The following is a 57671-nucleotide window of genomic DNA, read 5'->3' on the forward strand; positions in this document are numbered from 1 at the left end:
GATTTACCGCAGTGTTACTCGAGCTGAGACAGACTACAGTAGCGCCAAACCCCTGCACATAGGCAGTGTTTCAGGCCCCAATTCCGGAGACGACTGATCGTGCTACAACGGCTTGGGACTGATCTAGCGGGTCTTGCGAAAACTCCCTGAAATCTGTTGGAAAGGCGTGATTGATAAGATCGGCGCGAGTGTTTTCTTTCACTTCACTATTCATAATTTACTGTCGGCTGCGCGCTCGATCGATTAACCCATCGCGATGCTGTCGGCACCGCTTGCTCAATTCTCATATCTCTCGTGGTAACGATGCGGTAAAATCCACTCGCATTGTTAACATCGTTACAAGCAGCGTAACATTCGCGCTTGTACAGGCTTGTTCTCTACTCTCCACAGTGTAGGTAAACAGTGCAGACAGTGCTTTGCAGGCTCGGACGTTTCCCCCTTCGGGAAGCAGGTCGACGAATCTGCTGAGCCTCTGATCTCTTTGCCTTTTTAATAGAAAAAGGTGCGCAGCCTGTGGGATGTCGCGAGAGACCAAGCGGCTACTGTCGCGAATATAGCAGTTAAGTTCAGTTCGATCAATCAGTTAGATAGGAAGCGAAGCTTGGGCATGGAATCCGGGCGGCCTCAGGCTGTTCAATTTGTTACCGTAGATGAGGGGGCTGAGGGGCAGCGGGTAGACAATTACCTGCTCAAGGTGCTCAAAGGTGTTCCGAAATCGCGGATTTACCGGTTGCTGCGCAAGGGGGAGGTGCGGGTCAATAAGGCTCGGGTGAAGCCGGACTTTAAGCTCGAGATTGGTGATGTGGTGCGTATTCCGCCCGTCCGAATGGCGGCGGCAAGCGAGAAAGCACCGGCATTTGTCTCGGATGCCCTGTCAGACCGGTTGTGTGACGCGGTGCTGTTTGAAGATGAGCGTTTGCTGATCATCAATAAGCCTTCCGGGCTGGCCGTTCACGGGGGCAGTGGGGTGAGTCTTGGGCTGATTGAAGCGTTGCGCAAGATGCGACCAGAGGCGAAGTTTCTGGAATTGGTGCATCGCCTGGATAGGGATACTTCGGGCTGTGTCATGCTGGCCAAAAAACGCAGTACTCTCAAGACCTTGCATGGGCTTCTTCGAGGAGATGGTGTTGATAAGCGTTATCTCGCGCTGGTGGAAGGGCGCTGGTCGAATCGAAAAGAGCAGGTGAAGTTGCCACTGGAAAAGAATGTGCTGAACTCCGGCGAGCGCATGGTCAAGGCGACGCCTGATGGAAAATATGCGCTGACGCGCTATCAGGTTGTGCAGCGCTTCGAAGGCGCGACGTTGGTGGAGGCCAAGCCGGTAACAGGGAGAACTCATCAGATTCGTGTGCATTGCCAGGCTGCCGGTCACCCCATCATTGGTGACCGGAAATATGGGCGAGATGAGGTGAATCAACGCTTTCAGGCGCGAGGTGTGCGTCGTCTGTTTCTCCATGCCCACCGACTGCGGTTCACTCTGGATAACGAGGTGGTTGAGGTGGAGGCCCCGCTCAGTAGTGATCTCCAGCAATTTATCAATAGTGAGTCGTAAGATATTGTAATGGTAGTGATATTTGATTGGGATGGGACGCTGATAGATTCTGCGGGGAAGATTGTCGCCTGTATGCAACAGGCGGGCAGGGATGCGCAGCTGCCGGCGCCCTCCGATGACGCGGTACGCAATATTATTGGATTGGGTCTGGATGTTGCCATTGGCCGATTGTATCCGGCAGAGTCGGAGCAGAAGCGTCTTGAAGTTCGGCAGCATTATTCGCGTAACTTTATTGCCGCCGATCAAACGCCGTGTAGTTTCTTTCCTGGGGTGCAGGAGCTTTTAAATGAGTTGCGCGCTCGCGGCGCCCGTCTTGCGGTAGCTACGGGTAAAAGCCGCAAGGGTTTGTCGCGGGTTTTGGGTAATCTGGATATGGCAGGCTATTTTGCAGCCACTCGCTGCGCGGATGAGACCGCGTCTAAGCCAGACCCGACGATGCTGCACGAGCTTTGCGAGGAATTTCGTATTCAGCCCGACGAGGCTGTGATGGTGGGGGATACCGAATACGATCTGGAAATGGCACGTCGGATTGGTATGCCCAGTGTTGGTGTTAGTTATGGCGTGCACGCACCAGAGCGGCTTGGGAAGTGGCAGCCGCTGCAGATAATCGATGAGTTCAGGGAGCTCGACGATGTGTTGGCCCGTCACTATGGAATGGCGATACCACGCTGATTCAGTAGGGTTATCAGCTCAATCAGGGGAAGGCCTATCAGGGTGTTGGGGTCTTTTCCTTCCAGTTTTTCGAACAGGGATATCCCCAAGCCTTCCATTTTAAAGCTTCCGGCACAATCAAGCGGCAGTTCCTGCTCAACGTAGCGACTTATCTGTTGTGCTGAGAGCTGTCGAAATGTGACCTTGTAGTTATCGACACGCGTTTCGGTTTTTCCCAGGCCAGTCACGCATAGGCCGGTATAGAAGCTAACGGTTTTACCGTTGCAGGCCTGAAGCTGGAGGCATGCTTTTGCAGCGGTGCCAGGTTTCCCGAGGAGGCTGCCTTCCAGTGCGGCGACCTGGTCTGAGCCAATGATCAGGCTTTCGGGGTAGTGTTGGGCCACGGCCAAAGCTTTTTCCTTGGCCAGTCGGCGGGCCAGCACCTCTGGTGTTTCGCCGCTGCGGGGTGTTTCGTCGATATCGGGACTGTGGCGGCTGAAGCTAATTCCCAGGCGGTGTAATAGCTCGGCGCGGTAGGGTGAGCCTGAGGCGAGTACGATATCCGGTGTCTGCATGCGCTCAATCTTCCTAAAGATACTGATTTGCGGGCAGTTTAGCGGATTTTGCTTTGACAAACCGCAGACTCGGCCCTATGATTGCGCGCCTATGCGAAGACAGCCTCTGCCCCGACAGGTGGACGCTCGGAAGTTAACGTCCACTGATGTAGAACTTTCCGGCATCCAACCCGTCAGTGATTTTCCACGCTTTGCTGCGGGACTCTGCGATGAACGCGGAGACGTGGACGTCAAAATGCACTTTTACCGGGATGATTCATCAATCCACCGTATCAGTGCTACGCTGGCGACCGACGTGTTCGTTGTGTGTCAACGCTGCCTGAAGGCGATGCCAATTTCCATCAGTTCGCAGTTTGAGCTGGGCATTGTCTGGACGGAAGCGCAGGCAAAGGCGCTGCCTCGCGAGCTTGATTCAGTGATTCTTGGCGAAGAGCCGCTGGATCTGTTTCCTCTTATAGAGGATGAATTGATTATTGAAACGCCGTTCACGAATTACCACCCACCCGGGGAGTGCCAGCCCGCAGGGCCGGTGAAGTACGGTGAAGAACCTGAGGGAGCTGAGGAGCGGGATAACCCCTTCGCAGTTCTGAAAGATTTAAAATCTAGCGATTAAGCGCTGAGGAGCATTTAGCCATGGCTGTACAGAAGAGCAAGAAGACCCGGTCTCGCCGGGATATGCGTCGTTCACATGACGCGCTGAGCGGTCCCGCGCTGGCCGTGGATTCGACCAGCGGTGAAACTCACCGCCGTCACCACGTAACAGCCGATGGCTTTTATCGTGGTCGCAAAGTTGTTGCCGGTAAAGACGACGAGTAAAATTGGGCAGCAATGCCATCTATAGCGATTGATGCCATGAGCGGAGACCACGGTCTCCGCTCTTCACTTCCGGCCGCCGCCAAGGCAATCGCAGAAATCCCCCATCTAAAGTTGACACTGCTTGGCCAGAAGCAAGCCATTCTGGACGAATGTCAACGTCGCTCTGTCGACCCCGCTTTATTTACACTTATCGATACCCCTGATGTCATTGGCATGGAGGAATCGCCTGCCGTGGTCCTGCGGAAAAAGCAGGATTCCTCCATGTGGCGAGCGATTGAGCTACTACGTGACGGCCAGGTTGATGGCGTGGTGAGCGCTGGGAATACCGGTGCGTTGGTGGCGATTAGTCGATTCCAGTTGCAGTGTCTGCCAGGTATCAGGCGTCCGGCGATGTGCGCACCACTTCCCGGCGAAAAAGGCGATACCTATATGCTGGATCTTGGGGCGAACGTCGATTGTCGACCCGAAGAACTGTTGCAGTTCGCGCAAATGGGCTCTGCTCTGGTTGCCTGTCTCAAGGGGGCTGCCAAACCGCGGGTAGCATTGCTCAATATTGGTGAGGAGGCTGGTAAGGGTACCGAGTTGGTACGCGAGGCGGCCGCACTTCTGGAGGGTGAGGCTGGAGTCAATTTTACCGGCTATGTGGAAGGCTTCGACCTCTTTACCAACCGCGCCGATGTCATTGTCTGCGATGGTTTTGTCGGCAATGTTGCGCTGAAGGTTTGTGAGGGCACGGCATCCTATATTGGTCGCCAGCTCAAAAATCGCTTCAGTGACAGCTGGTACGGCATGCTCAGCGGTCTATTTGTACAGCCGCTGCTCAAGGATTTTAAAAACGATATAAACCCCGACGAGTATAACGGTGCTGCCCTGCTGGGCCTTAATGGTGTGGTAGTGAAAAGTCATGGCAGCTCCAGTAAAAAAAGCTTTTACAGCGCGATTCGCCATGCCGCCAGAGCGGTAGAGCAGGAGCTACCCCGGCGAATCGCAGAGCAACTCACACAGTCTTAAATCTGACATACAGGAAAGGTATAACAATGACGAAAGGATTGGCGTTTGTATTTCCCGGTCAGGGCTCGCAAAAGGTCGGCATGCTGGCCGAGATTGCGGAAAGCGAACCGGTCGTAAAGCAAACATTTCAAGAAGCATCCGATGCCCTGGGCTACGATATGTGGGCCATGGTGCAGAGCGGCGAGCAGGAAACGTTGAATCTCACTGAAAACACTCAACCGGTGTTGCTGACGGCCAGTGTCGCTATGTGGCGGGTCTGGCAGGCGCGCAGTGGCGCCCAGCCCTCCTATATGGCAGGGCACAGTCTGGGCGAATTTTCTGCGCTAGTGTGTGCCGGCAGCCTGTCTTTTGCCGATGGGGTAAAGCTGGTGCGCGCCCGTGGCCAATTTATGCAAACCGCTGTGCCCGTGGGTGAAGGGTCAATGGCGGCAGTGCTAGGCCTCGATGACCAGGTCATATTAGATATATGTGCTCAGTGCGCAGATGCAGGTGTGGTGGAGGCTGTAAATTTCAATGCGCCCGGTCAGGTGGTGATTGCGGGCAAAGTCGCTGCAGTCGATAAGGCGATAGAAGCTTTGAAGGAGGCGGGCGCCAAGCGAGCTATGCCGCTGCCTGTCAGTGCACCTTTCCATACCTCCCTGATGCAGCCGGCAGCGGAGAAGCTCAGTGAGGCTATCAACGCTATTCAGTGGCAAAGCCCTGCCGTGCCGGTGGTGCACAATGTGCATGCGAAGATTGAAAGCAGTGAAGCGGCGATTCGCGAGTTGCTGGTCAAGCAGCTCTACAGCCCGGTGAAGTGGGTAGACTGCGTGCAGACAATGGTCGATGCCGGCGTGGAGACCACCGTTGAATGTGGCCCGGGCAAGGTGCTTAGCGGTCTGAACAAGCGCATTCACAAACCGCTGAACTGTTTGAATATCGAAGATTCGGCCAGTGTCGACAAGGCCATGGAAGCCTGTGCCTAATCCGCACAATTGAGTCAAAGGAGAGCTTTATGAGTGACAAAATTGCACTGGTGACCGGTGCAAGTCGTGGAATTGGCAAGGCTATCGCCTTGTCGCTGGCAGAGCAGGGAATGACCGTGGTTGGTACAGCCACCACCGACGGTGGGGCTGAAGCAATTACAGCTTATTTGAAAGAAGCCGGTAATGCGGGCTGCGGTATGACCCTTAATGTGGCAGACACCGATTCGGTTGAGGCTGTTATCAAAGCGATCAATACGCAGTTTGGTGCTCCAACTGTGCTAGTAAACAATGCTGGTATAACCAAAGACAACATTATGATGCGGATGAAAGAGGAAGAATGGTTCGACGTAATCGATACCAATCTCAACTCACTGTACCGTCTGAGCAAGGCCTGCCTGCGAGGCATGACTAAGGCCCGTTGGGGGCGTATTGTAAATATCAGCTCAGTGGTTGGCTCAATGGGCAATGCGGGGCAAGCTAACTATGCGGCCAGCAAAGCCGGTATGGATGGCTTTTCCCGCGCCCTGGCGCGAGAAGTTGGCTCGCGTAATATCACCGTAAATAGTGTGGCGCCGGGCTTTATTGATACCGACATGACAGCCACACTACCCGAAGAGCAGCGTCAGGCGCTGTCCGCCCAGATTCCGCTGGCGCGACTGGGTCAGCCGGAAGAAATTGCCGGTGTGGTGGCTTTTCTGGTGAGTGATGCTGCAGCCTATGTCACCGGTGATACTATTCACGTCAACGGCGGCATGTATATGGCGTAAACATTTGTCAGTACTAATATTTTTGTCAGAAATGGGTCGAATTCAGTAAAATCCTGTGCACAAATCGAAAATCACGGGGTACAATGCCGACCTGATTTTGGGTGGTAGTTTATACGGGTTTTCTACACGGCAGCTGTTAGTGCAGATATGCCAGTAAAGACCGTCAAATACCGATTCATTAAACTAGGAGTCAATAACGACATGAGTAGCATTGAAGAACGCGTCAAGAAGATTGTTGCTGAGCAGCTGGGCGTTAAGGAAGAGGACGTTCAGGAGTCAGCTTCTTTCGTAGAAGATCTGGGCGCGGATTCTCTGGATACCGTTGAGCTGGTGATGGCGCTGGAAGAGGAATTCGAAACCGAAATTCCCGACGAAGAAGCTGAAAAAATCACCACAGTTAAACTGGCCATTGATTACATCAAGGAAAACCTCCAGTAATCTAACGCCGTCAAGGCGTAGCTGGTCACAAGAAGCCGTTTCTATTGTTTAATAGAGCGGCTTTTTTTTTGCCGCACGAAAAAGCGGCAGGCTTTGCTGGGGCGGGCGGCGCATTGTGATGTTGTCCGCGTGGCGATTACGGCGGTAAAACCGCGTGGCAGATTTTTCCTGGCGCCAAAAGATGCGAAAATGGCGCCAACGCAACAGGATTTACAGGGGCAAATAATGTCTAAAAGAAGAGTGGTCGTTACCGGCATGGGGATGGTGACCCCGTTGGGCAACACACTTGAGCAGACCTGGAAAAACATTTGTGCGGGTAAAAGCGGTATTGCGCCAATCGAGCACTTTGATGCCAGCCCGTTTGCCACCCAATTTGGTGGCTCCATTCGCGATTTTGATGTTACGCCCTACATGGATGCGAAAGAAGCGAAGCGCTTCGACCCCTTTATTCATTACGGCATGGCGGCGGCCATTCAGGCTTTGGACGATAGTGGTCTGAAGATATCTGACGATAATGCGGACCGAATTGGAGCCGCTATTGGTTCGGGTATCGGTGGAATAGGCCTAATTGAAAAAAGCCGACATATTCTCGACAGCTCGGGCCCCCGCAAACTGTCTCCCTTCACGGTTCCGGGCGCAATTATCAATATGCTCGGTGGTCTTCTGTCCATCCGCTACAACATGCGCGGACCGAATATAGCAATATCGACCGCCTGCACTACGGGCACACACAATATCGGTGTGGCCGGGCGCATGATTGCCTATGGTGACGCGGATGCCATGGTTGTTGGTGGCGCCGAATTAGCCACGACGCCGGTGGGGCTCGGTGGTTTCGTTGCGGCACGAGCAATGTCTACCCGCAACGATGACCCGCAGGCAGCGTCGCGCCCCTGGGACAAAGACCGGGATGGGTTTGTATTGAGTGATGGTGCCGGCGTGCTGGTGCTTGAAGAGTTGGAGTTTGCGAAAGCGCGCGGCGCCAGAATCTATGCGGAGTTGCAGGGGTTTGGTATGAGTGCCGATGCTTTTCACATGACTTCGCCGCCGGAAGACGGCAACGGTGCGGCCCGCGCCATGCAGGCCGCATTGTCAGATGCCGGTGTCACTCCGGCGGACGTTCAATATATTAATGCACACGGCACGTCGACGCCCGCTGGCGATATTGCTGAGGCGCGGGCAATCAAAGCCGTGTTTGGCGAAGCGGTCCACCAATTGGCGGTCAGCTCAACCAAGTCAATGGTCGGACACCTGCTCGGTGCGGCCGGGGCGGTTGAAGCAATTTTTTCGGTGCTGGCAATTAGGGATCAAATCGCACCGCCTACGATCAATCTGGACAATCCTGATCAGGATTGCGATCTAAACTTTGTGCCACATACCGCGCAGTCCATTGCCATTGAGCGGGTAATATCAAATTCCTTTGGGTTTGGTGGAACCAACGGCAGTTTGCTGTTCGGCAAGCTTGATTGAGAGTGGCAACGTTTTGATGTGGCACAATGGCCGACTTGTCACCGCACTGCCGTTGGACGATCGCGGCTGGTCGTTGGGCGATGCTTTGTTTGAGACCATACTAGTGCGACATTCTGTGCCGGTGTGGCTTGACGAGCATCTCGCGCGACTGGCGCGAGGATGTGAGCGCCTGGGTATGGATTATTTGGAGAAGCTCAGTGCCGAGATTGCGGCTGCGCTGCATGCACAGCCGTTAACCTGCGGTGTTCTGCGAATTTGCCTAAGCCGCTGTAGCGATGGGCAGCGAGGCTATCGGCCGGCAACCCGGCGCTGCCACCGCTACCTGCAACTATCGGCCTATGCCGTGCCTCCCAGGCAGCATTGGGAGCAAGGTATACGAAGCTTTGTTGCGACCACGCGGCTACCTGAGCAGCCAGATCTGGCAGGGATTAAACACACCAATCGATTGCCGAATATATTGGCGCGTGGTGAGCGCGACCCCGTGGTGTTTCCGGAAGGACTTATGTTGTCAGAATCCAGCGCTGTGATAGAGGGCATATCCTCTAATCTTTTTGTGGGTGCAAAGGGGCGACTGCTGACGCCGCGTCTGGATCGTGCCGGTGTAGCAGGTGTCGCCCGCGCCAAGGTGGTGGCGCTGGCGCAGCAACTGGGAATCCCTGTGTCCGAGGTCAGATTGGGATTGAATGATCTGTATAAGGCCGATGAGTTGTTTTACTGCAACAGCCTGATCGGCCTGTGGCCGGTGCGGCAATTGGACTGTTTTCACTACGCGTCATCACGACTTTGTCAGCAACTGCAAAAAGGTTTGGAATCCGTCTGGTATGGTTAAATGGATCAAGCGGTGTTTTGCAGTGGCGCTTGCCGTGGGGACCCTGGGTGCGCTGGGCGTCTTGTGGGCTAATCACAAGCTGGCTCAGCCGCTCAATATTGCGTCGTCGGACTATATGCTAATGATTGAGTCCGGAACCGGTTTTTCCGAAATGAGCGCACGCCTCGAGGCGGAAGGACTGATCGGTTTTCCGCCCATTGTGCTGAATCTTTATGCGCGATTGTCAGAAACTGAAGGAGCTATACAGTCAGGGGAATACCTGCTGCATAGTGGCCTGAATAGCTACGACCTGGTCGACTTGCTAACCCGTGGCGACGTGGTGCGATACCGGGCTACGCTGATTGAGGGCTGGACCTTTGCTGAGGTGCTGAATTATCTCAGCAATCACCCGAACCTGGAACAGCATTATGACCCGCAGAAAACGGTGTGGTCACAGATCGGGGTAGAGTCACCTCTGAACGCGCACCCAGAAGGTTTGTTTTTCCCGGATACCTACAGTTTTGTCCGGGGGGCGACAGATGTGGGTATTCTGTCTCGCGCGTATCAGCAAATGGTGCAGGTAGTTGAGACGGAATGGGCACGTCGTGCCGAAGGTCTGCCTTATGAAACGCCTTATGACGCTTTGATAATGGCGTCTATTGTTGAAAAGGAAACTGGCCAGCCGCACGAGCGCGACCGTATTGCGGGTGTCTTTGTAACTCGCTTGCAGAAAAATATGCGACTGCAGACAGATCCGACCGTAATCTATGGATTGCCGCAGGACGAAAGGCGAAATATTCGCTCGCGCCATCTCAAGGATGCTACCAATCCATACAATACTTACCGTCACAGTGGCTTGCCGCCGACTCCCATTGCTATGCCGGGGCAGGCTGCCATTCATGCGGCTCTGAATCCACTGCAAGACGGCGCGTTATTCTTTGTGGCCAAAGGTGACGGCAGCCACCAATTTTCGGAAACACTGGATCAGCATCGACAGGCAGTGCGAGACTACCAGTTAAAACGCCGCGAAGATTATCGATCTGCACCGCAGTAAGTTCGACCATGCGGTACAAAATGGCCACAGGCGATGCCGGTTGACTGGGCGTTGGCGGGCCGACAATTCAAATCAAAGGGTACTGGGTGAAAGGTAAATTCATAACGCTGGAAGGCACTGAAGGGGTCGGCAAGTCGACGAATCTCGCGGCCATTGTGAAGTGGCTCGAAGATCACGCCATCCCATACGTGAAAACCCGCGAGCCCGGGGGTACGCCACTGGCAGAGCAGCTACGTGAGTTATTGCTGGCCCCCCGGGATGAATCAGTGGATGCCAAGGCCGAGCTATTAATGGTTTTTGCTGCCCGCGCGCAACATCTTGCGCAAGTGATTAAGCCGGCGCTGGCGCGTGGTGAATGGGTGCTGAGTGATCGTTTTACTGATGCTACTTATGCCTATCAGGGCGGCGGGCGAGGCTTATCGCTGGATGTGATCTCCGAGCTTGAATCGCTTGTGCATGACGGTTTGCAGCCTGACTGCACCATTTTGTTGGATCTGCCACCAAGAGAAGGGCTGGCGCGCGCCCAGGCGCGCGGTGAGCTTGACCGCTTTGAAAACGAGGCGCTGGCATTTTTTGAAAAGGTGCGCGCAGCTTACTTGGCGCGCGCGGCAGCTGATCCCGCTCGATTTCATATTATTGATGCGAGCCAGACTGTTGAGGCCGTAGCCGAAGATGTTGTTGCGGTACTTAACCGCTTAGGCGAGGTCGCGTGTGACTGAGGCGATTCTTCCGTGGCAGGTATCTCAGTGGCAGCAATTGGTGGGTGCCGACAGTGAAGGCCGTCTAGGGCATGCGCTATTGCTGTCCGGGCCGGGTGGTATCGGCAAATTGCGTTTTGCGCGGGCGTTGATGGCTTGGCTTGTGTGTGAGCAGCCGCAAAATCAGGGTGCGTGCGGAAAATGTCGCAGCTGCCACTACGGTTTGGATAACCCGGACCTGCATATCATTGAGCCCCCCGAGGGCAAAAAACAAATAGCTGTAGATCAGGTGCGAGAGCTGGTGGCGCTCTCAACGCAAACCGCGCACCGCTCAGGCGGTCGCAAAGTAGTATTGGTTCATCCAGCAGACGCGATGAATGCCAACACTGCCAATGCACTGCTGAAAACGCTTGAAGAACCCAGTGGTGACACGGTGCTAATATTGGTGAGTAACGAGCCGGCTCGCCTGCTGCCGACAATTCGATCCCGCTGTCAGCAGTTGCCATTTCCTACCCCGAATGCTTCGCTCGCGCTGGACTGGCTTAAAATGTCGGTGGGTGATGCCGCGCTTGCTGAAACCTGCTTGCGCGAAGCGGGAGGGCGGCCACTGGCGGCGCAGGTCCTGTTTGAAAATGATGGTCTGGCGGCGCGTGAGCGCTGTGACTCTCTGCTGCAGGCATGGGCAGCGGGGGAGCAGAGTCTGTCGCAGGTTATCGATGGCTTGAAAGAGGTTGAACTGGACTTTTATCTTGAATGGTTTGCCCATCGAATCCATGCGTTGCTGGTGGCTGTTATGGCCGAGCAATCTGATGACGTGAATGCCGCATGGCAGCGCTGGCTGGATAGGCCGCCGGCGGCGATATTGTCCTTTCAGAAACAATTACTGGATCTGCGGGCGCAAGTACAGCGAGGCGTTGCGTTGAATCGGCAGCTGACCATCGAATCGCTGTTGTTGAGCTGGGCGATGGTGTGCTCGTCAGCCAACGCGGGGCTTGGCGTCTAGGCCCAGTATCGTTATGCTTGCAGTCTGATCTGGAAGGAGTAAACCCCATGGCATTGAACCCCGGCGGTAAAGGCGGCATGCTTTCACTGAACATCAAGGACAAGTCTGTTCTGTTCAGTGCTTATATGCCCTTTATTAACGGTGGCGGTCTGTTTATTCCCACCAATAAACCCTACCGGATAGGTGACGAAGTATTCATGCTCCTCACCTTGATGGAAGAGCCTGAAAAAATACCCGTAGCCGGACAGGTAGTGTGGGTCACACCGCGCGGCGCACAGGGCAATCGCAGCCCCGGAATTGGGGTTCAGTTTATTGGCGATGATGACATTGCCAACCGCAAGATTGAAGAATACCTGGCGGGTATGCTCGACTCGGAACGGGCAACACACACCATGTAAGTCTCATCGCCTCCTGTGCGGCGGCGGTCAACGGATTCTATTATGTTAATCGATAGCCACTGTCATCTGGACAGACTGGATCTCTCCCCCTATAACGGCGATCTAGACGCTGCACTGAACGCTGCTCGTGAGCGTGGGGTCGAGCGCATGCTGTGCATCGGCATCGATCGCGGCAACGCCCAGGCGGTGATTGATATTGCCAGTCGTAACAGCGATATTTATGCCTCTGTGGGTATTCATCCACTGGATCTGTCCGACAACGTTGAACCCAGCGAAGCGCTCGTCGCACTGGCAGATAACGAAAACGTCATCGCCATAGGCGAGACCGGTCTAGACTATTACTACTCGCAAGATAATAAGACGGCGCAGCAGGAAAGTTTTCGCAACCATCTGCGCGCTGCTGCCAAAACCGGCAAGCCCGCCATCGTTCACACCCGTAACGCGCGGGAAGATACCCTGGCCATCATCCGCGAAGCATCCGACCCCGACGTTGCGGGTGTTTTGCATTGTTTTACCGAGAGTCGCGAGATGGCGCATGCGGCGCTGGATCTGAATTTTTATATCTCGTTTTCCGGCATTATCACGTTTAAAAATGCTGCAGATTTGCGCGACGTGGTTGCCAGCGTACCGATGGACCGTATCCTAGTGGAAACGGATTCCCCCTATCTTGCTCCGGTGCCTTTTCGCGGCAAAAAGAATGAGCCGAAGTACGTGGTGGAGGTGGCGCAGTGCGTGGCAGAGATCAAGGGAATCTCCTACGATCAGGTGGTCGCGCAAACGGCCGACAATTTTAATCGCCTGTTCAAGCTGGCGGCATAGAAAGGTAGAAGGTTTTGACCGAATTGCAGAAAACCCCGCTGTTTCAGTTGCATCAGGAACTCGGCGCAAAGATGGTGCCCTTTGCAGGTTATGCGATGCCTGTTCAATACAGCGACGGTGTTTTGAAAGAGCATCTGGCTACGAGAGAAAGCGCAGGTCTGTTTGATGTTTCCCATATGGGACAGATTCGCGTAACCGGAGACGGTATTGCCGAGGCTTTGGAAACTGTGCTGCCCCAGGATGTGATAAGCCTGCCGCCAAACCGTCAACGCTATGGCCTGCTGACCAATGAACATGGCGGTATACTGGATGATCTGATGTTTGCCAACTGTGGTGACCATTTCATGCTGGTGGTTAACGCGGCCTGTAAGAGCGACGATTTTGCCTGGTTGCGTGAGCGACTGCCCGAGCATATTCAGCTCCAGATGCTCAATGATCGAGCTCTGCTTGCATTGCAGGGACCAATGGCGCGTACGGTGATGAGTCGGCTAGCGCCGGGTACCGAGAGCATGGTGTTTATGGATACAGCCGATGTCGCGATTGCGGGTATCGATTGCTGGGTAAGCTGTTCGGGATATACCGGTGAAGATGGATATGAAATCTCTGTGTCTGCCTATCAAGCCGAAGCTTTGGCCAGAGCTTTACTAGATTGCCCGGAAGTGTCCCCCATCGGTCTGGGCGCGCGCGATTCCCTTCGCCTTGAAGCGGGCCTATGTCTTTACGGACACGATATTGACGAAGAAAAGACCCCTGTCACGGGCAATCTAAAATGGGCTATTTCAAAGGCGCGCCGCCCTGATGGCGAGCGCTCTGGTGGGTATCCTGGCGCGGCAGTTGTGAATGCACAGTGGACAGAAGGTGGAAACCAGAAACGCGTCCTGCTGGATATTGAAGGTCGAGCGCCGGTTCGCGAAGGTGCCATTATAGTCAATGCCGATGGTAACGAGCTTGGCATCGTGACCAGCGGCGGTTTTGGTCCCAGCGTGGGTAGGCCGGTCGCGATGGGCTATGTCAGCAGTCAGGCACTGGAAGAGGGGTTGGCGTTATTTGCACAGGTGCGCAAAAAACTCATTCCGATTCATCTGCGCACTCAGCCCTTTGTCGAACAACGCTATTTTCGGGGCTGATTTACGCTAATCATGAGTGCCTATCAGCTTGGTATCATTGAAGGTTTCTATGGCCGCCAATGGTCCTGGGAAGATCGGTGCGACATGGCTGCTTTTCTCGCCGGTGCGGGTTACAGCCATTATCTCTACGCACCTAAAGGCGATACCTCGCTCCGAGCCCGCTGGCGTGAGCCGTTTAACGCACTGGAATCATTGTCGGCATTGGCGGCGGAATGCCGCACTCAGGGGCTTAAGTTTGGTGTTGGCCTGTCACCGATGGGCTTGCAGATGGGCTACACCAAGGCCGATCGGCAGGTTTTGCTCGATCGTCTGCGAGAGCTAGACGCCACCGGCCTGGAAGTTCTCTGGATTCTTTTCGACGATATGCGCGGTGATCGCAGTGAACTGGCGGCGAATCAGTGCGCGGTGATGGCTGACGTGCGACAGGCATTTTCCGGCGAGCTAGCGGTGTGTCCCAGCTACTACAGTTTTGACCCGGTACTCGATGAAGTCTTTGGCCAAAGACCGCAACACTACCTGCAGGATCTGGCGGCAGGGTTAGATGACAGTGTAGGTATTCTCTGGACAGGGAATCAGGTTATCAACCAGACAATTACCGCTCAAGACTGCCTGCAATTTACCCGGCTGACGGGGCGTAAAGCACTGCTGTGGGATAATTATCCAGTTAATGATGGACGTAAAACCTCCCCTTACCTGAACCTAAACGCTTTCACCGGACGTCAGCCAGAACTGGCAGAATTCGCGGCCGGCCATTTTGCCAACCCGATGAATCAGCCGAATCTGTCAAAAATTCCCTTGCGGACGCTGCCACCATTGTTTCAGGGCTACACTGATGCGGATGCCTTGAGGGCCCAGTCGCTGTCGCTATTGCCTGAGGCGTTAGCGAGCCTTCTGGCGCGGGATTGGGAGATATTTCAGCGCAGGGGCTTGGATGGGTTGGGTCAGGCGGAAAAAGCGAGCCTGGAAGCCGACTATACTGCGCTGGACCATCCGGCAGCGGATGAGGTCTGCGACTGGCTTAACGGCGGCTACACTTTTGATCCGGAGTGCTTGACGGGTTGATCGGGCCGGGTGCGAAGCGGTTGCGCAAATGGCCAGCTTCCGGTAATGTCTGCGCCCCATGTTTACATGTAAAACATAAGTTGTGGTCCGGGCCCACCCGATGGTGCACTGGACAATAACTTGCGATGAGCGTCTGTCGAGGTTTCGACAACTGCCGGTTTGCCGGCGATGTGTTCACGCTGCGCTGCAGCCAATAACTCAAGTGATGTGAGGAAAACACATGATTTACGAAGGCAAGGCCGTTTCGGCCAAGTTCCTGGATAACGGTATCGCTGAGCTGTGTTTCGACCAGCAGGGCGAGTCTGTCAATAAATTCGACCAACTGACCCTGAGGGATTTGGACGAAGCCACTAAAGCGCTGGCCCAGGAAAAGGACCTGAAAGGGGTGCTGGTCACCAGTGGCAAGTCTGTTTTTATCGTCGGTGCCGATATCATGGAATTCACCGACATGTTCAAGCTGCCAGACGAGGAGCTTAAAGGCTGGGTTCGTGAGGCCAATGGTATTTTTAACCGCTTTGAAGACCTGCCTGTACCGACGGTTGCGGCTATCAATGGCATTGCACTCGGTGGCGGTTTTGAGATGTGTCTGGCCTGCGACTATCGGGTAATGTCTTCAAAAGCCCGCGTTGGCCTGCCTGAGGTCAAGCTAGGCATCAACCCCGGCTTTGGCGGCACCGTGCGTCTGCCGCGTGTCATTGGTCCCGATAACGCCATGCTGTGGGCCGCTACCGGTAATGACCAGAAGCCCGACGCTGCACTGAAAGATGGCGGTGTTGATGCGGTGGTTGCGCCTGAAAAACTGAAAGAAGCTGCCTTGGATCTGCTGGGTAAAGCTATCGACGGCACCTTTGATTACAAAGCGCGTCGCCAGGAGAAGCTCGAGCCAGTCAAGTTGAACGACATTGAGCGCATGATGTCCTTCACCACGGGTAAGGCGATGGTTGCGCAGCAGGCTGGCAAGAACATGCCCGCGCCGCTGACGGCCGCTAAATCCATGGAGAAAAATGCTGCACTGTCGCGCGATGAGGCTATCGAGGTCGAAATCGAACATTTTGCCAAATTGGCAAAAACCCCAGAAGCGGCTGCACTGGTTGGTCTGTTCCTGAATCAGCAGGCACTGGGCAAGCGCAACAAGCAGTGGGAAAACAAAGCTGAGCCTGTGAACAAGGCGGCTGTGCTGGGTGCCGGTATCATGGGTGGTGGTATTGCCTACCAGAGTGCCTACAAAGGTACGCCTATTCTGATGAAGGACATTGCTGACGCAGGTCTCGATCTGGGTATGAGCGAAGCCACCAAACTGCTGGCAAAGCGCGTTGATCGTGGTCGCATGTCCGGTCTGCAGATGGGTGAAGTGCTGAGCAGCATCCGTCCGACGCTGGACTACACCGGTTTTGATAAAGCCGACGTTGTGGTTGAAGCTGTTGTTGAAAACGTGAAGGTTAAGCACGCAGTACTGTCAGAGTGCGAGCAGCACATCCGTGAAGATGCGGTGCTGGCTTCTAATACGTCCACTATCTCCATTACCCGTCTGGCCGAGCCCCTGAAGCGTCCGGAAAACTTCTGCGGCATGCACTTCTTCAACCCGGTGCACCAGATGCCGCTGGTTGAGGTTATTCGCGGTGAAAAAACCAGCGATGAAACGGTCGCGCGTGTTGTGAAATACGCCACGCAAATGGGCAAGACGCCGATCGTAATCAACGATTGCCCCGGATTCTTCGTTAACCGTGTTCTGTTTCCGTATTTTGCCGGTTTCGACATGATGGTGCGTGACGGTGTGGATTTCCGTCGCATCGACAAAGTCATGGAAAAGTTTGGCATGCCCATGGGCCCCGCCTACCTGATGGACGTGGTTGGTATCGATACCGGTTTCCACGCTGCCGAGGTAATGGCAGAAGGCTTCCCGGATCGCATGAAGCACGACTACACCGGCATTTCCGAACTGATGTTCAAGGCCGATCGCTATGGCCAGAAGAACGGGATCGGTTTCTACCGCTACGAGAAGGACAAGAAGGGTAAGCCGCGCAAGACCGAGGACGAAACCGCTCTGAAAATGGCGGCCGATTGCGCCGAGAAGTCCATCGAAATCACCGATGAAGAAATTGTCGCCCGCATGATGATCCCCATGTGTACCGAAACCCTGCGCTGCCTCGACGAGAACATCGTCAGCTGCCCGGAAGATGCGGACATGGGCCTGATCATGGGTATCGGCTTTCCGGTATTCCGTGGCGGTGCGCTGCGCTACATCGACCAGATGGGTGCCAAGGCCTTCTGCGAAATGGCAGATAAATTTGCCCACCTCGGCAAGCTCTATGAGCCCACCGAGAACATTCGCAAAATGGCCGAAAACGGCGAAACCTTCTTTAAATAATCTGGTGCAGGAGCTTAACCAATGAGTTACCAAGATACTGATGTTGTAATTGTAGATTGCGCCAGAACTGCGATGGGGCGATCAAAGAACGGTGTTTACCGCAACGTTCGTGCTGAAAACATGTCTGCCGCTCTGGTTGACGCGCTGTTGGCGCGCAACCCCGAGCTTGACCCGGCGGATATCGAAGATGTTATCTGGGGTTGTGTTAACCAGACCCTGGAGCAGGGCTGGAACATCGCCCGGATGATGTCTGTGCTGACTGTCATCCCGCACACGGTCGCCGGCCAAACCGTCAGCCGCCTGTGTGGTTCTTCCATGTCGGCGCTGCACACAGCCGCTCAGGGCATTCAGACCGGTTACGGTGACGTTTTCCTGGTTGGCGGTGTTGAGCACATGGGCCACCTGGCGATGAACCATGGCATTGACCCGAACCCCCAAGCGAGCAAGCACGTAGCACGTGCAGCGGGCATGATGGGTATGACGGCTGAAGCACTGGGCATGCTGCACGGCATTACGCGCGAACAGCAGGATCAGTTCGGTCTTCGCTCTCACCTGCGCGCAGCAGACGCTCGCGCCAACGGTCGCTTCGATAATGAAATTCTGGCGATTGAAGGTCACGACGAAGATGGTAAGAAAATCCTCGTGACTGAGGACAACACTATCCGTCCGGAAACCACACTGGAAGGTCTGGCGGAACTGCGTCCGGCTTTTGATCCGCGCAATGGTACCGTTACCGCCGGTACTAGCTCGCAGATCGCCGATGGAGCCTCTGCCATGCTGGTCATGTCTGGTGCCAAAGCCAAGGCCATTGGCGCCAAGCCCCGCGCCCGCATCCTCGGCATGGGTGTAGCGGGTGTTGACCCGTCGATAATGGGTTATGGGCCGGTGCCTTCTACCCAGAAGATTCTGAAAAAGCTGGGTATGAGCATCAAGGACATCGACTGTGTCGAGCTCAACGAGGCCTTTGCGGCGCAGGCACTGCCTGTCCTTAAAGATCTGGAGCTGCTCGATGTGATGGACGAGAAGGTGAACCTAAACGGCGGTGCGATCGCACTGGGTCACCCCTTTGGTTGTTCCGGTACCCGTATCACCGGCACGCTGCTGAACGTATTGGAGCAGCAGGACAAAAACGTTGGTCTGGCTACCATGTGTATTGGCATGGGGCAGGGTATCAGCACCATTATCGAACGCGTCTGATTTTAAGAAGCGTTTCGTAAAACGGGCCTTCGGGCCCGTTTTTGTTTCTACAGTGTTTACCGGCCCGGTGACAGGCTTTTAAAGCATGCTACCATTGCCGACCGAATTCAAATTGACGCTCAAGGTATGTCCGTTTCCGTTCTTTTGGCGCAACAATCCCCAGAATCCTTGTTAAAGGCGCAGCCGCCCGGTGGGTTGGTCGCTATCGCGTATCAATTGCCGCGCTTCTGGTCCAGTAAAGGTGGGAGCGATCAGCTGGTCGCTGTTTATGAGCGAAGTGCTGGCAGCGTGGCGTTTCTCGTGGCTCAAGACGGCAATGCATTGCGTGCCACGCTCGAGGGTCACACCGGTGACCTTGCTTCCCTGGCCGAGTCACTGAACACGGAAACCTTTGCCAGTGACCAGGCAATCGCGCTGACGCCAGTGCATATCCCCAAACCCTGGGGCGAGGAGATCTGGTATACCGGAATGGAAGATCGCGGTGTGGCTCAGGCCGGTCATCGGGGGCGAACAGTTCCTTTACCGTGGGTTTTGTCGGCCTTACCGAAGCAGCTTGCCGCTGGCCGTGACCGAGGGATTATTCTGCTGAAGATCCTTGCACCACGGGCCGAGGAAGTGTTCGGCGATCTGTATTTTGAGTTGCATGAAGAAAAGCGTGAAGTCTATGTGGTCACGTCGATCGATGAGTCGGCCTGGCCAGACGGGGAGGGCGCGATACGCTTTGGCTTCTGTTCAGAAAAGCGTGCTCAATTTCCGGATGACGCCAGCTTCAGAGCGGCGTTTGCGGAGTCGGTCGCGGCCTATGAAAATGTACGTCGTGATATTGACGCCCGGCTGGATGCTCTGGCGGCCCAAGATGAGGGTAGCGTTAGTCGGGAAGCCTTGCTGGCCCAATTGCCGGTTGAGCTAACGCAGCAAGAGCAAGCGCTGCGCACAGCGATGTATGGGTTTACTGCGCTAAAGCCGCTGCGAGTAGGTGATGTGGTGAAAGTGCCGACGCTCACGCCCCACTCACTGCAGCACGGCGTGCGTACGGTAGAGTTTCAAACCCCGGTATACGAGCGCCTGATCGTCGCCTTTGCGCAAAAGGTGCTCACTCAGGACCATTGGGATACCGCCAGAGCCATAGAGCTGATGGAGCTCGAGGCACCGCCGTCGGCGCCGTTTGAGACGCTCTACAACGCCGCAGGTGCCAGCGTTGAGCGGATTGTCGATTTTGCTGACTTTGAGGTGCATCGCTGTACCTTGGTGCCTGGGGCGGCGCTGTTGCTTGATTCGCCTAAAGATTACGCGGTACTGATGGTAGTAAAGGGTGAATTATTGCTTGGAGAATGCCCACTGCTGCCTGAACAGGCAGTATTTGTGCCTTCCAGCTGGGCCTCCCGGGAAATCAGCAACGAAAGTATGCAGGAATTGGTCTTTCTAGTGGCATATCCACGCTAGTTAGCGATAGACACTCACTTGCGGGACTTCGGGGGCTGTGGCACAATTGCCGACCAAATTTTGCAGGGCTAAGCGCGACTGTTCGTTAATTAGCCCGCCGATACAATGGCTTATAGCCGTCTTTTGAAGAATTTGCGAAAGTGGCGGAATTGGTAGACGCACTGGATTTAGGTTCCAGCGCCGCAAGGCGTGAGAGTTCGAGTCTCTCCTTTCGCACCATTCTCTTGAAAACATAGTTCATTGACAGACAGGCTGCGCGTCATACGCAGCTCTCTCAGAGGGATTCCCATGCAAGTGTCAGTTGAAACGACTTCAGGTCTGGAACGTCGTTTAATCGTTGGTGTACCTGCCGAGCGCATTGATAGTGCGGTTAACTCTAAGCTCCAAAAAGCTTCCAAAACCGTGCGCTTAGACGGTTTTCGTCCAGGCAAGGTGCCGATGAAAGTCATGCGTCAGCGCTTTGGCCAGTCGGTTCGCATGGAAGTGCTTGGCGAAGTGATGAACGAGTCCTTCTATGAGGCGATTCAACAGCAGGACCTTAAGCCTGCCGGTCAGCCCGCCATTGAACCGAAAAATCTCGATGAAGGTCGTGATCTGGAATATGTGGCAACCTTTGAAGTGTTTCCGGAGATTGAAGTCAAAGACTACAGCGGAATTAAGGTTGTTAAGCCTAAGGCAGAAGTAACCGACGCCGATCTCGACAAGATGATTGAAAATCTGCGTGAGCAGCGCGCTGAGTTTGAAACAGTGGCGCGTGCTGCCGAAGATGGTGATCAGGTCGTTATAGACTACGCTGGTACAAAAGATGGCGAAGCTTTTGATGGCGGTAGCGCAGAAGATTCCAATCTGGTTCTCGGGTCTGGTCGTATGATCCCAGGCTTTGAAGACGGTATTGTTGGTATGAGTGCCGGCGAAGAAAAGGTACTGTCGCTGAGCTTTCCAGAGGACTACCACGCCGAGGAGCTCAAAGGCGCTGCGGTTGAGTTCAAGGTTACGCTCAAAGAAGTCAAAACCAAGGTCCAGCCCGAGCTGAACGACGAATTCTTTAAGTTGTTCGGTGTGGAAGAGGGTGGCGAAGAGGCTTTCCGCGCGGAAGTGCGCAAAAACATGGAAGGCCAGCTGGAAAGTGCGATTGAAAATCGCATTAAACAGCAGGTGCTGGATGGCGTGCTTGATGCGCATAGCGACCTTCAGGTTCCCAAGGCGCTGATTTCTCAGGAAATTGATGCGCTGCGTAACCAGCAGTTACAGCAATTTGGTGACCTGGCCAAGCAAATCAATGCGAAAGACATTTTCCCAGATGAAGTGTTTGCGGAAAATGCGGAGCGACGCGTCAAGCTGGGCCTAGTGCTCAATGAGCTGGTAAACAGTGAGTCGATTGAAGCTGATGCGGACAAAGTTCGTGCCGCTATTGAGAAAATGGCAGCCAGCTACGAAGACAAAGAGCAGGTTATCAACTGGTACTACAGCAACCCGCAACAGTTGCAGGGCATTGAGTCGCTGGTGGTGGAAAATCAGGTTGTTGATAATTTGCTTGAAAAAGCGCAGGTTACCGAGGAAACTTCCAGTTACGAAAAAGTGATGTCGCCCCCCGATGAAGAGGCAGCGGAAGAAGAATAACGCAGCAATACTGCGTTAGACTCTCAGGGCGATCGGGTGAAAATTCGGTCGCTTTTGTTTTTGTGGGTCGGGCTTTTGTGAGTACGAAAGTGGCGGCGAGTGGTCAGATAGTGAGAAGCCGGGAGAAGAAGAGGGATTATGTCGCGCTATAGCTCAGAAGGTTACAATTCAAATCAGATCAACAATCTCGGCCTGGTGCCCATCGTGGTAGAGCAGACTGCTCGCGGTGAGCGCTCTTTCGATATTTACTCTCGACTGTTGAAAGAGCGGGTTATTTTCTGTGTTGGCCCCGTCGAAGATCATATGGCGAACCTGATTGTCGCCCAAATGCTGTTTCTGGAGTCTGAAAACCCAGATAAAGATATTCACCTGTACATCAATTCACCGGGTGGCTCGGTAACCGCAGGCTTGTCAATCTACGACACCATGCAGTTCATCAAACCCGATGTCAGCACCATGTGTATTGGTCAGGCCGCCAGTATGGGCGCATTCCTGCTCTCTGGTGGCACCAAAGGCAAGCGCTACATGCTGCCTAACGCTCGCACCATGATTCACCAGCCCAGCGGGGGCGCCACCGGTCAGGCGACGGACATCGACATACATGCCCGTGAAATCCTGATCATCCGCGAGCGTCTGAATGAGCTGATGGCCCAGCACACCGGGCAGGATATCGAAAAAATTCGCCTGGATACCGAGCGCGATAACTTTATGAATGCCGAGCAATCCAAGGCCTATGGATTGATCGATGAGGTGATGATGCGACGTACAGTAGCAGACGAGAAGTAGTATTCGCTGCCCTGATGCTTGCAATACGCGGCAAAAATCAGCATCTTTAGAGTAGAGATAGTTATAAGTGCACCATGGCGGTGCGCATTTTGGAGAGCTTAATGGCAGATCACACCAAAGACGGGGACGACAGCGGCAAACTGCTCTACTGTTCGTTCTGCGGCAAAAGCCAACACGAAGTCAGGAAGCTGATTGCGGGTCCGTCTGTCTTCATCTGCGACGAGTGTGTCGATCTATGCAACGACATTATTCGTGAGGAAATACAGGAAAGCAGCGGTGAAGCCAATCACGACCGCCTGCCGACGCCGGCGGAAATCAAAGATATTCTCGGGCAGTACGTTATCGGTCAGGAACGTGCCAAGAAAGTGCTCGCGGTAGCGGTTTACAATCACTACAAGCGGCTGCGCTACGCGGATACTAGCGCTGAAGACGTCGAGCTGGGCAAAAGTAATATCCTCTTGGTGGGCCCCACAGGTAGCGGTAAAACGCTGCTGGCAGAAACCCTGGCCCGTCTGCTGGACGTTCCCTTTACCATCGCCGATGCCACCACATTGACCGAAGCGGGCTATGTGGGTGAGGATGTTGAAAACATCATCCAGAAGCTGCTGCAGAAGTGCGACTATGATGTCGATAAAGCACAGATGGGTATTGTTTATATCGATGAAATTGACAAGATTTCCCGCAAGTCGGACAACCCGTCGATCACACGTGACGTATCGGGTGAAGGCGTGCAGCAGGCGTTGCTCAAGTTGATCGAAGGCACAGTTGCTTCCGTGCCGCCGCAAGGGGGGCGCAAGCACCCTCAGCAGGAGTTCCTGCAGGTTAACGCGGCTAATATCTTGTTTATTTGTGGTGGCGCATTTGCCGGTCTGGATAAGGTCATTCGAGATCGCTCCGAGCGTGGCGGCATCGGTTTCTCAGCTGAGGTCAAGAGCAAGGACGACAAGCGCAATGTCGGCGAAGTGCTGGCAGACCTAGAGCCAGAGGATCTGGTTCGCTACGGACTGATTCCTGAGTTTGTTGGACGGCTACCGGTCATCGCAACCTTGGAAGAGCTGGACGTAGATGCCCTGATCAGCATCCTGACAGAGCCGAAAAACTCTCTGACCAAACAGTACGGAAAGCTGTTTGAGATGGAGGGGGTCGATGTTGATTTCCGTGAAGACGGTTTGCGTGCGGTTGCCGAAAGGGCGATGGAGCGTAAAACCGGTGCCCGGGGTCTGCGCTCGATACTGGAGGCTGTTCTGCTAGACACCATGTACCAGATTCCATCACTGGAAAATGTCAGCAAGGTAGTGATTGATGAATCTGTGATCAAGGGTGAGTCAGAGCCGATGCTGGTTTACCATAACAACGACAAGAAGAAAGCCGCGCCAGAAGATTGATTTCTGTACAAATGGGCCGATTTTTCGGCCCATTTCCAACTATTTCTCTGTCAATACCTTGTAATTCCGCGTGTTACGCCCCATGTTAAAGGGAAGCAGGCTGACCCTGTCAGCCCCCCGTACCACCTGTTAAGAGGTCGAAAATGGGTGATTCCAACGAGATTATGGATTTTCCGCTACTGCCGTTGAGGGACGTGGTTGTCTACCCTCACATGGTCATTCCCTTGTTCGTTGGTCGCGACAAATCGATTCGCGCCCTTGAAACGGCAATGTCGGCCAACAAGGAAATCATGTTGGTAGCTCAGCGTGACCCGAATGTCGACGAGCCGGGCACTGAGGATCTCTACGATATTGGCACCGTGTCCAACATTCTTCAGCTGCTGCGCCTGCCTGATGGTACGGTAAAAGTTTTGGTTGAAGGGGCCTATCGCGCTCAGGTTCACCAGATCGAAGACAACGGCGAGTTTTTCCAATCTGAGATTTCTCCGCTTGCCGACGAAGAAGTGCCGGCAGCAGAAGTTGAGTCTCTGGTGCGCAGTGCCATCGGCCAATTTGAAAAATATGTAAATGTCAGTAAGAAGATACCTGCTGAAGTGTTGACTTCTTTGTCCGGTATCGATGAAGTTGGTCGTCTGGCAGACAGTGTTGCCGCCCACATGAGTATGGATCTGGAGCAGAAACAGTCCATTCTTGAAATGCTGTCCGAGCGTGAGCGTCTCGAGCATTTAATGGCGGTTATGGAATCCGAGATTGACTTGTTCGCGGTAGAAAAGCGTATTCGCGGCCGAGTTAAAAAGCAGATGGAGCGCAGTCAGCGCGAGTATTATTTAAACGAGCAGATGAAAGCCATCCAGCGCGAGCTGGGGGATATGGATGAAGGTGGCAACGAGCTGGAGGCCCTTGAAGCAAAGATCAAGGAAACCGGCATGAGCGCCGAGGCCGAAGAAAAGGCCATGTCCGAAATGGCGAAGCTCAAAATGATGTCGCCCATGTCGGCTGAAGCTTCTGTCGTGCGTGGCTATATCGACTGGTTGATATCCATTCCCTGGCAAAAGCGCTCGCGTGTTAAGCACAATCTCGACAAAGCCGAAGATGTATTAAATGAAGATCACTATGGTCTCGATGAGGTTAAGGATCGGATTGTTGAATACCTGGCGGTACAAAAGCGGGTTAAGAAAGTAAAGGGGCCGGTATTGTGTCTAGTTGGCCCGCCCGGTGTGGGTAAGACGTCCCTTGGCGAATCCATTGCCCGCTCAACCAATCGCAAGTTTGTCCGTATGGCACTAGGCGGGGTACGCGACGAAGCGGAAATACGTGGTCATCGTCGTACCTACATTGGTTCAATGCCGGGCAAGATTATTCAGAAGCTGTCTAAAGTTGGCGTGCGCAACCCTTTGTTTCTGCTCGACGAAATAGACAAGATGGGTATGGATCACCGAGGAGATCCGGCGTCAGCGCTGTTGGAAGTTCTCGACCCGGAGCAAAACAACAGCTTCAGCGATCACTATCTTGAGGTGGATTACGACCTGTCAGATGTAATGTTTGTCTGCACGTCGAATTCGCTCAATATTCCGCCAGCATTGCTGGACCGAATGGAAGTTATCCGTATTCCTGGCTACACCGAAGCGGAAAAGACAAATATTGCGCGCCGTTACCTGATTCCCAAGCAGATGAAAAACAATGGCTTGAGGGAACAGGAGTTGAGTATCGAAGAAGATGCGATACGTGACGTTATTCGCTATTACACCCGCGAAGCCGGGGTTCGGGGGCTGGAGCGCGAACTGGCGAAAGTCTGTCGCAAGGTGGTTAAAAACCTCGCTCGCGAAAAACGTAAAGGTGAATCGACCCAGCTTAACGTGACAGGCGAGAATCTCGGTGAATATTTGGGCGTGCCAAAGTACACATTTGGTAAGGCCGAAGAAGAGAATCGCATTGGTCAAGTAACTGGCTTGGCGTGGACTCAGGTGGGCGGCGAATTGTTGACCATCGAAGCTGTGTCAGTAGTCGGTAAAGGTCGGCACGTGAAGACCGGATCGCTTGGCGATGTGATGCAAGAATCAATACAGGCCGCGGTAACCGTTGTGAAGAGTCGTTCGCAAGCGCTTGGAATTCCTGCAAACTATCACGATACACACGATATACATATTCACGTGCCGGAAGGCGCAACACCGAAGGACGGTCCTTCGGCTGGTGTTGGTATGTGTACCGCGCTGGTATCCGTGATCACCGGAATTCCTGTAAAATCAGCGGTTGCTATGACTGGCGAGATAACCTTGCGTGGTCAGGTATTGAAAATCGGCGGTTTGAAGGAAAAACTGCTGGCTGCTCACCGTGGTGGGATAACCACAATCATCATACCCGCCGAAAACGAGCCTGACTTGAAAGAGATTCCGGACGATATAAAAGCGGACTTGATGATAAAGCCGGTGAAGTGGATAGACGAAGTGCTGGAAATCGCACTGGAGCATTTACCTAAACCAATTTCGGACGAGGAGTACCTTGCGGGACTCGGTAAGCCGAATTTGGATGCAGATGTGGCGGAAGGGCAGGGTAGCAGCCGTTTTAGTGCTCATTAGCGCTGAGGTTCCTTGACCGTCATAAATGCAGTTGGTATAAATCCCACTCGATTCAGTTGATGAACCTGTTGTCACTGATTTCAGGGAGTGGTTTGTTAATTACTTTCTCATGTATTGCCTATAATGAAGGGGATAATAAGTGAATAAATCTGAGCTTATTGACGCAATCGCTGCTTCGGCAGATTTACCGAAAGCAGCAGCGGGTCGCGCTCTTGATGCGGTGGTTGATTCAATCACCGACGCATTGAAAAAAGATGATTCGGTTTCATTGGTCGGTTTTGGTACTTTCAGTGTAAAAGAGCGCGCAGCTCGCACTGGCCGCAACCCTCAGACCGGTGCACCGATTGACATTGCGGCAGCAAAAATCCCGAGCTTCAAAGCGGGTAAAGCGCTCAAGGACGCCGTAAACTAATTACTGAACGATTTTATCTTCAGTCTTCGGAGTGGAATTTACTCCAGTATAAAGGCGCATCGAGAGGTGCGCTTTTTTTGTAACTAGTGGACAAGCATGCTTCAGAATATTCGCGATAACATCCAGGGTGTTGCTGCCAAGATAATCATTGGTTTGATGATTGTACCGTTTGCTCTCTATGGCATCGATTTCCTGTTTAGTGGCAGCTCTGACGCTCCGGTTGCTGTAGTCAACGGAGAGAAGGTCAGTGAAGCAGAACTCAATCAGGCCTTAGCGCTACAGAAGCGACAATTGCTGTCGATGATGGGTGACAATATTGATCCAGGGCTTCTTGACGACGCGGTACTGCGTAAACCTGCGCTCGATTCACTGGTGCGTCAGAAGGTAATGCTGCAGGCGGCCGATGACGCCGGCGTGGCTGTTCCGGATGCTGTGCTAAATGCCAATATTGTTCAAATGACCCAGTTTCACGAAAACGGACGTTTTTCTCAGGAACGTTTTCGTCAGGTGCTTGCCGCTCAGGGCTTTACTCCCTCTCTATTTCGCCAGCTGATGCGCTCGGACCTGCTGATTGAACATCTTAATCGTGGCGTTGTAGGCTCTGCGTTTTTAACCGATTTTCAACGCGAGCAGGCTATTCGCTTGGGTGATCAGAAACGCAGTTTCCATTATTTGACGCTGGATTCGTCGGGATTTGCAGAACAGGCTGAAGTATCCGACGCTGATATTGAAGCCTACTATCAAAACAACGCCGCGCGCTTTAAGACAACAGAGTCTGTGCGGGTGGCTTATCTGGAATTAACGATCGCTGATTTCTTCAAGCCCGTTGCCGACGAAGATCTCAGAGCAGCCTATGCGGCTGAAGTGCAGGCTGCAAAAGCGCGTACTGAGCGGCACGCGGCCCATATTTTGGTGGAGCTGGGCGGTGATCGCGATCGCGAAGAAGCGCGTTCGCGCATCGAAGAGGCGAAAGCTAAGATTGAACAGGGTGCCGATTTCGCCGAGCTCGCCAAAGTGTATTCCGATGACTTTGGTAGTGCGGAGCAAGGTGGTGATCTTGGTTACAGCGCGGGGAATACGTTCCCGGAGGCGTTCGAAAATGCGCTTGCGTCACTTGAGGTGGGCGAAACCTCGGATGTAGTGGAAACCGATGCGGGCTTCCATCTGGTTAAGTTGCTGGATCTTCGAGCTCCGGATGTCGCCTCGTTTGAAGATCGGCGCGAAGCTATCGAGCGTGAGCTTCAGGAGCGAGCAGCTAAGCCCCGGCTAATCGCCGAGGTCGAAGCACTGCGTGACCTGGTGTTTAATTCGGATGGGCTTAAGGGGCCGGCTGAAACACTCGGTCTCGAGCTTAAGCAAAGCGACTGGCTGCGACCCAATGAAGGGAGCGGGGTGCTGGCCAACCCCAAAGTGCGCGCAGCAGCGTTTAATGCCGAATTACGCGAGCAGGGTTATAACTCCGAGGTGATTGAAGTCAGCCCAACGCAATTTGTGGTAGTGAACCCCATAGAGTACAAAGCGCCGGAGCTGAAGCCACTGGCGACGGTGCGTGACCATATCGTCAAGCAGCTTAAGATTGAAAAAGGGCGTGCTATAGCGAAGTCTGCCGCTGAAGAAATCGCTGAGGCGCTTAAAGCAGGCGAATCAGCTGAGGATATCGCTAAGGCGCGTGAGGGTGTAGAGTGGCAAGTTGCTGTTCGTGCCTGGCGGCAGGATCCAGCCGTCGCTGAACCTATCCGCAGTGCGGCTTTTAGTCTGCAGCGGCCTGAGGAAGGTGCTTCACGTATTACGACGACAAGCCATGCCGGCAATACAGTCGTCATCCAATTAACCAATGTCTATGATGGTGACAAATCACTTATAGGCGACAAGCGGCGTAAAGAACTGTTGGCGAGTGCTGAGCGAATTCAGGCCTCCCAGGGTTTTAACGCCTATTTTGGTGAGCTGATGCAGTCTGCCAAAATCAAATACAATTGATGTAAAACTGTCGGGCGGGATGCTCGGCACAGGTTAATAATAATGATAATTCAAGATGCCAGAGTCGAGTTGCCTACTGGGCAACTCGATATCTGGGTGGCCGTAGCTGCACACGTGTCACCCTACCAGCAGGAGCAGGCCTACCAGGACTTGCTTAGCGTCCAGGAAAACGAGATGTTCAAGGCGCTGCGCTATCCCGAGCACCGTTTTGATTACCTGATGGGGCGAGCCCTGCTTCGCTCCGTGTTGGGGTCGTATACGGGTCGAAAACCGGCAGATCTCCAGTTTGAGCGCAATGATTTTGGTAAGCCGGAGCTGTCAAACGTGGATGACGCTCCTCGCTTTAACCTGTCACTAACCGATGGCGTCGCGATACTTGCAGTGCACGCTGATGCGGACATAGGGGCGGATATTGAGTATCACGGTCATGGGCGTTCCATGCTTGAAGTGGCCGATCAGTATTTTTCTGCGCTGGAAATTGCCGATCTGAAAACCTTGCCGTCAACCGATCAAAAGCGAGGATTTTTTCGCTATTGGACCTTGAAGGAATCGTTGGTCAAGGCCAAGGGGGAGGGTATGTCGGTACCCTTGGATAGCTTTTCTTTTCGCGCAACGAAAGAAGCTGGTGCTTCCGTGCACAAGGCAAAGCTGGTTAATGCTCCGGCGCATTTTATCGACGATGCGTCGCAGTGGGATTTCCGCTTTTTTGAGTTGGGCCTGGACTACACAGCTGCGGTGAGTGTTTCGAGGCCGCTGCACAGGATTTGCGTTCGCGAGTCCATACCGCTGGTGGGCGCGATGGAAGTCGACTCAACCGAGGCGCTTTTTTCGAACCACCATCAAGACGCACTTTCGGCGGCTTTCTGTTAGAATCCTCCAACTTTTTAGTAGGTTAATCGTTGGGGGAAGACAGTGTATAAGATACTGACGCGCAATCAGATATCCGTCAAAGGTCTCGAGCGCCTGCCGCGCGAAAAATACGAAATTGCCAGTGAATTTACCGCTCCTGACGCGGTGTTGCTGCGCAGCCACAAACTCACCACCGATGAAATCTCCGACTCTGTAATGGCCATCGCCCGCGCTGGCGCCGGGGTAAACAATATCCCGATTGCCGATTGCACGCGTCGGGGTATTCCAGTATTCAATACGCCCGGCGCCAACGCTAATGCGGTAAAAGAGCTGGTCATTGCCGGAATGGCTCTGGGCTCGCGCGGAATTCTTCCGGGCATCGATTTCGTCTCCACACTCGGTGAGATGACCGACGGGGCGGAAATGAGCAAGCTCCTTGAAAAAGAGAAGAAGCGCTTCAAAGGTCAGGAACTTTACGGCAAGACGCTCGGTGTTGTAGGGCTGGGGGCCATCGGCTCGCTGGTCGCGCGCGCTGGCCTCGATCTGGGGATGGAAGTGATCGGCTATGATCCGGCATTGTCAGTTGACGCGGCCTGGCGTCTGCCCAGCTCCGTCAAGCGCATGGAAAATATCGGCAGCCTGTTTGCTCGCGCTGACTATATCAGCTTGCACCTGCCCGTGTTGGACGCGACACGCGGACTCGTTAATGGCGAGCTGCTGAACAACTGTAAACCAACCACCCGCCTGCTGAACTTTGCCCGTGAGGAGATTGTCGACAACGCCGCGATTGTCAACGCGCTGGAGGCTGGAACCCTTAATCGCTATATTACTGATTTTCCAGCACCTGAGTTAATCGGTCGAGACGATGTGATACTGATGCCCCATATCGGCGCCAGCACCGATGAGGCAGAAGAAAACTGTGCGGTTATGGCCGCTGACCAACTGCGGGACTTTCTCGAGAACGGCAATATCAAAAACTCGGTGAATTTTCCGGCGCTGGCCCTTGAACGCACCGGGGGTACCCGTATTGCCATTAGTAACAGCAACGTACCAAAAATTCTGGGGCACGTACTGTCAGCACTTGCAGATGCCGATCTAAATGTCATTGATATGTTGAACAAGAGCCGCGATGATGTGGCCTATAATCTGATTGACGTTGCAGCGGCACCTGCAGCGGCCGTGATTGACCGTATTCGCGGAATTGAAGGCGTTATCAATGTTCGAGTGATTGACTGATCCTGTCCGGGAGGGCCTGTGAAAAGTCTGGATGACATAGCGGAGCTTCTTAAGGGTCAACCCGGCAAGCCGCCTGTGGAAAAGTGGCATCCGCCGCTCAGTGGTGATATCGATATCACGATCAAAAGCGACGGGCGCTGGTTTCACGAAGGTGGTGAAATCAAGCGCCACCCACTGGTCAAGCTGTTTGCGTCTATCCTCAGGCGCGAAGATGATGGTGAGTATTACCTAGTGACGCCTGTAGAAAAATGGCGGATCTCGGTGGCAGAGTACCCCCTTCAGATTGTTGATTCAGAAGTAGCGCCAGATCGCATTGCAATGAAAACCAATGTCGATGAGTGGTTGGTGCTTGATGACAGTCACCCGCTCACAGTTACCACAAATATCAACACAGGCGAGCCGGTTCCGCGTGTTGCAGTAGACCGCGGTTTGTCTGCCAAGGTCAGTCGCTCTGTATTCTATCGTTTGGTCGAGCATGCCATCGAAGATGATGGCCAGTTGTGGCTAATGTCTTCAGGCCAGAGATATTGTCTTGGTGCGACGGAGTAAGATTGTGGCAAAAATTTCTCTTCGAAAAAAACACACAAAGCCTGAAAGCGAAGTCAAAACGATGGTGGAAGAGCTTGCCCGTTCGCTCGCTCAACGCTATGACGCTAAAACGCGCTGGGATGGCGATAATGCCGTGACAATTTCCCATCCCAGACTCAATGGGCGCTTACAGATACACCGTGACGAAGTCACGATCGACGTCAAACTCGGTATGTTGGCCGGTGCTTTCAAGGGCAAAATTGAATCGGAATTGCGCAAGGCGCTCGATGAGAAATTGTCCTGACCTTAGAAAAAATTGTAATGTCCGGGATAATTCACCGAAATTGCTGCTCTAACCAGCATCTGATTTGTAAGGAGAAGGTTTAGTGAGCCAAGCACGTAGTCAATTCAATCATTGGGCAATGCTCTGGCTGGTGGCGCTGTTTTTTCAGGCTCCCGCCTATGCGACCTGGCCGTTGCAAGACGGTAATGGCGAGCCTCTGCCAAGCCTGGCGCCGATGCTGGAGAAGGTCAATCCAGCTGTAGTGAATATCTCTACCTATACCACGCGCACCGTGCAGCAGAACCCATTGTTGCGCGATCCGTTTTTTCGTCGGTTCTTCAATATGCCGGAGCAGCAAATGCCGGAGCAGAAACGGCGAACTCAGAGCGCTGGATCAGGCGTTATTATTGACGCTAAAAATGGCACCGTTGTCACCAATCATCACGTTATCGATGGGGCTGACGAAATTACTGTGGCGCTAGAGGATGGTCGCAGCTATACCGCCACCTTGGTGGGCTCTGACCCTGACGTCGATGTCGCCGTACTGAAAATCGACGGCAAGGATCTGGTTGATATTCCGGTGGCCGACTCCGATCCGGTTCGAGTGGGTGACTTTGTAGTGGCTATCGGAAATCCGTTTGGTCTCGGACAAACTGTGACCACCGGTATTGTGAGCGCATTGGGGCGAACTGGGCTGGGGATTGAAGGCTACGAAAACTTTATCCAAACCGACGCGTCGATAAACCCGGGCAACTCTGGGGGGGCACTGGTCAACCTGAAGGGTGAGTTGGTGGGGATCAATACCGCCATTATCGCGCCCGCCGGCGGTAACGTCGGGATAGGGTTCGCCATTCCGACCAACATGGCGCAAGCGAGCATTACGCAGATTCTCGAGCACGGTGAAGTCAAGCGTGGCCAGCTTGGCGTCATTATTCAGGATCTCACTCCCGAGTTAGCAGAGGCTTTTGGTATTGAAAATGGACAGCGCGGCGCGTTGATCGCCGAGGTTCAGGAAAACAGTGCTGCGGACAAGGCCGGCCTGAAATCCGGTGATGTCGTGGTTGCGGTAGATGGCAAGGATATTCTGAGTTCTGCCCAACTGCGCAACGCCGTCGGTGTCAGGAAGATTGGTGAGACTCTAAAGCTCACCATCGTACGCGACGGTAAGACCAAGGTTATAAAATCCAAAATCGGCGAGCCGTCTACGCTGGTGGCAGGCAAGGATGAAGCTGTTCATAAGTTCCTGGAAGGTGCCTCGCTGAAGGAGGCCGACGATGCCGATGGTGTTCTGGTGTCAGAAATCGCCCAGGGCACGCCAGCGGCACGCTCCGGCCTACGTCCGGGAGATGTCATCCTGTCAGCAAACAAGACGCGGGTTAAATCGATTGCCGAGCTGCGCAAGGCGGTGAGTAAGACCGATGACCGGCTGCTTCTGCAGGTCAAACGGGGTCGTGCTGCGCTCTATATCATCCTGAAATAGGCCGCAGCGGGCTGAACTGTGTAATGGGCAATATGTCGCCATTGCGGTTCAGCCCGGGTTCATAAGATTGCGCTACCATAGCGACAATTCTCAACTGAAAAGTGGTGTATATGCGCGGCTTCTTGATCATAGTGATGTCGTCGTTGCTGCTGGCGTGCACCGGCAGCCCGGTGGTAACAGATTACGATCCGGGCTATGCCTTTGAGCGGGTCAAAACCTACGCCTGGTTGGAGAGCGGGGTTGCAGAAGAACCCCGAGGGAAAGGGCGCAATGATCTAATGCGTGACCGATTGCACAATGCTATTGAAGACCAAATGCGTGCTCGCGGCCTGCGCAAAGTAGAAACTGCAGCGCAGGCGGATATCCTGCTCACGTTTCATATGGGTATAGAGAAAAAGGTCGAGGTATACGATTTCCACGATCATTTTGGCTACTACCCCTGTTTTCAGAAGCGTTGTTCCGGATATGCCTACTATCCGCACGGTATTCACCATGATCGCTGGGAAACTGAATATCAGGAAGGGCGCCTAGTCATTGACATGGTCACCCCGAATTCGAAGAAGCTGGTGTGGCGAGGGGTGTCTGAACGTCGTATTCCCTGGCTTGAAACCCCGGAAGAGCGCCGACTTTTTATTGTCGACGTTGTCGGTTCTGTGTTGCAGCACTACCCGCCGGGTCATAAGTCGCATTAACGGTTGAAACTCGCTTAGAGATAACAGACAATGTCGCGCCGCGGCACAGGGGGATTTTGATCTTCGTGATGTCGAGCTTTATGGTGGTCCTTCCGGTCCCCTCGCAACGATAGATAGCAAACCCCGCCAGGCCCGGAAGGGAGCAACGGTAGCTGTCAACTCGTGTGCCGGGGTGTGGCTGGTTGGGCCGCCACCCTCAATTGTCTCCCCCCATGCCTATGCAAGTTCAAGTCGACGCCGTGCTGGTGTATCCTAGAGCGCTTGTTTTAGTGTCTACAGGAAAGTCATGAGTTATCAGGTTCTTGCGCGAAAGTGGCGGCCGCGGTCATTCCGGGAAATGGCCGGGCAGGCACATGTGCTGAAAGCCTTGGTGAACGCGCTCGATCATGACCGCCTGCATCACGCTTATCTATTTACTGGTACTCGTGGTGTAGGGAAAACCACCATCGCTCGGATTCTCGCCAAGTGTCTTAATTGTGAGAGCGGAGTCAGTTCAGAGCCTTGCGGCACCTGCGATGCTTGCGTATCCATCAATGAAGGGCGCTTTGTTGATCTTATCGAAGTGGATGCGGCATCGAAAACCAAAGTAGATGACACCCGGGAATTACTCGACAATGTGCAGTACACGCCTACCCGGGGTCGTTATAAGGTTTATTTGATAGACGAAGTGCACATGCTTTCAGGGCACAGCTTTAATGCCCTGCTCAAGACCCTGGAAGAGCCACCACCGCATGTGAAATTCCTGCTGGCCACTACAGACCCGCAAAAAATACCCGCCACCATACTGTCGCGCTGTTTGCAGTTTAGCCTCAAAAACATGTCACCGGAGAAGATCGTTGAACACCTGACGCATATTCTCGGTCAGGAAATGATCGGCTTTGAGGAGCCTGCGTTGTGGCAGCTAGCACGGGCTGCAGAAGGCAGTATGCGCGATGCGTTGAGCCTGACAGATCAGGCGATCGCCTTTGGCGGAGGCAAACTCGGCAGTGCTGATGTAGAAGCGATGCTGGGTACCATAGATCACTCTGCGATCAAGGATATTGCAAGTGCTCTGAATGCCGGGGATGCGCAGGGATTACTGCAGACCGTGTCTCGCCTGGCTGATCAGGGGGTGGATTTTGCCGGCGTACTGGCGGATCTGTTGTCTTTTCTGCATCGAGTCGCCATTGCACAGGCAGTGCCGGAGGCGGTTGATGGCACTCTGCCTGATAGTGACGCAGTAAAAACGCTGGCGGCGGAATTGCCGGCGGAAGACGTCCAGTATTTTTATCAGGTTGGTCTGGCCGGTCGTCGTGATCTTCCGCTCGCGCCTGATGCCCGCAGCGGCCTTGAAATGGTGTTGCTGCGCATGATCGCGTTTCGCCCCGCCGGTGTACACCAGCTGCCGCAAGCGTCGGCTGAGGGCGCCCCCCCGGTAAAAAAGCCGTCAGCGCCGACGGGCGCTAAGACCGTCGAGAACAGCCAGCGCACCGGGTCGCACGTTTTAAAAGCACCGGTGCCGCCATCCGCGCACAGCGAAGCGCCACGCCGTACTGACACGGCACCCGCTTCTGCGCCAGTGCAATCGTCAGCGCCACCGGTGGTTGTGGCGCAGGCCGTAGATGCAGAAGTTACAATGCCGGAAGCGCCTGTTGCGACAGGCACGACTATATTGTTCGATGATCTGACACCTACCGTATGGCGCGAACAGTTTGATGCATTTGGCCTGGCGGGCTTGCTGCGCTCTATCTGTAGCCACTGTATTTTGCAGCAGGTGGGAGGTGACAGGCTCTGTTTTCAGATTGCGCCAGAAAACGCGCATCTGCTTAATGATGCCCACCATGAGCGCTTCGAAAAGGCCCTGTCGTCTTACTTCGAAAGACCACTGCGTATTGAAATTGAGCAAATCGCGATAACGCAGGAAACCCCTGCAGAATACCAGCAACGCAAAGAGGCGGAGCACCAAGAGTATTTGAAGAATCTGATTCATGCAGATCCCAATGTTCAATTGCTGGTACAAGAGTTTCAGGCCGTTGTAGATGACAACAGTATTCGTCCCGGCTCGGGGCAGTAACACAAAGGTAAACGCGCCTGGCAGGCGCGTCAGGAAATCGCTATGCAGAACCTTAAAGATTTGATGAAACAGGCTGGCCAGATGCAGGAGCAGATGCAAAAGGCACAGGAAGAACTAGCCAGGCAAGAAGTTACCGGAGAAGCCGGAGCTGGCATGGTTAAAGTGACGATGAATGGTCGCCATGATGTTAAAGCGGTAACAATTGATGACGGGCTGATGCGCGAAGACAAGTCCATGCTCGAAGACTTGTTGGCAGCGGCAATTAACGATGCGGTGCGTCGCGTAGAGGAAAGTAACAAAAGTGCGCTTGGTAATATGTTTGGCGGTCTAGGGGGCGGGTTTCCCTTTAAATGAGTCATTTCAGCCCCATCATTGAAGAGCTGATAGAAGCGCTCCGCATCTTGCAGGGCGTTGGCCGGAAATCGGCGCAACGCATGGCGTTTAATCTGCTGCAACACAAGCGCGAAGGTGCTGTGCATTTGGCGGAGGTGCTCAACAAGGCTGTGAGCAAGATTGGCCATTGTCGCGGCTGTCGCAGCCTGTCGGAGCATGAGTTGTGCTCGATCTGTCGCAGTGAGAAACGAGACAAGACAGTGATCTGCGTAGTCGAATCACCGGCGGATGTCATCGCTTTTGAGCAGGCTGGTGGGTACAACGGTCAGTATTTCGTGTTGATGGGGCACCTGTCGCCAATTGACGGCATAGGCCCTGAAGATATTGGCATTGACCGGCTGGTCGATCGCGCTCGCGAACTGGATATCCAAGAATTGATATTGGCGACCAATCCAACCATTGAAGGGGAGGCGACGGCTTTCTACATTACAGAGCAATTGCGAGAGCAAGGCGTCAAAGTATCCCGCATTGCCCACGGCGTGCCCTTGGGCGGCGAGCTGGAGTACGTCGACAGTGGTACCTTGGCTCATGCCCTGAGCGGCCGGCGGATTGTCGAGTGAGTGATTTTAGCTTTGTAGCCGATAATGCAGGCTTGGCCGATAGCATCGCCAGTGTAGCGCAGTGCCCTGTGGTTATGCTCGACACCGAATTTATGCGCACGGACACCTTCTACCCGATACCTGCGTTGTTGCAGTTGTCAGATGGCACGTCGCATTACCTGATAGACCCGCTCGCCATTACGGACTGGGCGCCACTGGTTGCGCTGTTTCGCAACCCGAATGTAATCAAGGTCTTGCATTCAGTTAGTGAGGATCTGGAAGTTTTTCAGCGCCTTCTCGGCGCATTGCCACGCCCCCTTTTGGATACTCAGGTGGGGGCGGCACTGGCCGGTTTCGGGGTCGGGCTGGGTTACCAGCGCCTGCTTGATACCTTGCTTGGTATTGCCATCGACAAGGATGAAACCCGCTCAAATTGGCTGCAACGCCCGCTCAGCGATGCCCAGTGTCAATATGCGGTGCTGGATGTGCTGCACTTGATGCCGGCCTTCGAGGTAATCCGGGATGCCTTGGAAGAGCAGGGGCGAATGAGTTGGTGGCTGGAAGAGGGTGATCGTTGCATCGACCGCGCCGAGCAGCAGGCGCCGCTTGAGGATTATTTTCGTAAGATTAAGAGCGCCTGGCGACTGTCGCCGACGGATCAGCTCTGTCTGAGAGCTCTGTGTATCTGGCGTGAGACGGTGGCGCGCGAGCAGGATGTGCCCCGTGGGCGTATCGTAAAAGATGCAATCTGTATCGAGCTGGCTAAACGTCGTCCGAGCCATCCTGGTGCGTTGTCGAAAATAAAGGGCCTGACACCATCCGTCATAAGGCGTCACGGTGAAACTCTGTGTGACATCCTGGCTGTCGACTACCGAGATGACGGGCAAATCCCTTTGGAGTTTCCACTGAACACCGCCCAGAAAGCAAAAGCGAAAGCATTGCGCGATGCGGTGGATGGTCTCGGTGATGAGTTGGCAGTGCCACGCGAGTTGCTGATGAGTAAGCGCGATATTGAGGACAGTATTCGGCTAGAGAGGCTTGCTCCTGGTCTCGATGGCTGGCGCAGCCCTATACTAAAGCCAATTTTAAATGAAGTATTGAGCGTAAATGACTGATTCCAAAGTAATTGTAAGTATATACCGAAGCTCGCAAAAGGAAGGTATGTACCTGTATGTTGAGAAACGCGAGGGTATGTCGCGCGTGCCGGAGGCCTTGCAAAAGCAGTTTGGTAGTGCCGAGCTGGCAATGACAATGCTGCTCACCCCCGAACAAAAACTGGCCCGTGCCGATACCGCAAAAGTCCTCAAGGCTCTCGCTGAACAGGGGTTCTACTTGCAGATGCCGCCGCTACCAGAAGCTGCTCTTGATCCGAGAAAATCGTGAAAAAATTTTGGGAAATCAAAAGCCTGACTGAGATGACCCCGGAGGAGTGGGAATCGATTTGCGACGGCTGCGGCAAATGCTGTCTGCATAAACTAGAAGATATTGATACCGGCGATATTTACTATACCAGAGTGGCCTGTCAGTGGCTGGACATTGAATCTTGTCGGTGTAGCCATTACGCTGACCGCCTCAAAAAAGAGCCTACGTGCGTAAAACTGACTCCCGCCGATGTTGACGATCTGCAGTGGTTGCCGCCGAGTTGCAGTTACCGGCGTATGCATGATGGACGCGGGTTGGCAGATTGGCATCATCTGGTGTGTGGCGATCGGGAGCGTGTGCACAGCGAGGGGCATTCCATCCTGGGGCGCTGTCTAAGCGAGCGCGATGTGCATCCGGATGGCCTGGAAGAACATATCGTGCACTGGGTAGAGCAGAATTGAGGTTGTTGTAGCAGGGTATGGAATCCGTTATTGAATATAGAGAATATGTGACGGCCTGGGCTGCCTATCTCGGTGCCTGTACGGTTCTGATTATTATCGGTTGCCTCTGGACGTCAGGTATACGCAATACGTATATACGCAGTTTTATTCGCTTGGTGGCAAGCACGGTGCTGTTATTGCCGATTATCCACGAAGACGCCAATCAAGTTCTTGTGCCTGCGTTGGTTGTAGTCGTACTGGGTGCGTTTATCGGCAACACGATTGCAGCAGTAAAAGCCATGAACCTGCTGGTGCTTGCCTGTATAGGTGCCGGGATTCTGTCGGCTATCCTAGCCCGCCTGATCAACGGATTTCGCGCCAAGCGGAAAGCCAGAATGGAGGCAAATATGTCCTCTGAGATCAGTGACGTGGCCGAAAGCGAAATTGTTAAAGGTGAGCGCTGACGCTACTCTCAGCGCCAGCCAAAGAATTGCATGAAAAAAGGTAGAGCACATGAAGTTTGAAGGTACCGAAAATTACGTCGCAACGGACGATCTGCGTCTGGCGGTTGATTCTGCGGTTGCACTGCAACGCCCCCTGTTAATCAAGGGCGAGCCCGGCACCGGTAAAACCATGCTGGCCGAGGAAGTCGCCAAAGGTTTGGGAAAGCCCCTGCTGCAATGGCATATCAAATCTACTACTAAAGCCCAACAGGGCCTGTATGAGTACGATGCGGTATCGCGACTGCGAGATTCCCAGCTTGGTGACGACAAAGTTCATGATATCTCGAATTACATCAAACGCGGAAAGTTGTGGGAGGCGTTTGCAGCAGAAGAGCAGGTTGTGCTGTTGATCGATGAGATCGACAAGGCAGACATCGAATTCCCCAACGATTTGTTGGTTGAGTTGGACAAGATGGAGTTTCACGTTTACGAGACAGGTGAGACTATCAAGGCCAAGCAACGTCCGATTATCATCATCACCAGTAATAACGAGAAAGAACTGCCAGACGCTTTTCTGCGTCGCTGCTTTTTCCACTTCATCAATTTCCCGGATCGGGAAACCATGCAAAAAATTGTTGCGGTTCATCATCCGGACGCTAAAAAAGATCTGGTCAATGAGGCGTTGGAAGTGTTTTTCGACGTACGCAGCATTCCAGGTCTAAAGAAAAAGCCCTCAACCTCTGAGCTGATCGACTGGCTGAAACTGTTGATGGCAGACGATGTGCCGGACGAAATCCTGAAAAACCGCGACAGCAGCAAAGCGATTCCACCGCTCTACGGCGCCTTGCTCAAAAATGAGCAGGATGTTCACCTGTTGGAGCGCTTGGCCTTTATGCATCGCAGAGAGAGCCGCGGCTAATATCCCATGCTTGTCAGTTTTTTCTTCACCCTCAAAGAAACCGGGGTTCCGGTCTCCATCCGCGAACTGCTGGACCTGATATCCGCGCTTAAAGCGCGGCTCGTCTTCGCTGACGTCGAGGAGTTTTATCACCTCGCCCGTATATGCATGGTCAAGGACGAAAAGTACTACGATCGATTTGACCTAGCCTTCGGGCGTTATTTTCGGGATCTTGAAACCCTTGATGACGTTATCGAGGCAATGATTCCCGACGACTGGTTGCGCACAGAGTTTCTCAAGCAGTTAAGTGATGAAGAGAAAGCGAAAATTGAATCGCTGGGTGGGCTCGACAAGCTAATTGAAGAATTCAAAAAGCGCTTGGAAGAGCAAAAAGAACGTCACGAGGGCGGTAACAAGTGGATCGGCACAGGCGGCACCTCGCCTTTCGGGCACAGTGGTTACCATCCGGAAGGTGTGCGGGTTGGCGGCGAGAGCAAAAACAAGAAGGCCGTAAAAGTTTGGGAAAAGCGTGATTTTAAAAATCTGGATGACAGTGTCGAGCTCGGTACCCGCAATATCAAAGTAGCGCTGCGGCGTCTGCGCAAGTTTGCGCGCACCGGTGCGGCCGATGAGTTGGACATGGATGACACCATCAAGTCGACAGCGCGCAATGCTGGCATGCTCGATATCAAGATGGTGCCGGAACGCCATAATGCCGTGAAAGTATTGCTGTTCTTCGATGTGGGCGGCTCTATGGATCCTTATGTGCGCACCTGTGAGGAGTTATTCTCCGCTGCGCGCACCGAGTTTAAACACCTGGAATACTATTACTTCCACAACTATCTGTATGAGTCTGTCTGGAAAAACAACGTTCGTCGGCATGCAGAGCGCATCTCCACACTGGATATCATGCACAAATACAGCTCCGACTATAAGGTGATTTTTGTTGGTGATGCGTCGATGTCTCCCTACGAAATTCTGCAGCCGGGAGGCAGTGTTGAGCACTGGAATGACGAGGCCGGTGAGGTTTGGGTTAAGCGAATAACCGACACCTACGACAAGGTTGCCTGGCTTAATCCAGTGCCCCAGGATGAATGGGGGTGGACACAGTCCATTGAGCTGGCCCACCGTCAGATGGAAGGGCACATGTACCCACTAACTCTGAAGGGCTTGGAAGAGGCTATGGCCTACCTGGCGAAGTAATCCTGGCTGTTATGGCTCCTTTCGAACTTGTACGTTGGGGCGAATCCGGTACAATACGGGCTTTAAAATTTCGGTCAGTTTTATCTAGAGGAATGTTTGATGTCTGAAGAAGCTCGTGAAGATGCGGTAGCTGACGCGTTCGCAACAGTAGCCGTGATTGCGCTGGTTGTTGGTACAGTGACCTATTGGCTGGCGGGTATGCCTCACTGAGATATTGTCAGCGGCAGTTAGCCCATACGTGAAAAGCCTCCTAGTGAGGCTTTTTTTGTGCCTGTTAGAAAGTAAGGTGCTGCTGGGCTTTCCTGTGAACTGTTACGCCTGTTTCAGCAGGAAAACCCGTTGCTCCCTGATGGGGTTAGTCGGTTAGCAACCTGCGGCGCTATCAGGGATCGTAGTCCAGCACCGGTGACAGCCAGCGCTCCATTTCCTGCAGCGTTTTACCCTTGCGCTCGGCGATGCTCGCTACTTGGTCTTTGGCTATTTTGCCAACTGCAAAGTAGCGAGATTCAGGGTGCGAGTAGTAAAAGCCGCTCACTGAAGCCGCCGGTGTCATGGCGAAATGCTCGGTCAGCTCGACACCCGTTTCAGCCTCGGCGTTCAGAATTCTGAACAGCGTGGGCTTTTCGGTGTGATCGGGGCAGGCCGGGTAGCCGGGAGCAGGGCGGATACCCTGATACTTCTCCTTGATTAACTCTTCGTTGCTGAAGTTCTCGCTGTTTACGTAACCCCAGAACTCCGTGCGTACGCGCTGATGCATATGTTCAGCGAAGGACTCGGCCAGCCTATCCGCCAGTGCCTTGACCATGATGGCGCTGTAGTCATCATTCTTGGCTTCGTATTCCGCGCATAGCGCCTCAGCCCCAATACCGGCGGTGACCACAAAACCGCCGACGTAATCGTTCACGCCGCTGCTTTTGGGTGCAACATAGTCCGCCAGGCTCATATAGGGCTTGTCGTCCGGCCTTTCGGTTTGCTGGCGCAAGTGGTGCAGGGTCGCCAGCTCGCTGCCGTCGTCATTGTACAGGGCGACATCGTCGCCTTCACTGCTGGCAGGCCAGAAGCCAATAATGCCCGAGGCTTTCAGCAGCTTTTCTTCAATGATGCGATCAAGCATGGCCTGGGCATCATTGAAGAGGTTTCTTGCGGCTTCACCGACTTTCTCATCGTCGAGGATTTTCGGGTATTTGCCGGCTAGTCCCCAAGTAATGAAGAAGGGCGTCCAGTCGATGGTTTCACGCAGTTTTTCCAAGGGGTAATCGTTAAAGGTGCGCGTTCCTGTGAACTTGGGTGTTGGCGGCGTGTAGCTTGCCCAATCAGTCTGAAAACCGCGCCCCAGAACGTCGGTATAGGGCAGTCGGCGGCCGCGACTCTCGCTGCCGGCGCGCCGTTCGCGGATGCGTGCGTATTCGTCTTTTCGCGCCTCAACAAAGGCGGTTTTCTGGGTGTCGCTGATTAGCTGTGTGGCTACGCCAACACTGCGTGAAGCGTCAGCTACGTAAATCACAGCGTCGTTTTTGTATTTAGGTTCGATTTTGACCGCAGTATGTGCCTTGGAGGTAGTGGCACCACCAATCATTAACGGGACGTTGAAGTCGAGCCGCTGCATTTCTGCCGCGACGTGAACCATCTCATCGAGCGATGGAGTAATCAGACCGCTCAGGCCAATAATGTCCACGTTTTCTTTTTTGGCAGTGTCGAGTATTTTGTCGCAGGGGACCATAACGCCGAGATCGATAACCTCGAAGTTGTTGCACTGCAACACCACGCCCACAATATTTTTGCCGATATCGTGCACGTCGCCTTTCACTGTGGCCATCAGTATCTTGCCGTTTGGCTTGGCGCCTTCCTCTTTCTCCGCCTCGATGTAGGGTTGAAGGTAGGCCACCGCCTGTTTCATCACGCGGGCAGATTTCACTACCTGAGGCAAGAACATCTTGCCCTCGCCAAACAGGTCGCCGACCACGTTCATACCGTCCATTAGCGGCCCTTCAATCACGTCGATGGGCTTGCTGGCCTCCTGGCGTGCGAGTTCGGCGTCTTCTTCGATATAGGTGGTAATCCCTTTCACAAGGGCGTGTTCGATACGCTTTGCCACGGGCAGTTCGCGCCAGCTCAAATCTTCCTGTTTGCTGGCAGTGCTGCCGTCGCCTCGGTATTTTTCAGCAATATCCAGCAAGCGCTCAGTGCCGTCATCGCGACGATTGAGAATGACGTCTTCTACACGCTCGCGCAGTTCCTCCGGTAGATCATCGTAAACAGCCAGTTGGCCTGCATTAACAATTCCCATGTCCATGCCGGCCTTGATAGCGTGGTAGAGGAAGACCGAGTGAATGGCTTCACGCACCGGATTGTTGCCACGGAAGGAAAATGACACATTCGATACGCCGCCCGACACCAGTGCGTGGGGTAGTTCGCTCTTGATGTATTTTACCGATTCGATGAAATCTACAGCGTAGTTGTTGTGCTCTTCAATACCTGTAGCTACCGCGAAGATATTCGGGTCGAAAATGATGTCCTGCGGCGGAAAGCCCACCTTGTTGACCAAAATGTCGTAGGATTTTGAGCAGATCTCTTTACGCCGCTCGATGTTGTCGGCCTGGCCATCTTCGTCAAAAGCCATGACCACAACCGCCGCACCGAAGCGGCGACAGATGCGAGCTTTTTCAATGAATTCTGCTTCGCCTTCCTTCATGGAAATCGAATTCACCACGGCCTTGCCTTGAATACACTTCAGGCCAGCTTCAATCACATCCCATTTGGAGGAGTCGACCATGATGGGCACTTTGGAGATTTCAGGCTCGGAGGCGATCAAGTTAAGGAACTTGACGATGGCCGCTTCTGCGTCGAGCATGCCTTCGTCCATATTCACGTCGATTATCTGCGCACCGTTTTCCACCTGTTCGCGGGCAATCGCCAGTGCGGTGTCATAATCACCCTCCAGAATCAGTCGTTTGAACTTGGCTGAGCCTGTCACGTTGCAGCGCTCGCCCACGTTTACAAACAGTGAGTCGGGTGTGATGGTAAATGGCTCCAGACCGCTGAGTCGGCAAGCGACGGCTTTCTTCGGGATTTCGCGGGGTTTTACATCTGCGACCGAAGCGCCGATTTTCTCGATATGGGCAGGTGTGGTGCCGCAGCAGCCACCGACCAGGTTGAGGTAGCCACGCTCGCCTAGCTCGCGCAGTTCGCGCCCCATGTCGTCTGGAGTTTCGTCGTATTCACCGAATTCATTGGGCAGGCCAGCGTTGAAATGGCCACTCACATAGCACTCGGCCACATCGGCGAGTTCTTCGAAGAAGGGGCGGATTTCAGAGATGCGACGGCCACAGTTGGTGCCGACGATCAACGGTTTGGCGTGAGCAATGGTGTTCCAGAATGCCGTCGGCGTTTGGCCGGACAGGGTGCGGCCGCTGACATCAGGGAAGGTTACCGACACCATAATGGGTACTTCAATACCGCTGTCTTCAAAATATTGCAGTATCGCGTAGATCGCAGCCTTGGCATTCAGGCTGTCGAAAATGGTTTCTATCAACAGCAGATCTACATCGCTTTCCACCAAAGCTTTGGTGGCTGCGTAGTAGTCTTCAACCAGCTGGTCAAAGCTAATATTGCGCGCACCAGGATCATTCACGTCAGGTGAGATGGACGCCGTTTTTGGCGTGGGGCCGAGAATGCCTGCGACAAAGCGAGGCTTATCCGGCGTGGCAGCGGTCTGTGCGTCCGCCACTTCGCGAGCGACTTTCGCGCCAGCTCGGTTCAGCTCCTCCGCGATAAACTGCATCTCGTAGTCGCCCTGAGCCACTTGCGTCGAGTTGAAGGTATTGGTCCCAATGATGTCTGCGCCCGAATCTAGGTAGGCCTGATGGATTTCCTTGATGACATCGGGGCGGGTAATCGAGAGCAGGTCGTTATTGCCCTTGATATCGATATGGAAGTCGGCAAAGCGTTCGCCGCGGTAATCGGGTTCTTCGAGCTTGTAAGACTGGATCAGGCTTCCCATAGCGCCATCTATAACCAGAATACGGTTCTGGAGGGCGTCTTTGAGTGCCTGGATGCGTTGTGCTCGATTGGCCATTGTGTTGCTAAATCCTTGATAACTGTGTGGGATTAACTGCTTGAAAACGCAAATAAAAGGCCCCATAAACGGCTCTGCGCTTACGTCGAATTTGGCCTTCGTGTTAAACTGGCGAATTCTATCAGACTACGCCCGCGATTACTCGGCTGAAACACGGTTTCAGCCTGGGGCGCGGGCAGAACTTAAGAGGTATTTATGTCGGAAGGTCAAACGGTTGCCGCTACTGACGGCACTGAAGTGAAAATGACCATCACCGAATCTGCGCAGGATTATCTGGCGGAGTTGCTGTCCAAGCAGGGCGACGATGTGCTGGGTGTGCGTGTGTTTATTACTCAGCCAGGTACGCCAAAGGCGGAAACCTGTATCGCCTATTGCCGTGAGGGCGATTCCAAAGAAGACGATATCCAGATTGAATATCCGGTGCTGAATGTCTTTGTAGAAAGCCGCAGCGTGCCGTTCCTGGAAGATGCGACGGTCGACTACGCTAAGGATCGCATGGGTGGTCAGCTCACAATCAAGGCGCCAAACTCACGCCTGCCCAAGGTTAATGAAAACAGCCCCTTGGAAGATCGCGTAAATTATATTCTCTACAACGAGGTCAATCCGTCTTTGGCAGCTCACGGTGGCGAAGTGTCGCTGGTGGAAATCACCCAGGACAAGTACGCCATCTTGAAGTTTGGTGGGGGCTGTCAGGGTTGCGGTATGGTTGACGTCACCCTGAAAGAAGGTGTCGAGAAGTCGCTGGTTGAACAGGTGCCTGAATTGGCGGGCGTTCGCGACATGACCGATCATACCAATACTGAAAACGCGTACTTTAAATAACGCAGTCATCAATTGCGCATGATGCGCCGCAGGGCAATAGGATAAACGCCCGGCGGTGCTTAGTGCGCGAACAGCGCCTTTAAATTTTCGTTATAAGGCGCACTGACAATTCCCTTCTCTGTGATAATCCCGCTGACCAGCTCTGCTGGCGTTACATCAAATGCAGGGTTAATGGTCTTGATTTCATCAATGGTGGCTTTTTGACCACCAAACCCACGCACTTCGTCGCCGTTGCGTTGCTCGATAGGAATCAGGCTGCCATTGGCGGTTTGCAGGTCGATGGTGGAGGAGGGGCAGGCGACGTAAAACGGTATATTGTAGTGCCGCGCCAAGATTGCTACGCCCAACGTTCCGATTTTATTGGCCACATCACCATTGGCGACGACTCTGTCGGTGCCGACTATGACCATGTCGATTGCGCCAGAGGCCATCGTTTGTGCCGCCATATTGTCCGTCAATAGTGTTACATCAATGCCGGCGCAATGGAGCTCCCAGCTGGTCAGGCGAGATCCTTGCAGCAACGGGCGCGTCTCATTGGAAAACACCCTGAATTTCTGCCCGTTTGCGTGGGCGAGGTACATTGGCGCTGTGGCCGTGCCGATGCCACCCGTGGCGAGCGCTCCGGCATTGCAGTGCGTCATAATCCCGCAGTCGTCGGTAATTAGCGCTAGAGCTTGCTCGCCAATACCCTTGCACAGCGCCTTGTCTTCGTCATGTATGGCTTCGGCCTCGCTGACGAGTCGTGCCAGTAGCTTCGCGGTGTCGGGCTCGGTGAACGTTGCGGCAATGCTTTTCAGTCGCTCGAGCGCCCACTGTAGATTGACAGCGGTCGGTCGTGAGCTATTGATAAAATCTGCCTGAGTGATCAATTCACGTTGGAATTCTGCAAAGGCAAGGTGCCGGTGCTGCGCCATGACGACACACAGTCCGTAGGCTGCAGCAATGCCGATAGCCGGTGCACCGCGTACCTTCAGCGCGTGGATGCTGTCAAACAGTTGCTGAGCGCTTTCCTGCTTTTCGTAATTGACACTGTGGGGTAGGCGAGTCTGATCCAATAACCAGAGCTCGCCCTTTTCCCAGCGAATAGCTGTGGGGAAATCGCTGCTCATCAGCGCGCAGGCAGCACGTCTTTGAGTTTGGCGTGCATATCCAGAATGGCGGCTTCTGTTTCTTCCCAGCCTACACAGCCGTCAGTTACAGAAACGCCATACTTCAGGTCTTCCAGGTTGGCGGGGATTTTCTGATTGCCGGCGTGGATGTGGCTTTCAACCATCAGTCCGACAATAGATTTGTTGCCTTCCAGAATCTGGTTAGTCACATTCTCCATTACCAGTGGCTGCAGCTCGGGCTGCTTATTGGAGTTGGCGTGGCTGCAATCGACCATGATGTTGGCAGGCAGGTTGTGCTTGGCAAGCTCCGCTTCAGCCAATTTGATATGCACCGAGTCGTAATTGGGGCCGCCGCTACCGCCACGCAATACCACGTGTGCATAGGGGTTGCCACGGGTGTGGATTACAGCCACCTGGCCTTCGTTGTTGATTCCCAGGAAGCGGTGGGGTTTGGATGCCGATTGCATTGCGTTGATTGCGACTTCCAGCGATCCGTCAGTGCCATTTTTAAAGCCGACCGCCGAAGACAGGCCGCTGGCCATTTCCCGGTGGGTTTGCGATTCAGTGGTGCGGGCACCAATAGCGGACCAGGCAATACAATCCTGCATGTATTGAGGCGAAATGGGGTCTAGTGCCTCGGTGGAAGTGGGCAATCCCAGCTCTGAAATATTGATAAGCAGCTCGCGGCCGATGTGCAGGCCTTCCTGAATCTTGAACGTGTCATTCAGGTAGGGGTCGTTGATCAGCCCTTTCCAGCCCACGGTGGTACGCGGTTTTTCGAAATAGACCCGCATCACCAGGTGGATGGTGTCCTCAACCTTTTCAGCCAACGCCTTGAGGCGATTGGCATAATCCATCGCAGCCTTGGTATCGTGAATGGAGCAGGGGCCGACCACCAGAAACAGACGGTGATCCTTGCGATCGAGGATATCGCGAATGGTTTTGCGCGATTTACTGACGGTGGATGCGGCTTTCTCTGACAGTGGCAGCTCGCTCTTGAGCAACGCCGGGGTAATCAGAACTTCCTGCGCAGCAACGTTTAGATTTTCAAGTACTTCAGTATTCATTTAATATTCCCGCGTCCCGCCGGGTGGATTGATAGCAAAGCTGGGCATTCTAACGTAAAAACAGCTGGATAGGATATGACAATAGGGCGAATGTGCACCGTTTCGGGCCTGGTAGGTCTGCTTTTTGCCTCGCTGGCGACTGCCGGTGAGCGGGTGCAAGGCCGTGAAGCTGAACTTCCCGTGACCAAACTCAGCCCGGTCACTCGTTCCGACGACCGCGGCACTGATTACTACCAGGCGATCTCCTGTCGGGAGCTGGGTAGCGCCGATGCCAAAACGCCGCAGGAAATCGCTTATCTGGACGCCCGCAAGCGCGATTGCGTGGAACGCTATCGCGCTTTTGCGCCACGGTCATTTCAGCCATGAGTCGGTTACGAGTTTTTAAACCCGCTAAGGTCAAGCCGGTTAAGAAGTGGCGCGATACACTGACCATAGAGTCACTCGCCGATGACGGTCGAGGTATAGCAAGGCGCCATGGGAAGGTGGTGTTCATTGACGATGCATTGCCGGGCGAAACCGTCATTGCGGAAATGCGAACTGCCGGAAAGCGCTTTGATGAGGCTCGCAGTGTCGGACGTGAAGTCACCTCAAGCGATCGCGCCGATCCTCCCTGCACGTACTATCAGGTTTGCGGTGGCTGCCAGCTGCAGCACCTGTCGGATCGGGCGCAAATACGTTGGAAAAATGAACGGTTTGGGGCCATGTTATCGCGTCTCGATGGGCCGCAGCCGATGACACCGTTCACTGCTGACAGTTTGCACTACCGGCATCGGTTGCGGCTGTTTTTCGATCGCGGAAAGCTTGGCCTGCGCGCGCACGGCAGTCATAGCATTGTTGCTGTGCCGAACTGCCTGATTGCCCGGACGGGACTCAGTGCGGCGCTGAAAAAGGTGTATGCACACTCTGATTGGTTGCAATATGCACACGCCGGTGAGTTGCACCTGGTCGAAGGCGCCGGCGACCGCGTGGCTGCTGTTTTAATGTTACGAAAAAAACCAACTCAGGCGGCTCTGGATAATCTCTGCGGATCGTTTCCGATAACGCTGGCACAAGTGATTGGCGAAGGTAACGTATTGTTCGAATCACCTGTGCAGCTGATTTACCCGGATGGCGAACTTAGTTTTGAACCCGGTGACTTTACGCAGGTAAACCCGGCCATAAACCGGCAGCTGGTGACGCAAGTCGTCGACTGGTTACACTTGGAATCGGGTGATCAAGTCGTGGATGCCTTTGCTGGCCTCGGTAATTTTTCGTTGCCCATCGCCCGAGCTGGCGTACAGGTGGTAGGGCTGGAAGTGGACGATGCCATGGTGGGAAGGGCGCGGATGCAAGCCGCTGAGCACGGCCTTGATAACCTGACTTATCTTTCTCGAGATCTATTTCAAGCTAACGCCTTGGCTGGAATTAACGTGAATAAGGCGCTACTGGATCCACCACGGGCTGGAGCCAGAGAGTTGTGTGAAGCGTTAGCCGCCTCGGCTGTTACGCGGGTAGTATATGTGAGTTGTGATCCGGCGACGCTGGAGCGCGATCTGGCTATTCTGATCGCCGGGGGCTTTGGCATATCGGCGGCGAGGTGGGCCGATATGTTTCCGCAAACCAGTCATATGGAATCGTTGGTATTGCTAACGCGCTGATATCACCCGGATGGTTGTAGCTACAGGGCGCGGGTGTCGCTACTATGTGCTTAAATAATAATCAAGGTAGTGCGCGATGCGGTTTGTATTTCTACTAACGGTGATTTTTCTTGCCGCCTGCAACAGCAGCTCCAGTTCCTCCCGTTCCGGCAATGCGCCCGCATCGGCGGCACCGGAGTCACCGGCGCCGGATGTTATATCGCGCTCCGCAGTTCCCAGTGGCGCGCCGCCGGCTGCCTTTGGACAAGAGCCTGTTCTTCGCACTAACCCGAGCTGGCCTTTCAAAGAGGGCGCACCACGAACCTCGGGTACAGGACGGTACGCCAATGGCGCTTTCTACTGGACAGACTTTGTCTACGATGCTCATGGCGCGCTTGGGCCTAATCCGCCGATTTATCGAGTGGGCACCCCCAGCGGCGGCAGCTATCATTACCCCGAACCGGATCAGGCGGGTAACGGCGCTGACATATTTCGAGTGGGCATTGGCGCTGATTCCCAGAACAGCTATTGGCGAGTGGACTGGCAGACAATGCTCGCCACGGAAGTGCCGATTGCGGCTTTTGCGCTGGATTATCACAGTGGCGGTGATGACGAGATTCCTGGTGCGGGAGTGACGGCACCGGGTATAGACGCCGTGGTGCTGCTGTCGTCGGCCGGGGTAACCGTTGATTTCAAAGATGGCAATGGGCCGGTCGCCATTGGTGAGTTCAAATCGGATCTAGCGTCGCGCTCCTTTGTTGCCATTCTGCCAAAATCCCTGTTTCCGATCGATACGCAACCGTGGACCATTTATCTGGTGAGCGGCATACACGACGGCAATGGCGGATTTTTGGACGACAACGCCGCGTTCCGAAAGTTACCAACGCAGCCACCGGTTTTTAATGCTGCGTTTCGCGACTATGAAGACGAGGCGCCGTTGAATAATTTCTGGTTCGACCAACAGCAAGCCACAGCGTTAAATCAGCGCGATATTAGTGAGTTTTCCATCGAGTTGGATTGGACGAGGCTAGGCGAAACCGAGCCCGAGCCGCTCGTGAAGGGTTACAGTAATCGCTGGTATGTTTCGTCCCTATCTGGTGAGGCGCTGAAGGACGGTGGTCAGGCCGCGGGAATTGATCGAACAGAAAACCCGGTTAACCAGCCACAATATTATGATCAGGTGCAGCCCTATGGTTTTTATCTGCCGGAAAGTTATCGGGAGGACCCCGCAAATCCGACAGTTTTTACCTGGTTGCTGCACAGCCTCACCCAGAATCACAATCAATACAGCGCGACTGTGCCCAATTTCCTTGATGGCGCCTGCGAACGTTTGCGCCAATCCATATGCGCGACCACATTGGGGCGCGGTCCGGCGGGCGGTTACAATGGTGCAGCTGAAGTCGATTTCTGGGAGGTGTGGCGCGATATCGCGCAGCACTTCACCATAGATTCGGAGCGCACAATCAGCAGTGGTTACTCCATGGGCGCCATCGGCACCATCAACCTGATGATTAAATACCCCGAGGTGTTCGCAGGTGGGGTTGTGCTGGCCGGTTCTCACGCCGATAGTCCGCTGTTGCCTTGTTCACCGGGATCTTCGGGCTGCGCAGAACCCAAAGGGCCCGAGTTGCTGCAGAATCTAAAGTGGAACGGCTATTATCACGCGCATGGCAGCTTTGATCAGTTGGTTCCATTTGCGGATGCCCGTGCCACCGTTGATGCGATAAAAGACTATGGCTACCGCTATGTGTTCGATCATTATGTCGCTGAAGATCATGTTATCTGGACCCTCAAAGATATTGCTTATCCAGCGTATGAAGAAGCTGCTAAGTGGATGGTTTCATGGCTGAATGACGTAGATACCCGCAAGCAACGTCCTGGCAATTTCGTGTATCGCTGGGAACCGTCAGCGATTGATGAACGGCTCGGGGTCGGGCCACAGGGGGCGTGGTGGTTGAGCGAAATCAAAGCGATCGACAATGTCGATTTCGCGCAGGTTAGCGTAAACAGTGGTGCCATTGGCGAGGCTGACATTGTTGCGGTGCCGGGCTCGCCTGAATTCCTTCCGCCTAACCAGAAAACATTAAGCCCTGCGCTCCGTGACAGCCAAGCCTGGCAGCTCAATGATCCGTTGCCACTTAACGGTAGGGTTAGTGTTGATCTGAAAAATGTCGCCGCGTTGTCGTTGAATCTGGCAGATGCTGGCGTTGCGGATAGAGCGGATAAACAGGTTGTGATGACTAGCGACAGCCCGGTAATGCTCACATTAACGGCGCTTTCGAATGGCACTCTAGTGAGCAGTAGCTCGATTAGGGAGGTTGTAAGTGAAGGTCGTGTGACTCTGGCTTTGCCGGCGGGCGTTGACCAGATAATTAACTTCTCGCAATAGTTCGGGTACTCGAACTTTTCCCGTGGAGTGCGCGCCTGCCCGGATTAGTTACTCCGGCAGACGCCCGTCCATCAGCGTGCAGTCTGCTATGACATTTTCTCGATAATGTCTTCTGCATAGCGTTTCACGCCATCTATTTTCTTGTCGATGTCGTCAGTTTCACCGTGATAAAAGGGCCACGGCATCGTCAGAATGTGAGTGACGCCATTGTCTTCGAGTTTTTTGTAACCATCGACCGTAAAGGCATCTGATGGTGTTGCCATGACACTGAAGGGCAGGTGATCGCGACCGTATTCTTTACGGTAACCGTTCACTTTGTTGATGCACTCAATGATTTCATCCGAGGTTTGCAGGTCAGTTACCCAGCCATCACCGAGGCGTGCAGCTCGCTTCATAGCGGCGTCACTGATGCCTCCTACCCAGATTGGAATGTGGGCCGTGGGAGCGGGGTTCATTTCGAGTTTATTGAACTGGTAGTGTTTGCCTTCGTATTCCACCATCTCACCAGACCAAAGCAGACGCATGACTTCCACCATTTCGTCAGCCCGTTTCCCACGGGTATGGAAATCCTGCTGCATCAGTTGAAACTCGTCTTTTGACCAGCCCACGCCGATTGCCGGGATAATCCGATTGTTGGAAACAATGGCTGCGGTACTGATTGCTTTGGCCACCAGAAACGGATTGCGCATTGGCAGCACAAAAATATTGTTGGTGAATTTGAGACGCTTGGTGATAGTGGCTAAGGCTCCGGCCATGACGAAGGGGTCGGGCCAGTCGGTAAACGCCTCCCAGCGACGAGAGCCGTCTTTGGTATAGGGGTAGGGAGTATCTATGGCCTCCGGGTGCACCACGTGATCTGAAAAGGACATGGCTTCCCAGCCGCACTCGTCGGCGACAGGCGCGAGCTGGGTAAGGTGGGCAACAGTGCTGAAAGACGTGGAAAGTACAAATTTCATGGGAGTGTCAGAGTCCGTGTTTTTCTCTTATGTGGGTTAGCAATCCCTGCGCGGCCTTTTCCAGTGTGGAAATTACCGCATCAAATGCCTCGGCCTCTTTGTAGTAAGGATCTGGAATCTGGGCATTGCCGCCGTGTTTGCAATAATTCATAAAGAGTTCAATGTCGCCGCTAAAGTCTTTAGGTGCCCAGGCTTCAACGTTGGTGAGATTGATGCGGTCCATCGCAATGATGTAGTCAAAATGCTGGTAGTCGTCATCGCAAATCTGCCGGGCGATCTGTTGACTGATGTCGTAGCCTGCTCGCAAAGAAGCTTCCTGTGAGCGCGTATCCGGTGCTTTGCCGACATTGAACGCCGCAGTTCCGCAGGAGTCCACGCGAATATGCTCGCTGAGACCGGCTTCTTCTATCTTTTTTTCGAGAATGCCTTGTGCTGCCGGTGAACGACAGATATTTCCTAGGCAAACGAATAAAACACCAATGGACATGGGTACTCCCTGAATCGAAGGAAAGGGTAGGGTGCAGCGCATGTTGGCGCATCACCCGAACGGAGGGGTTGGTGGCGGACCGAATGGGTAATCAGTAAAGCAGGATGTCGCGCAGTTGCTGTCGCTCGACGGGGCCTATGCCCAGACCCTGCTGCAGGTAATTGTCCATGCTGCCGTAGTGTTCGTCGATCGCAGCAAAGGCTTCGTTGAGATAGCGCTCTTGCACACCAAACAGGGCGCGCACCGCTTCGTCATTGGCGCGAAACAGGCTGCCAAGCTTAATGTAAAGTACCATCTTGTCGATGTATTCGCGGTTATAGTCGTTGCTGGCCAGATAGTCTTGTACGATGGTTTCGCGCGGCACCCCCAGCGCACTGAGTACCAGGGCGGCAGCGAAGCCGGTACGATCTTTCCCTGCAGTGCAATGAAATACGGTGGGATAGCTGGATTCAACGAGAAGTTCCTGCAGGTATTCTCGATAGACAGGCGTATATTTTTCAACCATCTCACGGTTGGCATTGACGAGGAACTGTTGCATATCAGCCGCTGTGGTTGTGCTGGACGTGATGGTTTCAATCATTTGATCCACAGCGGCGGCCCGAATGGCGATGGGCTTATTTACAATGCGTATAGACGAATCAGGTGCGACTCGGTTAGGTGCATCAAGACGCTCTGATTCAGACCGAAAATCTACAATACGTCGAATTTCCAGCGCTTCGAGATAGGCTTCATCAGCACTGCTAATATCTGACAGTTTGTCTGAGCGGTAGATCAGTCCCCATCGTACTGTTTTGCCGTCGGCGGATTGGTAGCCGCCGAGGTCCCGGAAGTTATGCGCGCCATCGAAAGGCAATCTGCGCTCTTGTGGCGGGTTTTGAGCGGGCAGTGGCCGCTCTGCCAAAGGTGTATTTTTGCTGCAGGCGCTGAGCATAATGGCCAGCAATAGCAGGCCGGCGTAGCGCAATGCGTGGTGAAGTTTAACGTGCTCAGCTCGGTTTAGCGGGTACATGGAATTCCGGCGTTAAGTGAGGTTGGCGTTTATTCTGTTTCTTTTCGCGACATCTGTTTTTTACGGCTCGCACGGTACTCGCCGGGTGTCATGCCGGTCCACTTCTTGAACGAGCGGTGAAAGGCGCTGGGCTCGTCAAATCCGAGTAAGGCCGAGACGGCATTTATTTTAAGCTCGGGCTGGTTCAGCCAGCGGATGGCATGTTCCTTACGCAGGTTGTCTTTGAACTCCTGGTAGGTTGTGTCGTATTCCTTGAGTCGACGGCGCAGCGTGCGCACAGACATATTGAGCTGTTCGGCCATGGCGACCACGCTGGGGAAATCACGGCTGAGATCGTTGCCGACGATGCGTTTCATCTGAGCGATTAGCGACGTGTCTTCATCATCGGTCGACACCATCAGGTAGTAGGGCGCATCGCGTAAGAATTCGCGCAGGGAATCTTCCGTATGGACCAGTGGGCAGTCCAGATAGTGCTCCGGGAGCACAAAGGCATTTTCCAGCTGCTCGTAGTAGATGTCGCAGCCCAGAATCTGTTCGAAATAACTGGCGTCTGAAGGTTCCGGGCCCTTGAGGCGCACTTCGTGTAATTGGATATGACGGCCTATCAGCCAGCTACAAAGGCGCCGCCAGATAGCCATGCAATGCACAACCGTATCGTTGTCCAGGCTCGGCGCATCTTCAAGCAGGTAGGTCGTATTGAAGGTGTAGGTTGCCCGACCATTCCCGGTGCGCTTGATCGGCCGTGTGCTGACCGGCGACAGCCCGGTGATATTGCGGCAGAAGGCCATAAATTCCGCCGCGCGATGTAAGGCGTTTTCGAGTGTTGTGCAGTGAATAATGCACATGCACATCATGCGAAACGTGCCGGTTGGTGTTGGACGCTGCAAATTCAGCCCAAACGATTCGTCCTGCAGCAACCACATCACGCGGCTATAGATCAGCGTGTAATAACGGGCGTCGATGGGGCTCTCTGGGTCGGCATTGGGGTCAAGCGGGTTTTGCGGTAAGTTCAGCGAGCGCAGCAGCGTTGACGGATCGTAGCCCTGCGCTTCGGCTACGCGCAGCATTGTGCGAGCGTACTTAAGCGGAACGTAATCGTTGCGGTGGGCGGTTTTGGGTCGCATCGTCATATAGTCGGGTGAACTGCCGCAAAATCATAGCATTATCAACTTGGTAGCGGCCAGCACTGCAGCGAGAGAAACTGAATAAGGTGCCGCCTAGTGATCGTCGTCACCCAGTGGGAAATGACACGCGGCGATGCGTGACCCAGTATCGGGGCTGTCCAGTACTGGCCGCTCACGGTAGCAGCGGTCGGCCGCACGTGGGCAGCGCGGCGCAAAGGCGCAGCCAGCTTCGCTACCTGTGGTGGAGGCTTCGCCGTGAATGTTGGTACTTTCATGCCAGGGTTTGCCCAGCTGCGGTACGGCATCCAGTAAAGCGCGCGTGTAGGGGTGTGCCGGTCTTTCACAAACCTCGGTGGCGTCCCCAAGCTCTACGATAGCGCCCTTGTACATCACCGCAATTCGATCGGAGATATGGCGCACGACTGACAGGTCGTGGGATATAAACAGCATCGCCAAGTGCATTCGCTGCTGGATCTCAATCAGCAAATTGAGAATCTGGGCCTGTACCGATACATCCAGCGCCGATACCGCCTCGTCACAGATCAGCACGTCGGGCTCCAGTGAGATGGCGCGGGCAATCCCAATACGTTGTCGCTGGCCACCGGAAAATTCGTGGGGATATTTGCTCAGGGCCTCGTCGTTCAGGCCAACCAGGTCAATCAACTCGCGTATTCTGGCTTGCCGTTCGGCAGGGGTGCCTCGGCGATGGACAATTAGCGGTTCTTCCAGTATGTGGCCGACCGTATGGCGAGGATTGAGAGATTCAAAAGGGTCCTGAAACACCATTTGCAGTTTTGCCCGCAAGGGGCGCCAGTGCTTGTTGTCCAGCTGTGTAATAGCCCGCCCCTGGAAGCGAAGTTCTCCGCCAGTAGGGCGGTGCAGGTTTAACAAGGCTTTGCCTAGGCTGCTTTTGCCACAGCCTGATTCTCCGACCAAACCCAGGGTTTCGCCGGGATAAATGCAAAAGCTGACGCCATCCACCGCGCGGATGGTGTTTTTGTGTTGCTTGAAGACACCGTAGCGTTGGATAAAGTGCAACTTTAGGTCGCGGGCTTCCAGTAGCGGGTTTTGCATGCTCAATCCTCTGCCAACTCGCGCCAACGCAGACAGCGTACCTGCTGTCCGGTGTCGGTGGTTTCCAGCGATACAGCCTCCTGGCTGCAACGCTCGGTCGCAAAGCTGCAGCGATTGCGAAACCGGCACAATGCCGAGTAGGTCGCGGGCTTTGCGACTGCCCCGGGAATGCTGGGTAGCCGTTCTTTGCGTACTGCGCCCACGCTGGGGGTGGAGGCTAACAATGCGCGGGTATAGGGATGCAGGGCTTTGCTGAACAGGCGTGAAGTGCTGGCACACTCAACAATATGGCCGGCGTACATCACGGCAATGCGATCACTGATCTGGGAAACCAGCGCCAGATCGTGAGTGATAAACAGTAGCGCTGTGTCTCGCTCTTGCTGTAATTGTTTTATCAGGCGGAGAATTTGTGCCTGTACCGTTACGTCCAGCGCCGTGGTCGGTTCGTCTGCTATAAGCAGGCGGGGGCGACAGGCCAGCGCCATAGCAATCATCACACGCTGTCGCATTCCGCCGGAGAGTTCGTGGGGGTAGCTGTCAAAGCGTTCGTTTGGGTGCGGAATGCCAAC

55 protein-coding genes, 1 tRNA gene and 1 other RNA gene (1 of these 57 running past the window's edge) are annotated in these 57671 nt (G+C 54.0%); 47 read left to right on the forward strand and 10 right to left on the reverse strand.

Annotation, left to right across the window (positions count from 1 at the left end):
- Positions 1–607 precede the first annotated feature (607 nt).
- Positions 608–1552: a 23S rRNA pseudouridine(955/2504/2580) synthase RluC gene (gene rluC, locus ABYP39_RS00005; protein WP_372749869.1), complete on the forward strand. Its 945-nt coding sequence runs from the start codon at positions 608–610 to the stop codon at positions 1550–1552.
- A gap of 9 nt (positions 1553–1561) precedes the next feature.
- A complete protein-coding gene (locus ABYP39_RS00010) occupies positions 1562–2224 on the forward strand; it encodes an HAD-IA family hydrolase (protein ID WP_372764237.1) in 663 nt (220 codons plus the stop codon).
- On the opposite strand, the gene ABYP39_RS00015 is transcribed toward ABYP39_RS00010, so the two are convergent.
- Positions 2200–2778 (reverse strand): nucleoside triphosphate pyrophosphatase, encoded by a 579-nt coding sequence (locus tag ABYP39_RS00015; protein WP_372764239.1) that lies wholly within the window; start codon positions 2776–2778, stop codon positions 2200–2202. The two genes, ABYP39_RS00010 and ABYP39_RS00015, sit on opposite strands and share 25 nt — an antisense overlap.
- Before the next feature lie 91 nt (positions 2779–2869).
- Here ABYP39_RS00015 and ABYP39_RS00020 point away from each other — a divergent pair, with 91 nt between their 5' ends.
- The 41 genes from ABYP39_RS00020 (at position 2870) to ABYP39_RS00220 (ending at position 41374) form a co-directional block, all read left to right on the forward strand.
- Entirely contained in the window at positions 2870–3391 is a 522-nt protein-coding gene (locus tag ABYP39_RS00020; protein ID WP_372750346.1) for a YceD family protein, read from the forward strand.
- A 20-nt stretch (positions 3392–3411) separates the two neighbouring features.
- Complete coding sequence (gene rpmF, locus ABYP39_RS00025) at positions 3412–3594, forward strand: 50S ribosomal protein L32 (RefSeq protein WP_372750345.1); 183 nt, start codon at positions 3412–3414, stop codon at positions 3592–3594.
- Positions 3595–3606: 12 nt separating this feature from the next.
- Complete coding sequence (gene plsX, locus ABYP39_RS00030; protein ID WP_372758327.1) at positions 3607–4605, forward strand: phosphate acyltransferase PlsX; 999 nt, start codon at positions 3607–3609, stop codon at positions 4603–4605.
- A 26-nt stretch (positions 4606–4631) separates the two neighbouring features.
- On the forward strand, positions 4632–5570 hold the full coding sequence (gene fabD / locus ABYP39_RS00035) for an ACP S-malonyltransferase (protein WP_372749437.1): 939 nt from the start codon (positions 4632–4634) through the stop codon (positions 5568–5570).
- 29 nt (positions 5571–5599) lie between these two features.
- Positions 5600–6337: a 3-oxoacyl-ACP reductase FabG gene (fabG, locus tag ABYP39_RS00040; RefSeq protein ID WP_372749436.1), complete on the forward strand. Its 738-nt coding sequence runs from the start codon at positions 5600–5602 to the stop codon at positions 6335–6337.
- Between the two features lie 201 nt (positions 6338–6538).
- Positions 6539–6775 carry an acyl carrier protein gene (gene acpP, locus ABYP39_RS00045; RefSeq protein WP_183409231.1) on the forward strand — a complete coding sequence of 79 codons (237 nt, stop codon included), beginning with the start codon at positions 6539–6541 and terminating at the stop codon, positions 6773–6775.
- A 225-nt stretch (positions 6776–7000) separates the two neighbouring features.
- Positions 7001–8242: a beta-ketoacyl-ACP synthase II gene (fabF, locus tag ABYP39_RS00050; protein ID WP_372749435.1), complete on the forward strand. Its 1242-nt coding sequence runs from the start codon at positions 7001–7003 to the stop codon at positions 8240–8242.
- A 16-nt stretch (positions 8243–8258) separates the two neighbouring features.
- Positions 8259–9071 carry an aminodeoxychorismate lyase gene (gene pabC / locus ABYP39_RS00055; protein WP_372780718.1) on the forward strand — a complete coding sequence of 271 codons (813 nt, stop codon included), beginning with the start codon at positions 8259–8261 and terminating at the stop codon, positions 9069–9071.
- Positions 9064–10104 carry an endolytic transglycosylase MltG gene (gene mltG, locus ABYP39_RS00060; protein ID WP_372780719.1) on the forward strand — a complete coding sequence of 347 codons (1041 nt, stop codon included), beginning with the start codon at positions 9064–9066 and terminating at the stop codon, positions 10102–10104. Before pabC ends, mltG begins: the two co-directional genes overlap by 8 nt.
- Before the next feature lie 86 nt (positions 10105–10190).
- Positions 10191–10823 carry a dTMP kinase gene (gene tmk / locus ABYP39_RS00065; RefSeq protein WP_372758330.1) on the forward strand — a complete coding sequence of 211 codons (633 nt, stop codon included), beginning with the start codon at positions 10191–10193 and terminating at the stop codon, positions 10821–10823.
- Positions 10816–11805 (forward strand): DNA polymerase III subunit delta', encoded by a 990-nt coding sequence (locus ABYP39_RS00070; protein ID WP_372780720.1) that lies wholly within the window; start codon positions 10816–10818, stop codon positions 11803–11805. Before tmk ends, ABYP39_RS00070 begins: the two co-directional genes overlap by 8 nt.
- A gap of 47 nt (positions 11806–11852) precedes the next feature.
- Positions 11853–12203: a PilZ domain-containing protein gene (locus ABYP39_RS00075; protein WP_372747530.1), complete on the forward strand. Its 351-nt coding sequence runs from the start codon at positions 11853–11855 to the stop codon at positions 12201–12203.
- A 42-nt stretch (positions 12204–12245) separates the two neighbouring features.
- On the forward strand, positions 12246–13022 hold the full coding sequence (locus tag ABYP39_RS00080; RefSeq protein WP_372747531.1) for a TatD family hydrolase: 777 nt from the start codon (positions 12246–12248) through the stop codon (positions 13020–13022).
- 14 nt (positions 13023–13036) lie between these two features.
- Positions 13037–14149, forward strand: coding sequence for a glycine cleavage system aminomethyltransferase GcvT (gcvT, locus tag ABYP39_RS00085; RefSeq protein ID WP_372780721.1), 1113 nt, complete (start codon positions 13037–13039; stop codon positions 14147–14149).
- Between the two features lie 12 nt (positions 14150–14161).
- Positions 14162–15211 (forward strand): beta-N-acetylglucosaminidase domain-containing protein, encoded by a 1050-nt coding sequence (locus ABYP39_RS00090; RefSeq protein WP_372780722.1) that lies wholly within the window; start codon positions 14162–14164, stop codon positions 15209–15211.
- Between the two features lie 220 nt (positions 15212–15431).
- Positions 15432–17579 (forward strand): fatty acid oxidation complex subunit alpha FadB, encoded by a 2148-nt coding sequence (gene fadB, locus ABYP39_RS00095; protein ID WP_372780723.1) that lies wholly within the window; start codon positions 15432–15434, stop codon positions 17577–17579.
- A 21-nt stretch (positions 17580–17600) separates the two neighbouring features.
- Positions 17601–18776 (forward strand): acetyl-CoA C-acyltransferase FadA, encoded by a 1176-nt coding sequence (gene fadA, locus ABYP39_RS00100; protein WP_372747535.1) that lies wholly within the window; start codon positions 17601–17603, stop codon positions 18774–18776.
- Positions 18777–18902: 126 nt separating this feature from the next.
- Positions 18903–20219: a hypothetical protein gene (locus tag ABYP39_RS00105; protein WP_372780724.1), complete on the forward strand. Its 1317-nt coding sequence runs from the start codon at positions 18903–18905 to the stop codon at positions 20217–20219.
- Positions 20220–20353: 134 nt separating this feature from the next.
- Positions 20354–20438: transfer RNA gene (locus ABYP39_RS00110), tRNA-Leu, on the forward strand.
- Between the two features lie 69 nt (positions 20439–20507).
- On the forward strand, positions 20508–21839 hold the full coding sequence (gene tig / locus ABYP39_RS00115; RefSeq protein WP_372747537.1) for a trigger factor: 1332 nt from the start codon (positions 20508–20510) through the stop codon (positions 21837–21839).
- 138 nt (positions 21840–21977) lie between these two features.
- Positions 21978–22625 carry an ATP-dependent Clp endopeptidase proteolytic subunit ClpP gene (gene clpP, locus ABYP39_RS00120; RefSeq protein ID WP_372747538.1) on the forward strand — a complete coding sequence of 216 codons (648 nt, stop codon included), beginning with the start codon at positions 21978–21980 and terminating at the stop codon, positions 22623–22625.
- Positions 22626–22726: 101 nt separating this feature from the next.
- Entirely contained in the window at positions 22727–24010 is a 1284-nt protein-coding gene (clpX, locus tag ABYP39_RS00125; protein WP_372780725.1) for an ATP-dependent Clp protease ATP-binding subunit ClpX, read from the forward strand.
- Between the two features lie 143 nt (positions 24011–24153).
- Positions 24154–26586: an endopeptidase La gene (gene lon / locus ABYP39_RS00130; RefSeq protein ID WP_372747540.1), complete on the forward strand. Its 2433-nt coding sequence runs from the start codon at positions 24154–24156 to the stop codon at positions 26584–26586.
- 139 nt (positions 26587–26725) lie between these two features.
- On the forward strand, positions 26726–26998 hold the full coding sequence (locus tag ABYP39_RS00135) for an HU family DNA-binding protein (protein ID WP_372747541.1): 273 nt from the start codon (positions 26726–26728) through the stop codon (positions 26996–26998).
- Positions 26999–27094: 96 nt separating this feature from the next.
- Positions 27095–28975 (forward strand): SurA N-terminal domain-containing protein, encoded by a 1881-nt coding sequence (locus ABYP39_RS00140; RefSeq protein WP_372780726.1) that lies wholly within the window; start codon positions 27095–27097, stop codon positions 28973–28975.
- A gap of 42 nt (positions 28976–29017) precedes the next feature.
- The gene (locus ABYP39_RS00145; protein ID WP_372750478.1) at positions 29018–29845 is read left to right on the forward strand and encodes a 4'-phosphopantetheinyl transferase superfamily protein; all 828 of its coding nucleotides are present in this window, start codon (positions 29018–29020) and stop codon (positions 29843–29845) included.
- A gap of 42 nt (positions 29846–29887) precedes the next feature.
- Positions 29888–31060 carry a phosphoglycerate dehydrogenase gene (locus ABYP39_RS00150; protein ID WP_372780727.1) on the forward strand — a complete coding sequence of 391 codons (1173 nt, stop codon included), beginning with the start codon at positions 29888–29890 and terminating at the stop codon, positions 31058–31060.
- Positions 31061–31078: 18 nt separating this feature from the next.
- On the forward strand, positions 31079–31609 hold the full coding sequence (locus tag ABYP39_RS00155; protein ID WP_372750457.1) for a DUF1285 domain-containing protein: 531 nt from the start codon (positions 31079–31081) through the stop codon (positions 31607–31609).
- Positions 31610–31613: 4 nt separating this feature from the next.
- Complete coding sequence (locus ABYP39_RS00160) at positions 31614–31892, forward strand: polyhydroxyalkanoic acid system family protein (protein ID WP_372750458.1); 279 nt, start codon at positions 31614–31616, stop codon at positions 31890–31892.
- Between the two features lie 118 nt (positions 31893–32010).
- A complete protein-coding gene (locus ABYP39_RS00165; protein WP_372759633.1) occupies positions 32011–33351 on the forward strand; it encodes a DegQ family serine endoprotease in 1341 nt (446 codons plus the stop codon).
- 110 nt (positions 33352–33461) lie between these two features.
- The gene (locus ABYP39_RS00170; protein WP_372780728.1) at positions 33462–34043 is read left to right on the forward strand and encodes a DUF4136 domain-containing protein; all 582 of its coding nucleotides are present in this window, start codon (positions 33462–33464) and stop codon (positions 34041–34043) included.
- A gap of 90 nt (positions 34044–34133) precedes the next feature.
- Positions 34134–34230, forward strand: an RNA gene (gene ffs, locus ABYP39_RS00175) — signal recognition particle sRNA small type.
- Positions 34231–34329: 99 nt separating this feature from the next.
- A complete protein-coding gene (gene dnaX / locus ABYP39_RS00180) occupies positions 34330–36096 on the forward strand; it encodes a DNA polymerase III subunit gamma/tau (RefSeq protein WP_372780729.1) in 1767 nt (588 codons plus the stop codon).
- A 42-nt stretch (positions 36097–36138) separates the two neighbouring features.
- The gene (locus ABYP39_RS00185; protein ID WP_372747942.1) at positions 36139–36450 is read left to right on the forward strand and encodes a YbaB/EbfC family nucleoid-associated protein; all 312 of its coding nucleotides are present in this window, start codon (positions 36139–36141) and stop codon (positions 36448–36450) included.
- The gene (recR, locus tag ABYP39_RS00190; RefSeq protein WP_372747941.1) at positions 36447–37049 is read left to right on the forward strand and encodes a recombination mediator RecR; all 603 of its coding nucleotides are present in this window, start codon (positions 36447–36449) and stop codon (positions 37047–37049) included. Before ABYP39_RS00185 ends, recR begins: the two co-directional genes overlap by 4 nt.
- Complete coding sequence (gene rnd, locus ABYP39_RS00195; protein ID WP_372780730.1) at positions 37046–38143, forward strand: ribonuclease D; 1098 nt, start codon at positions 37046–37048, stop codon at positions 38141–38143. Before recR ends, rnd begins: the two co-directional genes overlap by 4 nt.
- Complete coding sequence (locus tag ABYP39_RS00200; RefSeq protein WP_372747939.1) at positions 38136–38411, forward strand: YcgL domain-containing protein; 276 nt, start codon at positions 38136–38138, stop codon at positions 38409–38411. Before rnd ends, ABYP39_RS00200 begins: the two co-directional genes overlap by 8 nt.
- The gene (locus ABYP39_RS00205; RefSeq protein WP_372780743.1) at positions 38405–38851 is read left to right on the forward strand and encodes a YcgN family cysteine cluster protein; all 447 of its coding nucleotides are present in this window, start codon (positions 38405–38407) and stop codon (positions 38849–38851) included. The genes ABYP39_RS00200 and ABYP39_RS00205 overlap by 7 nt, the downstream gene beginning before the upstream one ends.
- Positions 38852–38868: 17 nt before the next feature.
- Complete coding sequence (locus ABYP39_RS00210) at positions 38869–39294, forward strand: hypothetical protein (protein WP_372747938.1); 426 nt, start codon at positions 38869–38871, stop codon at positions 39292–39294.
- A gap of 49 nt (positions 39295–39343) precedes the next feature.
- Positions 39344–40192 (forward strand): AAA family ATPase, encoded by an 849-nt coding sequence (locus ABYP39_RS00215; RefSeq protein WP_372747937.1) that lies wholly within the window; start codon positions 39344–39346, stop codon positions 40190–40192.
- Between the two features lie 6 nt (positions 40193–40198).
- Positions 40199–41374 (forward strand): VWA domain-containing protein, encoded by a 1176-nt coding sequence (locus tag ABYP39_RS00220; RefSeq protein ID WP_372747936.1) that lies wholly within the window; start codon positions 40199–40201, stop codon positions 41372–41374.
- 382 nt (positions 41375–41756) lie between these two features.
- On the opposite strand, the gene metH is transcribed toward ABYP39_RS00220, so the two are convergent.
- Complete coding sequence (gene metH, locus ABYP39_RS00225; protein WP_372780731.1) at positions 41757–45449, reverse strand: methionine synthase; 3693 nt, start codon at positions 45447–45449, stop codon at positions 41757–41759.
- A 195-nt stretch (positions 45450–45644) separates the two neighbouring features.
- Here metH and nfuA point away from each other — a divergent pair, with 195 nt between their 5' ends.
- The gene (gene nfuA / locus ABYP39_RS00230; protein WP_372760521.1) at positions 45645–46271 is read left to right on the forward strand and encodes a Fe-S biogenesis protein NfuA; all 627 of its coding nucleotides are present in this window, start codon (positions 45645–45647) and stop codon (positions 46269–46271) included.
- A 59-nt stretch (positions 46272–46330) separates the two neighbouring features.
- Here the strand turns inward: nfuA and mtnA are convergent, their stop codons facing one another.
- Together mtnA and ABYP39_RS00240 are read right to left on the reverse strand one after the other, a co-directional pair.
- Positions 46331–47380 carry an S-methyl-5-thioribose-1-phosphate isomerase gene (mtnA, locus tag ABYP39_RS00235; protein WP_372747562.1) on the reverse strand — a complete coding sequence of 350 codons (1050 nt, stop codon included), beginning with the start codon at positions 47378–47380 and terminating at the stop codon, positions 46331–46333.
- Positions 47380–48447, reverse strand: a complete 1068-nt coding sequence (locus tag ABYP39_RS00240; RefSeq protein ID WP_372747563.1) for a 3-deoxy-7-phosphoheptulonate synthase — start codon at positions 48445–48447, stop codon at positions 47380–47382. The genes mtnA and ABYP39_RS00240 overlap by 1 nt, the downstream gene beginning before the upstream one ends.
- A gap of 75 nt (positions 48448–48522) precedes the next feature.
- Here ABYP39_RS00240 and ABYP39_RS00245 point away from each other — a divergent pair, with 75 nt between their 5' ends.
- The 3 genes from ABYP39_RS00245 (at position 48523) to ABYP39_RS00255 (ending at position 52452) form a co-directional block, all read left to right on the forward strand.
- Positions 48523–48813, forward strand: coding sequence for a hypothetical protein (locus ABYP39_RS00245; protein WP_372747564.1), 291 nt, complete (start codon positions 48523–48525; stop codon positions 48811–48813).
- Positions 48810–50084 carry a class I SAM-dependent RNA methyltransferase gene (locus ABYP39_RS00250; RefSeq protein ID WP_372780732.1) on the forward strand — a complete coding sequence of 425 codons (1275 nt, stop codon included), beginning with the start codon at positions 48810–48812 and terminating at the stop codon, positions 50082–50084. The genes ABYP39_RS00245 and ABYP39_RS00250 overlap by 4 nt, the downstream gene beginning before the upstream one ends.
- A 76-nt stretch (positions 50085–50160) precedes the next feature.
- Positions 50161–52452, forward strand: a complete 2292-nt coding sequence (locus ABYP39_RS00255; protein WP_372780733.1) for a hypothetical protein — start codon at positions 50161–50163, stop codon at positions 52450–52452.
- 86 nt (positions 52453–52538) lie between these two features.
- On the opposite strand, the gene ABYP39_RS00260 is transcribed toward ABYP39_RS00255, so the two are convergent.
- The 6 genes from ABYP39_RS00260 to ABYP39_RS00285 form a co-directional block, all read right to left on the reverse strand.
- Entirely contained in the window at positions 52539–53408 is an 870-nt protein-coding gene (locus tag ABYP39_RS00260; RefSeq protein WP_372747567.1) for an LLM class F420-dependent oxidoreductase, read from the reverse strand.
- A gap of 7 nt (positions 53409–53415) precedes the next feature.
- A complete protein-coding gene (locus tag ABYP39_RS00265; RefSeq protein WP_372747568.1) occupies positions 53416–53895 on the reverse strand; it encodes a low molecular weight protein-tyrosine-phosphatase in 480 nt (159 codons plus the stop codon).
- Positions 53896–53986: 91 nt separating this feature from the next.
- The gene (locus ABYP39_RS00270; protein ID WP_372747569.1) at positions 53987–54904 is read right to left on the reverse strand and encodes a tyrosine-protein phosphatase; all 918 of its coding nucleotides are present in this window, start codon (positions 54902–54904) and stop codon (positions 53987–53989) included.
- A 29-nt stretch (positions 54905–54933) separates the two neighbouring features.
- Positions 54934–56028 carry an AraC family transcriptional regulator gene (locus ABYP39_RS00275; protein ID WP_372780734.1) on the reverse strand — a complete coding sequence of 365 codons (1095 nt, stop codon included), beginning with the start codon at positions 56026–56028 and terminating at the stop codon, positions 54934–54936.
- Between the two features lie 93 nt (positions 56029–56121).
- Positions 56122–57102 carry an ABC transporter ATP-binding protein gene (locus tag ABYP39_RS00280; RefSeq protein ID WP_372747572.1) on the reverse strand — a complete coding sequence of 327 codons (981 nt, stop codon included), beginning with the start codon at positions 57100–57102 and terminating at the stop codon, positions 56122–56124.
- A 2-nt stretch (positions 57103–57104) separates the two neighbouring features.
- On the reverse strand, positions 57105–57671 hold the 3' portion of the coding sequence (locus tag ABYP39_RS00285; RefSeq protein ID WP_372780735.1) for an ABC transporter ATP-binding protein. Its footprint extends 417 nt past the window's final position; the window shows 567 of its 984 coding nt (coding positions 418–984); its start codon lies beyond the right edge, outside the window; the stop codon is at positions 57105–57107.

It is taken from the genome of Litorivivens sp. (assembly GCF_041625495.1).
GTDB lineage: Bacteria > Pseudomonadota > Gammaproteobacteria > Pseudomonadales > Spongiibacteraceae > Litorivivens.

What these genes read in the sequence shown, in the direction of transcription:
- rluC (WP_372749869.1), top strand. Translation starts at nt 608, where the DNA reads ATGGAATCCGGGCGGCCTCAGGCTGTTCAATTTGTTACCGTAGATGAG.
- ABYP39_RS00010 (WP_372764237.1), top strand. Translation starts at nt 1,562, where the DNA reads ATGGTAGTGATATTTGATTGGGATGGGACGCTGATAGATTCTGCGGGG.
- ABYP39_RS00015 (WP_372764239.1), bottom strand. Translation starts at nt 2,778, where the DNA reads ATGCAGACACCGGATATCGTACTCGCCTCAGGCTCACCCTACCGCGCC.
- ABYP39_RS00020 (WP_372750346.1), top strand. Translation starts at nt 2,870, where the DNA reads ATGCGAAGACAGCCTCTGCCCCGACAGGTGGACGCTCGGAAGTTAACG.
- rpmF (WP_372750345.1), top strand. Translation starts at nt 3,412, where the DNA reads ATGGCTGTACAGAAGAGCAAGAAGACCCGGTCTCGCCGGGATATGCGT.
- plsX (WP_372758327.1), top strand. Translation starts at nt 3,607, where the DNA reads ATGCCATCTATAGCGATTGATGCCATGAGCGGAGACCACGGTCTCCGC.
- fabD (WP_372749437.1), top strand. Translation starts at nt 4,632, where the DNA reads ATGACGAAAGGATTGGCGTTTGTATTTCCCGGTCAGGGCTCGCAAAAG.
- fabG (WP_372749436.1), top strand. Translation starts at nt 5,600, where the DNA reads ATGAGTGACAAAATTGCACTGGTGACCGGTGCAAGTCGTGGAATTGGC.
- acpP (WP_183409231.1), top strand. Translation starts at nt 6,539, where the DNA reads ATGAGTAGCATTGAAGAACGCGTCAAGAAGATTGTTGCTGAGCAGCTG.
- fabF (WP_372749435.1), top strand. Translation starts at nt 7,001, where the DNA reads ATGTCTAAAAGAAGAGTGGTCGTTACCGGCATGGGGATGGTGACCCCG.
- pabC (WP_372780718.1), top strand. Translation starts at nt 8,259, where the DNA reads ATGTGGCACAATGGCCGACTTGTCACCGCACTGCCGTTGGACGATCGC.
- mltG (WP_372780719.1), top strand. Translation starts at nt 9,064, where the DNA reads ATGGTTAAATGGATCAAGCGGTGTTTTGCAGTGGCGCTTGCCGTGGGG.
- ABYP39_RS00075 (WP_372747530.1), top strand. Translation starts at nt 11,853, where the DNA reads ATGGCATTGAACCCCGGCGGTAAAGGCGGCATGCTTTCACTGAACATC.
- ABYP39_RS00080 (WP_372747531.1), top strand. Translation starts at nt 12,246, where the DNA reads ATGTTAATCGATAGCCACTGTCATCTGGACAGACTGGATCTCTCCCCC.
- ABYP39_RS00090 (WP_372780722.1), top strand. Translation starts at nt 14,162, where the DNA reads ATGAGTGCCTATCAGCTTGGTATCATTGAAGGTTTCTATGGCCGCCAA.
- fadB (WP_372780723.1), top strand. Translation starts at nt 15,432, where the DNA reads ATGATTTACGAAGGCAAGGCCGTTTCGGCCAAGTTCCTGGATAACGGT.
- fadA (WP_372747535.1), top strand. Translation starts at nt 17,601, where the DNA reads ATGAGTTACCAAGATACTGATGTTGTAATTGTAGATTGCGCCAGAACT.
- ABYP39_RS00105 (WP_372780724.1), top strand. Translation starts at nt 18,903, where the DNA reads ATGTCCGTTTCCGTTCTTTTGGCGCAACAATCCCCAGAATCCTTGTTA.
- tig (WP_372747537.1), top strand. Translation starts at nt 20,508, where the DNA reads ATGCAAGTGTCAGTTGAAACGACTTCAGGTCTGGAACGTCGTTTAATC.
- clpP (WP_372747538.1), top strand. Translation starts at nt 21,978, where the DNA reads ATGTCGCGCTATAGCTCAGAAGGTTACAATTCAAATCAGATCAACAAT.
- clpX (WP_372780725.1), top strand. Translation starts at nt 22,727, where the DNA reads ATGGCAGATCACACCAAAGACGGGGACGACAGCGGCAAACTGCTCTAC.
- lon (WP_372747540.1), top strand. Translation starts at nt 24,154, where the DNA reads ATGGGTGATTCCAACGAGATTATGGATTTTCCGCTACTGCCGTTGAGG.
- ABYP39_RS00140 (WP_372780726.1), top strand. Translation starts at nt 27,095, where the DNA reads ATGCTTCAGAATATTCGCGATAACATCCAGGGTGTTGCTGCCAAGATA.
- ABYP39_RS00145 (WP_372750478.1), top strand. Translation starts at nt 29,018, where the DNA reads ATGATAATTCAAGATGCCAGAGTCGAGTTGCCTACTGGGCAACTCGAT.
- ABYP39_RS00165 (WP_372759633.1), top strand. Translation starts at nt 32,011, where the DNA reads ATGCTCTGGCTGGTGGCGCTGTTTTTTCAGGCTCCCGCCTATGCGACC.
- ABYP39_RS00170 (WP_372780728.1), top strand. Translation starts at nt 33,462, where the DNA reads ATGCGCGGCTTCTTGATCATAGTGATGTCGTCGTTGCTGCTGGCGTGC.
- dnaX (WP_372780729.1), top strand. Translation starts at nt 34,330, where the DNA reads ATGAGTTATCAGGTTCTTGCGCGAAAGTGGCGGCCGCGGTCATTCCGG.
- ABYP39_RS00185 (WP_372747942.1), top strand. Translation starts at nt 36,139, where the DNA reads ATGCAGAACCTTAAAGATTTGATGAAACAGGCTGGCCAGATGCAGGAG.
- recR (WP_372747941.1), top strand. Translation starts at nt 36,447, where the DNA reads ATGAGTCATTTCAGCCCCATCATTGAAGAGCTGATAGAAGCGCTCCGC.
- ABYP39_RS00200 (WP_372747939.1), top strand. Translation starts at nt 38,136, where the DNA reads ATGACTGATTCCAAAGTAATTGTAAGTATATACCGAAGCTCGCAAAAG.
- ABYP39_RS00210 (WP_372747938.1), top strand. Translation starts at nt 38,869, where the DNA reads ATGGAATCCGTTATTGAATATAGAGAATATGTGACGGCCTGGGCTGCC.
- ABYP39_RS00215 (WP_372747937.1), top strand. Translation starts at nt 39,344, where the DNA reads ATGAAGTTTGAAGGTACCGAAAATTACGTCGCAACGGACGATCTGCGT.
- ABYP39_RS00220 (WP_372747936.1), top strand. Translation starts at nt 40,199, where the DNA reads ATGCTTGTCAGTTTTTTCTTCACCCTCAAAGAAACCGGGGTTCCGGTC.
- metH (WP_372780731.1), bottom strand. Translation starts at nt 45,449, where the DNA reads ATGGCCAATCGAGCACAACGCATCCAGGCACTCAAAGACGCCCTCCAG.
- nfuA (WP_372760521.1), top strand. Translation starts at nt 45,645, where the DNA reads ATGTCGGAAGGTCAAACGGTTGCCGCTACTGACGGCACTGAAGTGAAA.
- mtnA (WP_372747562.1), bottom strand. Translation starts at nt 47,380, where the DNA reads ATGAGCAGCGATTTCCCCACAGCTATTCGCTGGGAAAAGGGCGAGCTC.
- ABYP39_RS00240 (WP_372747563.1), bottom strand. Translation starts at nt 48,447, where the DNA reads ATGAATACTGAAGTACTTGAAAATCTAAACGTTGCTGCGCAGGAAGTT.
- ABYP39_RS00245 (WP_372747564.1), top strand. Translation starts at nt 48,523, where the DNA reads ATGACAATAGGGCGAATGTGCACCGTTTCGGGCCTGGTAGGTCTGCTT.
- ABYP39_RS00250 (WP_372780732.1), top strand. Translation starts at nt 48,810, where the DNA reads ATGAGTCGGTTACGAGTTTTTAAACCCGCTAAGGTCAAGCCGGTTAAG.
- ABYP39_RS00255 (WP_372780733.1), top strand. Translation starts at nt 50,161, where the DNA reads ATGCGGTTTGTATTTCTACTAACGGTGATTTTTCTTGCCGCCTGCAAC.
- ABYP39_RS00260 (WP_372747567.1), bottom strand. Translation starts at nt 53,408, where the DNA reads ATGAAATTTGTACTTTCCACGTCTTTCAGCACTGTTGCCCACCTTACC.
- ABYP39_RS00265 (WP_372747568.1), bottom strand. Translation starts at nt 53,895, where the DNA reads ATGTCCATTGGTGTTTTATTCGTTTGCCTAGGAAATATCTGTCGTTCA.
- ABYP39_RS00270 (WP_372747569.1), bottom strand. Translation starts at nt 54,904, where the DNA reads ATGTACCCGCTAAACCGAGCTGAGCACGTTAAACTTCACCACGCATTG.
- ABYP39_RS00275 (WP_372780734.1), bottom strand. Translation starts at nt 56,028, where the DNA reads ATGCGACCCAAAACCGCCCACCGCAACGATTACGTTCCGCTTAAGTAC.
- ABYP39_RS00280 (WP_372747572.1), bottom strand. Translation starts at nt 57,102, where the DNA reads ATGCAAAACCCGCTACTGGAAGCCCGCGACCTAAAGTTGCACTTTATC.